47 protein-coding genes and 1 riboswitch (2 of these 48 cut by a window edge) are annotated in these 57,671 nt (G+C 36.4%); of the genes, 38 read left to right on the forward strand and 9 right to left on the reverse strand.

The features are described from left to right. From FG382_RS15580 to FG382_RS15605, 6 genes are all read left to right on the forward strand, one after another. Positions 1–147 carry the 3' portion of a PucR family transcriptional regulator gene (locus FG382_RS15580; protein ID WP_229677420.1) on the forward strand. The gene continues 1,518 nt to the left of window position 1, outside the view, so the window shows 147 of its 1,665 coding nt (coding positions 1,519–1,665); the start codon falls outside the window, past its left edge; the stop codon is at positions 145–147. A 37-nt stretch (positions 148–184) separates the two neighbouring features. Continuing rightward, positions 185–565, forward strand: a complete 381-nt coding sequence (locus FG382_RS15585; RefSeq protein WP_211356408.1) for a Rid family detoxifying hydrolase — start codon at positions 185–187, stop codon at positions 563–565. A gap of 690 nt (positions 566–1,255) precedes the next feature. Then, positions 1,256–2,653, forward strand: a complete 1,398-nt coding sequence (locus FG382_RS15590; protein WP_142539814.1) for an NCS1 family transporter — start codon at positions 1,256–1,258, stop codon at positions 2,651–2,653. 279 nt (positions 2,654–2,932) lie between these two features. Continuing rightward, the gene (gene allW / locus FG382_RS15595) at positions 2,933–4,402 is read left to right on the forward strand and encodes an allantoin permease (RefSeq protein ID WP_142539815.1); all 1,470 of its coding nucleotides are present in this window, start codon (positions 2,933–2,935) and stop codon (positions 4,400–4,402) included. Between the two features lie 72 nt (positions 4,403–4,474). After that, complete coding sequence (gene allB / locus FG382_RS15600; RefSeq protein WP_142539816.1) at positions 4,475–5,830, forward strand: allantoinase AllB; 1,356 nt, start codon at positions 4,475–4,477, stop codon at positions 5,828–5,830. 73 nt (positions 5,831–5,903) lie between these two features. Then, positions 5,904–7,244 carry an allantoinase gene (locus FG382_RS15605; protein ID WP_142539817.1) on the forward strand — a complete coding sequence of 447 codons (1,341 nt, stop codon included), beginning with the start codon at positions 5,904–5,906 and terminating at the stop codon, positions 7,242–7,244. A 69-nt stretch (positions 7,245–7,313) separates the two neighbouring features. Here FG382_RS15605 and FG382_RS15610 read toward each other — a convergent pair whose 3' ends face one another. Further along, positions 7,314–8,969: a PucR family transcriptional regulator gene (locus tag FG382_RS15610; RefSeq protein ID WP_142539818.1), complete on the reverse strand. Its 1,656-nt coding sequence runs from the start codon at positions 8,967–8,969 to the stop codon at positions 7,314–7,316. A 259-nt stretch (positions 8,970–9,228) separates the two neighbouring features. Between FG382_RS15610 and FG382_RS15615 the strand changes: the two genes are divergently transcribed. The 16 genes from FG382_RS15615 to FG382_RS15690 all read left to right on the forward strand — a co-directional run bounded on the left by FG382_RS15615 (position 9,229) and on the right by FG382_RS15690 (position 29,363). Beyond that, on the forward strand, positions 9,229–10,584 hold the full coding sequence (locus FG382_RS15615) for a uracil/xanthine transporter (RefSeq protein ID WP_244950538.1): 1,356 nt from the start codon (positions 9,229–9,231) through the stop codon (positions 10,582–10,584). 268 nt (positions 10,585–10,852) lie between these two features. Continuing rightward, a complete protein-coding gene (gene allC, locus FG382_RS15620; RefSeq protein WP_142539819.1) occupies positions 10,853–12,103 on the forward strand; it encodes an allantoate deiminase in 1,251 nt (416 codons plus the stop codon). A 55-nt stretch (positions 12,104–12,158) separates the two neighbouring features. Then, entirely contained in the window at positions 12,159–12,923 is a 765-nt protein-coding gene (gene allE / locus FG382_RS15625; protein ID WP_142539820.1) for a (S)-ureidoglycine aminohydrolase, read from the forward strand. Positions 12,924–12,947: 24 nt separating this feature from the next. Beyond that, positions 12,948–13,997: an ureidoglycolate dehydrogenase gene (gene allD / locus FG382_RS15630; RefSeq protein ID WP_142539821.1), complete on the forward strand. Its 1,050-nt coding sequence runs from the start codon at positions 12,948–12,950 to the stop codon at positions 13,995–13,997. A gap of 51 nt (positions 13,998–14,048) precedes the next feature. Then, complete coding sequence (gene allD / locus FG382_RS15635; RefSeq protein WP_142539822.1) at positions 14,049–15,098, forward strand: ureidoglycolate dehydrogenase; 1,050 nt, start codon at positions 14,049–14,051, stop codon at positions 15,096–15,098. Between the two features lie 111 nt (positions 15,099–15,209). After that, a complete protein-coding gene (gene fdrA, locus FG382_RS15640) occupies positions 15,210–16,955 on the forward strand; it encodes an acyl-CoA synthetase FdrA (protein ID WP_142539823.1) in 1,746 nt (581 codons plus the stop codon). Between the two features lie 69 nt (positions 16,956–17,024). Beyond that, positions 17,025–18,299 carry a YlbE family protein gene (locus FG382_RS15645; RefSeq protein WP_142539824.1) on the forward strand — a complete coding sequence of 425 codons (1,275 nt, stop codon included), beginning with the start codon at positions 17,025–17,027 and terminating at the stop codon, positions 18,297–18,299. Between the two features lie 114 nt (positions 18,300–18,413). Further along, on the forward strand, positions 18,414–19,205 hold the full coding sequence (locus FG382_RS15650) for an oxamate carbamoyltransferase subunit AllH family protein (RefSeq protein ID WP_170206548.1): 792 nt from the start codon (positions 18,414–18,416) through the stop codon (positions 19,203–19,205). Positions 19,206–19,224: 19 nt separating this feature from the next. Next, on the forward strand, positions 19,225–20,160 hold the full coding sequence (arcC, locus tag FG382_RS15655) for a carbamate kinase (RefSeq protein WP_142539826.1): 936 nt from the start codon (positions 19,225–19,227) through the stop codon (positions 20,158–20,160). 245 nt (positions 20,161–20,405) lie between these two features. Then, positions 20,406–21,650: a Zn-dependent hydrolase gene (locus FG382_RS15660; RefSeq protein ID WP_142539827.1), complete on the forward strand. Its 1,245-nt coding sequence runs from the start codon at positions 20,406–20,408 to the stop codon at positions 21,648–21,650. Between the two features lie 385 nt (positions 21,651–22,035). Continuing rightward, positions 22,036–22,122, forward strand: a riboswitch (cyclic di-GMP riboswitch). 127 nt (positions 22,123–22,249) lie between these two features. Next, on the forward strand, positions 22,250–22,618 hold the full coding sequence (locus tag FG382_RS15665; RefSeq protein WP_142539828.1) for a hypothetical protein: 369 nt from the start codon (positions 22,250–22,252) through the stop codon (positions 22,616–22,618). Positions 22,619–22,674: 56 nt separating this feature from the next. Beyond that, positions 22,675–23,385: a hypothetical protein gene (locus FG382_RS15670; RefSeq protein WP_142539829.1), complete on the forward strand. Its 711-nt coding sequence runs from the start codon at positions 22,675–22,677 to the stop codon at positions 23,383–23,385. A gap of 58 nt (positions 23,386–23,443) precedes the next feature. Then, positions 23,444–24,628 carry a methyl-accepting chemotaxis protein gene (locus FG382_RS15675; protein WP_142539830.1) on the forward strand — a complete coding sequence of 395 codons (1,185 nt, stop codon included), beginning with the start codon at positions 23,444–23,446 and terminating at the stop codon, positions 24,626–24,628. A 131-nt stretch (positions 24,629–24,759) separates the two neighbouring features. Then, the gene (locus FG382_RS15680) at positions 24,760–26,412 is read left to right on the forward strand and encodes a pyridoxal phosphate-dependent decarboxylase family protein (protein WP_142539831.1); all 1,653 of its coding nucleotides are present in this window, start codon (positions 24,760–24,762) and stop codon (positions 26,410–26,412) included. A gap of 329 nt (positions 26,413–26,741) precedes the next feature. Next, positions 26,742–27,917, forward strand: coding sequence for an AAA family ATPase (locus FG382_RS15685; RefSeq protein WP_142539832.1), 1,176 nt, complete (start codon positions 26,742–26,744; stop codon positions 27,915–27,917). A gap of 15 nt (positions 27,918–27,932) precedes the next feature. Then, positions 27,933–29,363 (forward strand): VWA domain-containing protein, encoded by a 1,431-nt coding sequence (locus FG382_RS15690; protein WP_142539833.1) that lies wholly within the window; start codon positions 27,933–27,935, stop codon positions 29,361–29,363. A gap of 32 nt (positions 29,364–29,395) precedes the next feature. On the opposite strand, the gene uvsE (FG382_RS15695) is transcribed toward FG382_RS15690, so the two are convergent. After that, positions 29,396–30,361, reverse strand: a complete 966-nt coding sequence (gene uvsE, locus FG382_RS15695) for a UV DNA damage repair endonuclease UvsE (RefSeq protein ID WP_142539834.1) — start codon at positions 30,359–30,361, stop codon at positions 29,396–29,398. Positions 30,362–30,402: 41 nt separating this feature from the next. Further along, positions 30,403–31,356: a UV DNA damage repair endonuclease UvsE gene (gene uvsE / locus FG382_RS15700; protein WP_142539835.1), complete on the reverse strand. Its 954-nt coding sequence runs from the start codon at positions 31,354–31,356 to the stop codon at positions 30,403–30,405. Positions 31,357–31,692: 336 nt separating this feature from the next. On the opposite strand from uvsE (FG382_RS15700), the gene FG382_RS15705 reads away from it, so the two are divergent. Together FG382_RS15705 and FG382_RS15710 are read left to right on the forward strand one after the other, a co-directional pair. Beyond that, complete coding sequence (locus FG382_RS15705) at positions 31,693–32,244, forward strand: TetR/AcrR family transcriptional regulator (protein WP_142539836.1); 552 nt, start codon at positions 31,693–31,695, stop codon at positions 32,242–32,244. A 44-nt stretch (positions 32,245–32,288) separates the two neighbouring features. After that, complete coding sequence (locus FG382_RS15710) at positions 32,289–33,653, forward strand: DHA2 family efflux MFS transporter permease subunit (RefSeq protein ID WP_142539937.1); 1,365 nt, start codon at positions 32,289–32,291, stop codon at positions 33,651–33,653. Between the two features lie 53 nt (positions 33,654–33,706). On the opposite strand, the gene FG382_RS15715 is transcribed toward FG382_RS15710, so the two are convergent. From FG382_RS15715 to FG382_RS15725, 3 genes are all read right to left on the reverse strand, one after another. Continuing rightward, on the reverse strand, positions 33,707–35,167 hold the full coding sequence (locus tag FG382_RS15715; protein ID WP_142539837.1) for a CoA-acylating methylmalonate-semialdehyde dehydrogenase: 1,461 nt from the start codon (positions 35,165–35,167) through the stop codon (positions 33,707–33,709). Between the two features lie 30 nt (positions 35,168–35,197). Further along, the gene (locus FG382_RS15720) at positions 35,198–36,397 is read right to left on the reverse strand and encodes an iron-containing alcohol dehydrogenase (protein ID WP_142539838.1); all 1,200 of its coding nucleotides are present in this window, start codon (positions 36,395–36,397) and stop codon (positions 35,198–35,200) included. 148 nt (positions 36,398–36,545) lie between these two features. After that, positions 36,546–37,967, reverse strand: a complete 1,422-nt coding sequence (locus FG382_RS15725) for a sigma-54 interaction domain-containing protein (protein ID WP_142539839.1) — start codon at positions 37,965–37,967, stop codon at positions 36,546–36,548. A gap of 211 nt (positions 37,968–38,178) precedes the next feature. On the opposite strand from FG382_RS15725, the gene FG382_RS15730 reads away from it, so the two are divergent. From FG382_RS15730 to FG382_RS15750, 5 genes are all read left to right on the forward strand, one after another. After that, complete coding sequence (locus FG382_RS15730) at positions 38,179–39,369, forward strand: iron-containing alcohol dehydrogenase (RefSeq protein ID WP_142539840.1); 1,191 nt, start codon at positions 38,179–38,181, stop codon at positions 39,367–39,369. Positions 39,370–39,618: 249 nt separating this feature from the next. After that, the gene (locus tag FG382_RS15735) at positions 39,619–40,287 is read left to right on the forward strand and encodes a hypothetical protein (protein ID WP_142539841.1); all 669 of its coding nucleotides are present in this window, start codon (positions 39,619–39,621) and stop codon (positions 40,285–40,287) included. Between the two features lie 190 nt (positions 40,288–40,477). Further along, positions 40,478–41,134, forward strand: coding sequence for a hypothetical protein (locus tag FG382_RS15740; protein ID WP_142539842.1), 657 nt, complete (start codon positions 40,478–40,480; stop codon positions 41,132–41,134). A gap of 15 nt (positions 41,135–41,149) precedes the next feature. Then, complete coding sequence (locus FG382_RS15745) at positions 41,150–43,036, forward strand: DUF6792 domain-containing protein (protein WP_142539843.1); 1,887 nt, start codon at positions 41,150–41,152, stop codon at positions 43,034–43,036. Between the two features lie 7 nt (positions 43,037–43,043). After that, positions 43,044–43,394 (forward strand): hypothetical protein, encoded by a 351-nt coding sequence (locus tag FG382_RS15750; RefSeq protein ID WP_142539844.1) that lies wholly within the window; start codon positions 43,044–43,046, stop codon positions 43,392–43,394. 225 nt (positions 43,395–43,619) lie between these two features. Here FG382_RS15750 and FG382_RS15755 read toward each other — a convergent pair whose 3' ends face one another. The 3 genes from FG382_RS15755 to FG382_RS15765 form a co-directional block, all read right to left on the reverse strand. Then, on the reverse strand, positions 43,620–44,471 hold the full coding sequence (locus FG382_RS15755) for a pentapeptide repeat-containing protein (protein WP_142539845.1): 852 nt from the start codon (positions 44,469–44,471) through the stop codon (positions 43,620–43,622). A 39-nt stretch (positions 44,472–44,510) separates the two neighbouring features. Next, positions 44,511–44,942: a WapI family immunity protein gene (locus FG382_RS15760; protein ID WP_142539846.1), complete on the reverse strand. Its 432-nt coding sequence runs from the start codon at positions 44,940–44,942 to the stop codon at positions 44,511–44,513. Between the two features lie 88 nt (positions 44,943–45,030). Continuing rightward, complete coding sequence (locus tag FG382_RS15765; RefSeq protein WP_170206549.1) at positions 45,031–45,951, reverse strand: LysR family transcriptional regulator; 921 nt, start codon at positions 45,949–45,951, stop codon at positions 45,031–45,033. Between the two features lie 136 nt (positions 45,952–46,087). Between FG382_RS15765 and FG382_RS15770 the strand changes: the two genes are divergently transcribed. The 9 genes from FG382_RS15770 to FG382_RS15810 form a co-directional block, all read left to right on the forward strand. Continuing rightward, positions 46,088–47,341, forward strand: coding sequence for an MFS transporter (locus tag FG382_RS15770; protein WP_142539848.1), 1,254 nt, complete (start codon positions 46,088–46,090; stop codon positions 47,339–47,341). 205 nt (positions 47,342–47,546) lie between these two features. Next, positions 47,547–47,705 carry a hypothetical protein gene (locus FG382_RS23020; RefSeq protein ID WP_211356409.1) on the forward strand — a complete coding sequence of 53 codons (159 nt, stop codon included), beginning with the start codon at positions 47,547–47,549 and terminating at the stop codon, positions 47,703–47,705. 220 nt (positions 47,706–47,925) lie between these two features. After that, the gene (locus tag FG382_RS15775; protein WP_142539849.1) at positions 47,926–48,441 is read left to right on the forward strand and encodes a DUF3189 family protein; all 516 of its coding nucleotides are present in this window, start codon (positions 47,926–47,928) and stop codon (positions 48,439–48,441) included. A 214-nt stretch (positions 48,442–48,655) separates the two neighbouring features. Next, positions 48,656–48,892: a hypothetical protein gene (locus tag FG382_RS15780; RefSeq protein ID WP_142539850.1), complete on the forward strand. Its 237-nt coding sequence runs from the start codon at positions 48,656–48,658 to the stop codon at positions 48,890–48,892. 417 nt (positions 48,893–49,309) lie between these two features. Continuing rightward, positions 49,310–49,585 (forward strand): hypothetical protein, encoded by a 276-nt coding sequence (locus FG382_RS15790; RefSeq protein ID WP_142539852.1) that lies wholly within the window; start codon positions 49,310–49,312, stop codon positions 49,583–49,585. A 908-nt stretch (positions 49,586–50,493) separates the two neighbouring features. Continuing rightward, complete coding sequence (locus FG382_RS15795) at positions 50,494–52,056, forward strand: AAA family ATPase (protein WP_142539853.1); 1,563 nt, start codon at positions 50,494–50,496, stop codon at positions 52,054–52,056. Further along, a complete protein-coding gene (locus tag FG382_RS15800) occupies positions 52,049–52,885 on the forward strand; it encodes a hypothetical protein (protein WP_142539854.1) in 837 nt (278 codons plus the stop codon). The genes FG382_RS15795 and FG382_RS15800 overlap by 8 nt, the downstream gene beginning before the upstream one ends. A 437-nt stretch (positions 52,886–53,322) precedes the next feature. After that, positions 53,323–56,499, forward strand: coding sequence for a type I restriction endonuclease subunit R (locus FG382_RS15805; RefSeq protein WP_142539855.1), 3,177 nt, complete (start codon positions 53,323–53,325; stop codon positions 56,497–56,499). Positions 56,500–56,518: 19 nt separating this feature from the next. Continuing rightward, positions 56,519–57,671: the 5' portion of an HsdM family class I SAM-dependent methyltransferase gene (locus tag FG382_RS15810; RefSeq protein WP_142539856.1), read on the forward strand. Its footprint extends 470 nt past the window's final position; the window shows 1,153 of its 1,623 coding nt (coding positions 1–1,153); it begins with the start codon at positions 56,519–56,521; its stop codon lies off the right edge, out of view.

A 57,671-nucleotide genomic window follows, 5' to 3' on the forward strand; every position in this document is an offset into this window, starting at 1 on the left:
ATCCACCATAAAACAGCTGTCTATCGTATTGAACGCATCAAAGAAATAACGGGGATGAATTTTGAAGATGCCGAAGAAATGTTGTTAGTTCAAATTGGATTAAAGATTATTGAACTTCTTGAACGAGAAAAGATCCAAAAATATTAAGTTTTACCAAAGAAAAGAGTAGGAGTGTTAGAGAATTATGAGAAAGACATATCGTGCAAAAAATGTAACAGCATCAGGACCATATTCACATGCAGTAGAAGCGGATAATTTCCTCTTTTTATCTGGCCAGACGGCAATGAATGCGGAGACAGTAGAAAATTTACAAGGAAATATAGCAGAACAAACCAAACAATGCTTCACGAATTTATCTGAAGTGTTAGAAGCGGCAAATCTGACATTTGATAATGTAGTGAAAGTAAATGTATATCTAACGGATATGAATAATTTTTCCGCTATGAATGAGGTTTATAAAACATACTTCCAGGAACCATACCCAGCCAGAACTTGTGTGGCAGTTTTAGCATTACCACTAGGAGCGGAAGTAGAAATTGAAATGGTTGCTAAGAGAAACGTATAATGATTTAAGAGAAAGCGAGCCTAGCTTCCTATCCCAAAGCACTGGAAAAAATTCCAGTGCTTTTTCTTTACTTAATAACATAAAACACTTAGATAGCCACATAATATTTACAACTAATGTGAGAAGTAGTGTTTTGTATGTTAACTGTGGGGTATAAACATACTACGTAGTAAGTTTACCTTTTTATATCTGCTAGGATTAGAATGAGTCATTAGTTCTAATTATTGTCGGAAAATTGTCATTAAACTTTCATAAAAATGTAATTGGTTATAAAACCCTCAATTTCAATAATTATGTTTTATTGTCTATTTAATCATAGAATTTTTTTGTTCATTGTGTACAAATGACTATACAAAGGAGCTACTATATCCATAAATGTTATGCAGTGTATATAGTGAGGGTTTGTACATTTTGTTTAATAGACATAAAGACCTCTGGGCTAAAGCTATGTATAATAAATCTTGTTCATCGTGAAACCGTTTTCGAGAGGATAGTAAAGTTAATCTAATGTGACTCGGAATTATTTTACTAATTAAAGTGAACTGCTTTTTATGGAGAGAAAATTACCATTCCAAATGCAAACACTACGTATAGTGTAATAATTATATAGCAACAGGTTAAACTATTATTTATCGTCAAAAATAAACGTAGCTTTAAATACATCAGTCGATAAAAAAAGGAGTATGACAAATGTCTACAGCAAATGAAAGTTTCGATGCAAAAGAAACACAAATTGAACATGCCACAGGATTAGATAAATCACTACATCCAAATTCCGAAAAGGATAGAACCGTTAAGCCGAGAGACTATATTTTCATGTGGATGGGCGATGGGGTTAACATAGGGAATATGACGTTAGGAGCCAGTGTAATTATAGCGGGTGTAGCAACGCTAAACATCTTCCAAACAATGTTGGCAGCTCTAATCTCCATTGGGATCATATCCACTATTTTCGCATTAAATGACCGACTAGGCTATAAAACAGGTATACCATACGTTGTACAGCTTAGAATGTCTTTCGGTACAAAGGGAACAGTTATTTCGTCATTACTACGCGGTATACCTGCTATTGTTTGGTATGGTATTCAAAGCTGGATTGGCGGTACTGCACTTAATGAATTTTTAAAGATTATTACGAATGGATCTTTTAATAATATTGTTATTTGTTTTGTAGGTCTTCAATTATTCCAGATTGTTATATCACTATTTGGCTTCCATGCGATTAAATGGGTAGAGACGGTTGCGTCAATCATTTTCATGATAGGACTTATTTATGTTTTTGGAATCCTTGTAACATCATACGGCACTGAGATTACTCAAACTTGGGTACAAGCAGAAGGGTCATGGGGAATACATTTCTTTGCACTAATTATGGTCTTTTTAGGAAATTATGCAGGGATTTTTGTAAGTGCTGCAGACTATTCTAGAGAGTTGAAAACGGGTATAAGCGATAAAAAACGTGGAGCATTATACTTTGTTCCAATCACTATTTCATATGGTTTTGTTATTGTTATTGGTGCTATGTTAGCTTCTGCGACAGGTGTAACAAATCCTGCGATAGCACTTCCAATGGTAATCGATAATCCATATATTTCTGCAGGTGTATCACTATTTATCGTTATTACTGTAATTGCGACAAATATGGTAGCGAACGTTGTTCCACCAGCGTATGTAATTACATTACTAACAAAATTAAAATACAAAATTTCTGTAACGATTACAGGATTGCTTGCTCTATGCGCATTCCCTTGGTTACTAATTCAAGAGTCATCAGCAGCAGGTCTAAATATGTTCGTTCTTATCTACTCTGCATTTTTAGGGCCTGTTATCTCAATCCTGTTGGTTGAATATTATATTTTAAGAAAACAGAGAGTAGATACTGGTGAGTTGTACAATGAAACAGGTTCTTATGCTGGATACAATCCAGCAGGTTTGCTTGCGATGTTTATCGGAGCTGCCGCAGCGTTTGTTGAAGTGGAGCTTGCATGGATAATTGGTGTTGTGGTAGCAGGAATAGCATACTATCTTCTATCGAAATATGCCTTTAAAGGTTCAAGTTTCAAAAAAGGAACAATTTTCGAGAAATAACTTTTTTCTGAAAATACCTTGTGGGAAATTTATTTCCACAGGGTATTTTTGTTGTTCATTTTGTATAATGGTTTGTTTAAGATGAACATAATACTTTCCTTCCTTATTTACAATGAATAATAAAAGTTGGTGCTTTTGGTTAACTGACCTAAAGAAGTATAACTAATTTTTTTGTATACTAATGTAGTTCACTGTTATAGTAATTAATCTTAGAGGATTAATACAGTTTTATTCATAGCTGATGAGCACTAGTGGCATTGTAATAAGGAGGAAGTCTTTTTGAAACATTTTAATAGAGAGAAAGCGATAGCTGCCGGCTATAGTAATGATGTTTTACCCACTAAAGAAGTGGATCGAAATTGGGGCATAGGAAATTTTTTCACTGTTTGGATGGGTTCTGTTCATAACATTCCAAACTATATTGCCATTGGTGGTCTTTTTGCTTTAGGGATGTCGGTAGGTCAAGTTTTTGTAGCTATTATGGTTGCTTCTGTCATCATTGCATTGATGCTAGTCCTTAACGGTCATGCAGGATCAAAATATGGAATAGCGTTTGCTATGCTGTTGCGTTTATCATATGGACCAAAAGGAGCAATGATCCCTGGAGTATTAAGGGGAGTTATTTCAGCGATTATGTGGTTCGGATTTCAAACGTTCGCTGGAAGCCAAGCACTATCAATTTTAATCGGAAAGCTTTGGCCGACATATTTAACGTTGGGTGGAGATTGGAGCTTTTTAGGATTATCATTGCCAGGATTGCTTTCGTTTTTAATCTTTTGGTTATTAAACGTTGCTTTGATATATGGAGGAATGGGGTTCTTGGGTAGATTTACCAATATTCTTTCTCCGCTTGTTTACATTGTTTTTGGAGGAATGGCGATTTGGGCTATTAACTTAGCGGGTGGAATTGGCCCTATTATGGCTCATACTGGCTCAGGGATCGAAGGAAATAAATTTATTATCTTTTTTGCTGCCCTAACAGCAATAGTTGCAGCATGGGCAGCGCCGATTGTAAATGTTTCCGATTTCACGAAATTAGCGAAATCTACAAAAATCCAAGCTGTCGGACAAACAGTTGGAGTTGTTGTGACATATCTTTTGTTTGCGATTGCGAGTATCGCGATTATTGTTGGATCAGAAATCGCTTTTGGAACACCGATATGGAACGTACTTGATGTTGTTGCTAGATTTGATGGGACGTTTGCAATCGCTATTTCCGTTCTTACTCTATGTTTAACAACATTGTCGGTTAACGTTACTGGAAATATCGTTCCTGCTGGTTATCAGTTAGCTTCTTTATTTCCTAAACGACTTACTTTCAAATCAGGAGCAATCATTGCAGCGGTCATTGGGATTCTTACAATGCCGTGGAAACTGATGGAAAGTGCAACAAGTGTGTTTACTTTCTTAAATATTGTTGGTGGGATATTAGCTCCGGTTACCGGTATTATGTTAGCTCAATATTTCATCTTATCCAAAAGAAATATTGATTTGGATGCATTATATGATGCCAAAAAGGGAAGGTACCATTATACAAAGGGTTTTAATGTAAATGCGATTTTAACAACGGTCATTGCAGGAGTCGTTTGTTTGATTGGCAATTTCGTTCCCTTTTTAAAACCACTTTACGATATGTCGTGGTTTGTAGGGATTCTTACAGCTTTTGTTCTTTACACAGTGCTTGAATTTAGGCATTTAAAAGGAAATTTGTTAGAAACAGCTCCGGAGTTACATAAGGAGAATAGTTAATAAAAGAAGTAACTAATCGAATGGTTAGTAAAAAATGGTGATTATAATATGAAAGCTGAGAGGGGAATTCAAATGAATTTTGATTTAGTTATTAAAGGCGGAAATGTTGTACTGCGTGATGGTGTTTACAAATTGGATATCGGGATTAAAGACGAAAAGATTTCTTGTATTGCTGAACATATCACAGATGATGCGAAAGAAGTAATTGATGCAGCTGGTCAATATGTTATGCCAGGAATGATCGATACGCATGTTCATATTAGCGAACCTGGACGTACAGAATGGGAAGGTTTTGAAACAGGATCTAAATCGTTAGCTGCTGGAGGGACGACTAGTTATGTGGAAATGCCGCTTAATGCACTTCCGGCGACAATCAATAAAGAGGCGTTAGATCTTAAGTTGGAAGCAGCAGTCAATCAAAACTATGTAGACTACGCCTTTTACGGTGGACTTGTACCTGAGAACCTGGACAAACTTAAAGAGTTATCTGATGCCGGTGTTCTAGCTTTTAAATGCTTCTTATCTGATATCACAAGTGATATTCCGGAAGATTTTGTAAATGTAGATGATTACACATTATACAAAGGGATGCAAAAGTTAGCTGAATTGGATCAAATCCTCTGTATCCATGCGGAAAACGCGTCCGTTACATCTGGGCTTGCCAAAGAATATGAAAGAGAAGGCAAAAACTCTGGAGTAGAATATGCGGAATCACGTCCTATTTTTACAGAAGTGGAAGCTGTTTCACGCGCAATACTTTTTGCGAAAGAAACTGGTTGTAAATTGCATCTTGTTCATATCAGCACTTCAGAGGCAATACAGACTATCTTGAAAGCACGTGCAGAAGGTGTAGATGTAACAGTTGAATCATGCCCTCATTATTTTGCTTTCACTGCCGATCAAGTGGATGAAATTGGACCAAGAGCAAAATGTCAACCTCCAATCAGAAAAGCTGAAGACCAAGCAAGATTATGGGATGAGCTTCTAAATGGGAATATTGACTGGTTAACGTCTGACCATTCACCTTGTACAGAGGACTTAAAACAAGGTAATATTTGGGAAGCTTGGGGTGGAATTAGCGGTGCGCAAAACAATGTCGATCTTATGTTTGACTTAGCTGTTAAACAGCGCGGATTAGCCGTTAATAAATTTGTTGACTTAATTGCAACAACTCCAGCTGAACGTTTCAATATTCCTCATAAAGGTGAAATTGCAGTTTCCAAAGATGCGGATATTATTTTAGTGGATCCTAACCAGTCGTATACAGTTAAAAGAGAAAACCTTTACTACAAAAACAAACATAGTGCATATGAAGGTAGAAAAATTGATTGTCGCGTAACAAAAACAATTGTTCGCGGAAATGTGGTATTTGATTTAGAAAATGGAATCGTAGGAGAACCAGTTGGAAAATTAATCTCTGCTAAATAAATGGTTTATTCAATCCCTTTGTCATTCTCGAATACGATTATGGCAAAGGGATATATACTTGGAGGAATGAAAGATGACTACATACGATTTAATTATTAAAAATGGGAAAATTGTTACAGCAGAATCCACTGTTCAAGGGGATATTGCGATTAAAGACGGGAAAATCCAAGAGGTTGGTCAATCTCTTGAAGGCACTGCGGATCGAGTAATCGATGCAGAAGGACTTCATGTTTTGCCAGGGTTAATTGATACGCATGTTCACTTCAATGAGCCTGGAAGAACTGAATGGGAAGGACTTGAAACAGGAAGCCGAAGCTTAGCTGCTGGTGGAGTTACAACCTTTTTCGATATGCCTTTAAATAGTACACCGCCAACAATCAACAAAAAAAACTTAGACTTAAAAAAGGCTTGTGCGGATGAAAAATCGATTGTAAATCCTCGTTACTGGGGCGGACTTGTTCCTGAAAATATTGCGGATTTAAAAGAACTACATGAGAATGGTGTTATCGGATTCAAAGCATTCATGTCACCGAGTGGTATCGCTGATTTCAATCATGTGGACGATGAAACGATTTTCAAAGGGATGAAAGAAATCGCTTCTCTTGGATCTCGTTTAGCAGTTCACGCTGAAAGTACAGTTATTTGTGATCAGCTTGCGGAAGAAAAGCAAAAACAAGGTAAAACGACTGCAAGAGATTTTGTTGAATCGAGACCGATTATTTCAGAAATTGAAGCTGTAAGAAGAATCATCTCTTACGCAGAAGCAACTGGCTGTAAAGTACATGTTGTCCATGCAAGTAGTAGAAAGGTCGTTGAAGTCATTCGAGCAGCGCAAGAGCGAGGCGTCGATATCACAGTTGAAACTTGCGCGCATTATTTAGCTTTAACTGTAAAAGATCTTGAAGAAAAAGGTGGATTGGCGAAATGCTGTCCTCCACTACGCGATGAAGATGAGGTTGAAGATTTATGGGCTGCAGTTGCAAATGGAGAGATTAATGTAATTGCCTCAGACCATTCACCAGCTCCTGCTTCTATGAAAACAATAACAGATAACTATTTCGAAGGTTGGGGCGGTATCTCCGGTGCTCAATCAACATTAAATGTTATGTTAACTGAAGGATATTTCAAACGTAACCTGCCTTTAGAGAAAATTGTAGCTTTAACAGCGACAAACCCTGCTAAATTATTTGAACTTGATGGCAAAGGGACAATTGCTAAAGGATACGATGCGGATATAACGCTTGTAAATTTAGAAGAAAGCTTTGAACTTAAGAACGAAGATTTATTCTATCGTCACCAACATTCACCTTATGTAGGTATGACGTTTAAAGGAAAAGTTAAATCCACAATTGTAGCTGGTGAAGTTGTATTTGAAAATGGAGAAATCACTGCTTCCAAAAAAGTGAATGCATAAATAGTGAAAATCCCAAACCTCTTCAGGTTTGGGATTTTTTACTGTCTAGCTTGAGATGCTTAAACTTTCTTAACTAAATGCTTCTTCCTCATCTAACAGAATAGAGCCGATGACGAGGGCTACGCGTATACGTAAAGAATCTGATGGATCGCGAAGAGAACAGTTTAACAGTTCCTCAGCTTTTTCTATTCGATATTTCACTGTATTTCGATGGACAAATAATTTTCGAGATGTTTCTGAAAACTCACATTGGGCATCTAAGTAAACTTGAATCGTTTTTACTAGTTCCTGATCTTCCTTTGTTTTTGGATAGGCCAAAGATTTTAATGTATTTTCATATAGGGCTTTTAAGTCTTTACGAGGAAGAGATTTTAACAATTCCTCTAAATCCCTTGTTTTGTAATATTTTATAAACCCTTTTAAATTTTGCTCATACCCGGTTAATATCGCTTCCACAGCTTCATAATAAGCAGTCGGTATCTCTTTGAGAGAAGGCACTGAGTGGCTTACTCCAAAGGAAAGAGTGAAATCGCCATTAAAGCTTGCTTGGACATTTTCTACGAATTGTGTAATTGTATTAATTTCTTCGTCGCCATATTTAGGGAATTGTAACATCATTGCGAAGTACTTCCCTTTTGTAAATAAAGTTGCTTCTAAATTTTGATGTATAATTTCATCTTCCAACTGGTCGTAAACACTATTGTGAAGCTCTCCAACCTTTTTCTCATAAAGTTGCAACGTTTCATATACTTCTCCTTGGGCGTCAATTGTACATACTACACAGACATTCTCCATCCCTTTTTGAAGTCCATAATAGTTAGAGCGGCTATATATTTCTTCGTCAGACTGGATTTTCATTTCGATTAAGTCTGCAAAGAAGTTATTTTTTAACAATCGCGAGTTTTCTTCGATTGCTTGCTCTTTTACGATAGTAAATGAAATGACATTGCCTGCCTGTTCGATTGCCATTTGCGAAGATGGATATGGCAAGGTGAGTGAATCGAAAATGACTAGCATGCTAGGATATTGCCGTTTTGTATGAACAGGGAAAGTGGAAACATTTTGATGTTCCCTTGATGGAATGGAAAATGTTGTTCCTTCTCGTGCAACAAGTATGTCTTCTTTTATCTTTTGAAGAATCTCTTGTTTTATCTCCTTCATTGATTCCTTCACAAAATCGTGGCTTTGAGCAATCATTTCGCCTCTATGATTCAATAAGAGTGTTGGACGTGCCAAAAGGTAGCCTAATTGTTCTAATAGAGCACTTAAACTATATCCCTTGATAAGCATATTGGAGAACTCTTTTTGCACATGTAACGCATAGTACAGTTGCTCTGCCTCATGATCATTCAAATAATTCAATATGTGACGAGAAACTTCCCCTAAAGTATGTTTTGTCGGCAGATCAATAATTGGAAATGCAAGATTATCAGCCAGTAATTTTACTTCAGGAGGTAATTGATGAAAGAATCGGCTAATCTTGATAACAAGACCAGAACAATTTAAGTCGTGCATTTGTTTTATTAGCTCGCAGAACTTCTCTGTGTCATCCTTAAAAGCATATCCCGTTGAAAGGAGAAGATGATTTTCGGCTAAAAAGTTAATCACGTCAGGTGTATCAGATATATTTACAGATTGTACATTTCTTGTTAGACCGCGGTGGCCTGCAAGTACAATACCTTCTTTCATGCCTTCCAATATAAATAAGTCATTTATGGTTTTCATGCGAATACCCTCTCTACTAAAGTTTCCATAAGAAATATTACTCTAGTTCCTATACTATCCATTTTACGTTAAAAGTAAACAAAAATCAAAGCTCAAATTGGTCATAGTAAACAATGACAATTTCAAACAATAGCTGTAGACTAGAATAGATAAAGGCTAAAAACTAGGGAATACTAAATTGGTCATACATCCAGTACAGATGCATTAGTAGTTATAATTCTACGGAGCATTAAGACTGTTGTTATTCATAAAAAGAAAGGTGATTGTTATTAACGAATTATTAAAATCAAGCAACTGGATTTCGGGCTTACAGTGGCTCTTTTTTATTTTTACGAACATTGTTGTCATACCGATCACTGTCGGAGCGGCTTTTGAACTTTCCCCTGGCACAATTGTCAATATGCTTCAGCTTTCCTTTATCGTGACAGGATTGGCATGTATCGTGCAAGCGTTTTTGGGGCATAAAAGAGCCATTATGGAAGGGCAATCGGGCCTATGGTGGGGTGTAATTTTAACGCTATGTAGTACAGCTGCGGCACAAGGGATGCCATTACCTATTTTAGGGGGCAGTTTAACCGTTGGAATTATCATTACCTCAATTTTGACTTTTTTGATTGGTGTAACAGGGCTAGGACCTCGTCTGGCCAATTTATTTAAACCTGCCGTAATGGGTGTGTTTATGTTTTTGTTCGGTTGTCAATTAATTGGAATCTTTTTAAAGGGAATGCTAGGCATTCCATTTGGTAACCAGGCAGCGGGTGCTCATATCGACGTATCCATTTCTTTATTATCGATCATAGTTGCGATTATTGTAATCGTGATTAGTGTAAAGGCACCTTTAAGTGTACGACGCTATGGTCTACTTATCGGAATTATCGGTGGTTGGATTGTTTATGCGCTTATTTTTAAGCCAGAAAGTCCTGTCAGTGAAGCCACATCGTTTGGCCTTGAGCTATTTCCACTAGGAAAGCCTGCATGGGATATCGGAATTATCATGACGACTGTTATCGCCGGATTATTAAACTCTGCAAATACGATAGGCGCACTAAAGGGAACGGAAAGTATGTATAAGGTGGAAACGACTAAATCTGAATACAGAGCTTCCTTTACGATTACAGGTATTTTTACGCTTATCGCCGGATTTTTTGGGCTAGTTCCAAATTCACCTTACGTATCTTCGATCGGCTTCTTAAGTCAGACGGGAATTATAAAAAGAATTCCTTTTGTTCTTGGTGGATTAATGTTTCTTGTAATGGGTCTAATACCGCCAATCGGTCACTTTTTCTCACAGCTTCCATTAAGTATTGGTAGTGCAGCATTATTTGTTTCTTATTTGCTTCTTTTAAATTCTTCCTTGAATTTCTTCAAACAGGTTGAATTCAATACGGTAAATGTCTATCGTTCGGCTGTTCCGTTGTTTGTAGGAGTTGTAATTATGACCCTTCCTGCATCTTATTTTGTTACTATTCCAAGTGTAATCCGTCCAGTTCTTAGCAGTGGATTGCTAGTGGGAATCATCCTAGCTCTACTATTAGAGAACTTGTTTAAATGGGATAATTACGGGAATGAAGATAATGGCAAGCAAAAGGATACAACAAGTCCGGTTAATGATTAAACCGCTCCAAAGTAAATGACGAGAACAGGAATTTGGCAAGAAAAGTGAGATATCATAAATGGATAAATAAAATATAGAAATTTGTCCATTTATGCTAAAGACTATTTTTGTGGCAATGATTACAATGGAGAGTGTAGCGAAAGACAATAAGTTGATGAAAGACAATTCAGTGCATACTATCCGCAAGTATTACAAACAATAGAAGCGTTACCAAAACAATTATAGAAATTACATAGCGCAGAGAAGGATGGTGAAATAGGTGGACGATATGAAAGACATTATACAAAAGCTTGACAATTTAGCTGAAGAAACAGCTGGCAAGCTTGAATGGTTAGCCGAATTCGGAAAAGATCCAGAAGGCGGAGTTTCTCGTTTACTTTATACAAATGAGTGGGTTGAAGGTCAACATGCATTAAAAGAATGGATGGAGAACGAAGGCCTGGAAGCTCGATTTGATGATATTGGGAATTTATACGGGACTTTAACAGGAAAAAACACAAACGAAACTGTTTTGACTGGTTCACATGTGGATACTGTAAAAAATGGCGGCCGTTTTGACGGTGCATATGGAATAGTTGCGGGAATTATTGCATTGAAATATTTGAAAAAACATTTTGGTCAACCACTAAGAAATATCGAAGTTGTTTCGATGGCTGAGGAAGAAGGAAGTCGTTTTCCGTATGCCTTCTGGGGTTCTAAAAATATAGTCGGATTAGCAAAAAGAGAAGATGTAAAAGATATCACAGATTTTGATGGTATTCCTTTTGTGGAAGCGATGTCAAAAGCTGGATTTAAATTTAAAGCGGATGATACTGCAAAGCGTGAAGATCTCAAAGCATTTGTAGAAATTCATGTGGAACAAGGTAGCGTTCTGGAAACGGAACAAATTCCAGTAGCGGTTGTCTACAGCATTGTGGGACAAAGACGTTTCACTGTTGAAATTACAGGAGAAGCAAATCACGCAGGCACGACGCCGATGGGCTACCGAAAAGATACAGTTTATGCGGCTAGCCAAATGATATTTGAACTTATTTCGATGGCTAGAGAAGAAGGAGATCCACTTGTTGCAACAGTCGGCAAGATTGAAGCGGAGCCGAACATTGTAAACGTTGTTCCTGGAAAAGCGATTTTCACGATAGATGTTCGTCATACAAATAAAGAAATATTGGTGAACTTCACAGAAAAGATGACTGAAAGAATGAAAGAAATTTCAAAAGAACATGGTGTTGAAACAGTTATTGATATGTGGATGGATGCAGATCCAGTTCCAATGGATGCAACCATTGTTCAACTGATTGAAAACCAATTTAAACAAAATGGTTTAAATTATAAATTAATGCACAGTGGTGCGGGACATGATTCTCAAATCTTTGCTCCAGTTGTACCAACAGCTATGCTGTTTGTTCCAAGTTTAAAAGGGATCAGCCATAATCCGGCTGAGTTTACAGAACCAGCAGATTTAGCAGAAGGTGTAAAAGCACTTATTGGTGCACTTTATGAATTGGGTTATAAAGAATAACACTGTGAATTTAATATACAGATAAAAATATAAGCAAACAGAGGAGAATGTAATAATGGGTTATCCAAAGGATTTACTTTCAAGCAGATCAATTATTAAACCAGGTCAATATGCGCTTATCGCTCCAGAGGGATTAGTAAATAATGTTATCCCTGGATTTGAAAATTGCAGAATTTCCATCTTAGGTTCACCAAAACTTGGTGCTAGCTTTGTTGACTACGTAGTAACAATGCACGAAGGCGGAAAGAATAGCAAAGGTTACTGCGGTGAAGAAGATGTACAATGCTTTGTTTATGTTCTTAGCGGAAAAGTGAAAGCAAAAGCGGATGACCAAGAGTTCATTCTAGAAGAAAGTGGCTATTTATATTGCCCACCAGGCGTAACAATGTATTTGGAAAACATGGAATCAGGAGATTCTCGTCTATTCCTATACAAACAAAAACACAACCCACTAGAAGGACAGAAGCCTTGGGTTGTTTCAGGTCATGCGAATGAGATTGAGTATATGGATTATGATGATATGCACAACGTACATCTTAAAGATCTTTTACCATTAGATCTTGCTTTTGATATGAATTTCCACATTCTTTCATTTGACCCGGCAGCTAGCCACCCATTTGTTGAAACACATTACCAAGGACATGGTGCTTACCTATTATCTGGTGAGGGTATGTATAACCTAGATAATGAATGGATTCCAGTCAAAAAAGATGATTACATCTTTATGGCTCCATATGTGCATCAAGCAGCGTATGCAGTTGGTAGAGAGCCATTAACATACGTTTATTCTAAAGATTGCAATCGGGATGCATCATTATAATACATTAAAAAAAGAGGTGTCACGATGAGATTGAAAAGCGAAGACTTAAAAAGTCTAATCAAAACAAAGCTTCACAAGGCCGGTCTAAACGAAGAGCATGCTGATGTCGCGGCAGACGTATTAACGTTTGCCGACGCAAGAGGCATTCACTCCCACGGTGCTGTTCGCGTGGAGTATTATGCAGAACGAATTGCAAAGGGCGGGATCAATACGAACCCAGACTTTAAATTCGAGAAAACAGGCCCTGCATCTGGCGTATTTCATGGTGATGGCGGTAATGGCCATATAGCTGCGAAATTAGCCATGGATGAGGCAATCAAAATGGCTAAAGAAAGTGGCGTTGCCATTATTGGTGTGAGAGATATCTCTCATAGCGGTGCAATTTCCTATTTCACTGAACAAGCTGCAAGTGAAGGTCTAATTGGTATTTCTATGTGTCAATCTGATCCTATGGTTGTTCCTTTTGGCGGAGCTGAGCCTTATTACGGGACTAATCCAATCGCTTTTGCTGCACCGAGCAGTGATGGCAGAATGATTACATTAGATATGGCAACTACTGTCCAAGCTTGGGGGAAAATTCTTCATGCTCGTTCCAAAAAAGAATCTATTCCTGATACATGGGCAGTTGACAGCAATGGGGAACCAACAACAGATCCTTTAAATGTAAATGCATTATTACCGATTGCAGGTCCAAAGGGATATGGTCTTGCGATGATGGTCGATGTATTATCTGGGATTCTTCTTGGACTTCCATTCGGTAACAAAGTTTCTTCTATGTACGAAGATTTATCTGAATATCGAAAATTAGGTCAGCTTCATATTGTTATCAACCCAGCATTCTTTACTGGGATAGCTAATTTTAAAAATAGCATTACCGAAACAATGAGTGATTTAAACCAAATCAAACCTGCACCTGGCTTCTCAAAAGTCCTTTATCCTGGTCAAAATAATGATATTGTCATTGAGGATTATAAGGAAAATGGTATTGAAATTGTGGAAGACATTTATGAGTATTTAAAATCAGATGTTATCCATAATAATCAATATGATCATAAAAACCCATTTGCAGAATAATTTATGATTCGAATATAGATAATCGGTTGAAAAATAGGAGGGACGAGTGGAATGAGATTAAGTAGCGAGCAATTGAATGAGTTGATTACTACAAAGCTGCATAAGGCAGGATTAACTGAGGATCATGCGCGTGGTGTTGCTGACGTTCTAGTCCATGCAGATGCTAGAGGAGTCCATTCTCATGGAGCAATGAGAGTGGAGTATTATGCTGAAAGAATTGCTAAAGGCGGAATTAATGCAAATCCCGATTTCAAATTTGAAAAAACTGGTCCTGCAACAGCTGTCTTTGATGGTGATAATGGAGCAGGGCATGTTGCAGCTAAGTTAGCAATGGACGAAGCGATTCAAATAGCAAAAGAAAACGGTGTAGCTGTTGTTGGTGTAAGAAGAATCAGTCATAGTGGGGCGCTTTCTTACTTTGTTCAACAAGCTGCGAACGAGAACTTGATTGGTATTTCTGTTTGTCAATCGGATCCGATGGTCGTTCCTTTTGGTGGATCGGAGCCTTATTATGGAACAAATCCTATTGCTTTTGCAGCACCAGGCAAAAACGGGCAGAACATTACATTTGATATGGCGACTACCGTTCAAGCATGGGGGAAAATTCTTCACGCTCGTTCCAAAAACGACTCCATTCCTGACACATGGGCGGTTGATGTTGATGGAAACCCTACAACCGATCCATTTAAGGTAAATGCTTTAGTACCAATTGCTGGGCCAAAGGGTTACGGTCTCATGATGATGGTAGACGTTTTATCTGGAATACTTCTTGGACTTCCATTTGGAAACAAAGTATCATCCATGTACCATGATCTTACCGAGCATCGAAATCTTGGCCAACTTCACATTGTGATAAATCCGGAATATTTCACAGCGTTGAATCTATTCCAGGAAAGCATCGCGACAACCATGCAAGACCTGAATAACATTAAACCGGCTCCTGGTTTTGATCATGTTTCTTACCCTGGACAAAGAAGTGCTGAAAGGGAAAAGAAATACGAAGAAAACGGAATCGAAATTGTTGATCATATTTATGAGTATTTAGTTTCAGAAGTAGTTCACAACAATGCTTATGATAACAAAAGCCCTTTTGCTAAGTAAAAGATAAAGGGTGGTCAACTGTGACCACCCCATTTTCTGTGCTTATTTTACTCGGGCATATTCGGTTTACAGATTTTAAGTAAAAATAATAATAAAGAGGTGCATTCAAACATGCTTTATACAATTGTTAAACAGAATTCTTATCAGGATTCAGTTAATTTAATGCTTCTTACAAATAAAATATCTACAATGGAAGGCATTAACAAAGTTCAAATTATGATGGGAACTCCAGCCAATAAAGATATTTTAAAGGCAGCTGGACTATACACAGATGAACTTGAAGGTGCTGCATCTAATGATATGTGTATCGTTGTTGATACTGACTCAGAAGAGAAAATCCAAGAAGTTCTTGATGAAACAGACAACTATTTAAATAACCAAGCAATCGCAAGCGGTAAGGAAGCTTTCGAAACTGTTCGTTCTTGGGATAAAGCAACAAATGCATTACCAGGTGCAAATCTAGCGATTATTTCTACGCCAGGTCAATATGCAGCTGAAGAAGCTGAAAAAGCACTTGATAGAGATATGCACGTTCTTATTTTCAGTGATAACGTAACAGTGGAAGATGAACGTCGTATTAAAGAAAAAGCACATGAAAAAGGTCTTCTTGTAATGGGACCTGACTGTGGTACAGCAGTAGTTTCTGGCGTGCCTCTTGCATTCGCAAACGTTATGAAAACTGGTAAAATTGGTGTAATTGGAGCTTCTGGTACAGGTATTCAAGAAGTTACAACTGAAATTGATCGTTTAGGTGCTGGAGTTAGTCATGCAATCGGTACTGGTGGTCGTGACCTAAATGATAAAATCGGTGCGATTACAATGTTAGATGGTATTAAAGCATTAGCACAACATAGCCAAACAGAAGTCATTACATTAATTTCAAAACCACCTGCAAAAGAAGTACGTGACGAGGTTGTTCAATTACTTCAAAGCATTTCTAAACCAGTGGTTGCGATTTTCCTTGGTGAAGAACCACATAACCACGAAGGTAATGTGTATTATGCTAACACACTTGAAGAAACAGCTGCGATTGCTGTGGATCTTGCAAAAGGTAACCCAATTAAGTCAAATTACAACAGCTTACAAGATGAAGTACCTGCTGTAAACTTAAAACCAGAGCAAAAAACAATCAAAGGTCTATACTCAGGTGGTACATTAGGTTACGAAGCAGCTACTTTAATTAGTAGTGGTCTTAATTATGATAATAGTGGTGCTCACGAGGAAGGATACCTTCTAAATGCAAATGGATTTGAAGTAATCGACCTTGGTGATGACATTTATACACAAGGTAAACCACACCCAATGATCGACCCAGATACAAGAATTCAATACTTCCAAAAAGCAGCACAAGATGAGTCAACTGCAATTATCCTATTTGACCTAGTTCTTGGATATGGTTCTCATGAAGATATGGCGGGCGCACTTATCCCTGGTATCGAAAAAATTCAAAAAGATGCACAAGCAAAAGGTAAAGAAATTTACTTCGTAGCATCTGTATGTGGTACTGACCAGGATCCACAAGGCATTGACGAGCAAAAAGCGAAATTAGAAAAAGCTGGAGTTATTTTACGTGATAGCAATAACCAAGCGGTTCTTACTGCATTAGCTATGCTTGATATTCAAATCGAAGAAGTACAAAAAGAAGTAGTTCCTGCAAAAGAAACTGCACCTGTTGAAATTACTGTTTCAGAAGCTATCCAAAAACTATTAACTGAAAAACCAAACGTTGTTAACGTTGGATTAAAGAAATTTACAGAAGCGATTACTGCTAATGGTGGAAGAGTTGTTCAGTATGACTGGCGTCCAGTTGCTGGCGGTAACGCAAGACTACGTAAAGTTTTAAGCGTACTTCGTTAATCAATAGAATTTATACAAAATTTAGGTCATCCAATTATAAGACCAATGAATTTTCGGGAGGAAAGCATAATGTACGGACAATTTAAAACAATTGATGAAGCAAACAGAGCCGTTATTGATAAAATTGTATCAGGCGCACCATTTTTAGTGGATGTTGTTCCAGCTAAATCTGTTATTAAAGAATTAAATGGAAAAGTATTACTTCATGCAGGACCACCTATTAAATGGGAAAACATGACAAGCCCAATGCAAGGATCTTGTGTAGGAGCTACATTATTTGAAGGTTGGGCAGCTAACGCTGATGAAGCATTTAAAATGCTTGAAAATGGAGAAATTGAATTCATTCCATGTCACCATGTGAACGCAGTTGGCCCAATGGGTGGAATTACATCTGGAAGCATGCCAGTTCTTGTTGTAGAAAATCGCGATGGCGGAAATCAAGCATATTGCACAATGAACGAAGGTATTGGTGCAGTTCTACGTTTTGGTGCTTATTCAGAAGAAGTAATCAACCGTTTAGGTTGGTTCAGAGATGTACTTGGACCAACATTATCTAAAGCTATTAAAGTTAAAGGTGACGGATTAAACGTTAACGTTATGATCGCGAAAGCAATTACAATGGGAGATGAGTTCCACCAACGTAATATTGCAGGGTCACTTATCTTCTTAAAAGATCTTGTACCGTATATCTTACAAACAGATGCAACTGATCAAGAAAAACAAGATGTTATTCAATTCTTGGCTGATACTGACCAATTCTTCTTGAATGTTGCGATGGCAACTACTAAAGCAGTAATGGACACAGCACGTGAAATCCAACATGGTACTGTTGTAACAGCAATGTGCCGTAACGGTCATGAATTCGGAATCCGTATTGCTGGTATGGGTGACCAATGGTTTACAGCACCAGTTAATACACCTCAAGGTCTATTCTTTACTGGCTACGATCAAGACATGGCTTGTCCTGATATGGGAGACAGTGCAATCACTGAAACATACGGCGTCGGTGGTATGGCAATGATCGCTGCTCCTGGTGTTACACGCTTCGTCGGTGCTGGTGGTATGGACGACGCAGTTAGCACAAGTAATGACATGATGGAAATTTGTATTGATCATAACCCTAACTTCTCTATTCCAACATGGGACTTCAAAGGTTCTTGTCTTGGAATCGATGCAAGAAAAGTTGTTGAAACAGGTATTGAGCCAGTAATCAACACAGGAATTGCACATAAAGAAGCTGGAGTAGGCCAAATTGGTGCAGGTACAGTTCGTGCTCCATTAGCTTGCTTTGAAAAAGCAATTGATGCATATGCTGTAAAACTTGGTCTAATTGACCCGCAATAAATGAATAATTGCACTCTTTTTGGAGAGGACTATAGTTATCTAGTTCCTCTCCTTCTTTATAAAAGTGAAAATGGATACGTTCATAGTCGTTTTGCCAATGGCTTTAATATTAAAATGGAAGATTCTCTTGTATTTATAGGAAATAATAAAAACGGACTTCTGCCATTTGGAATTCATCTTCGAGAAGAAGATACGTTAAGAGCTGTTTCCTCTGTGAATAATGGAGATCCAGTTACTTGGAATAAAAATACGAACTCCATTGAATTACCAAGGGTAACAATTAGTATTGAAAAAGGCAATAGCTTTAAAAATGAATTAACTACTTTAAATAGTACGGCTATTTTTAAAGCAAGTTTTGAACAATTTTGTTTGCAATTAATGAAAATAGAAGACCGCACTGGACTGGATGTTTCGTTCAACGAATTTTTAAACAAGCTTCATGCAGCTGACGAACAAAGTTGGCTTGGTGCTGAAGCCTATTTGATAATGTTGATGGAAGCTGCTATGTCAAGTGACGAAGATTTAATGGAGAAAGTCCTTAGATATTTTCTTGGAAGAGGACAAGGCTTGACTCCATCAGGCGATGATATGATTGTTGGGATGCTTGCCTTTGATGCCGTTTCCCCAACTCTTTCCACGAGCTTTTATGAAAAAGTTTCAGAGCTAATTGAGGGAGAATCGATTACTACTGATGTGGCAAGAGAATATTTACGTTATGCACTTAAACAGGAATTTAGCTCAACTGTTTCAAATCTGGTCAATGCTTTTGCTGACGGTAATGACCCTAATTTTGAGAAAGTCTTATATGACTTGATTGGAGTTGGACATAGTTCCGGTTTGGATACGGTATTAGGTATTCTTATTGGAATGTTAGCTTTTAGAAAAACAAAAATAGATACAAATTAAAAGGTTGGAGAGTGTTTATATGAGTAAAGTCGTTTTAGCGATTGGCGGTAACGCTATCATTAAAGAAGGCCAAAAAGGAACAATTGAAGAACAACGAGAAAACTTAGTTGAGAGTTCTGCACCTGTTCTTGATTTAATGGAACAAGGACATACAGTTGTGATCACTCACGGAAATGGTCCACAAGTTGGGAATACGTTAATCAGAGGGGAAATGGCTAAATCAGTAATCCCCGAGTATCCTTTAGATGTATATGGCGCAGAAACGCAAGGTAACTTAGGATATTTGATCCAACAAACATTTAAAAATAAAATGGCGGAACGCAATATCAATAAAACAATTGCAACAGTTGTAACTCAATCAGTTGTTTCAAAAGATGATTCTGCATTTGAAAACCCTACAAAACCAATTGGCCCATTCTATTCTAAAGAAGATATGGAGAAAATTGTAGCTGAGCGTAACTTAACATTTGTTGAAGATGCTGGACGTGGATATAGACGTGTTGTTGCATCTCCAAAGCCAGTTAGAATTGTTGAAAAAGAAGCAATTGAAACTTTGCTTAACAATGGTATTTCTGTTATTTCCACTGGTGGCGGTGGAATTCCTGTAATTGAAAATAACGGAAAAATCGAAGGTATTGAAGCTGTAATCGATAAAGACTTCGCAAGTGCATTACTTGCAGCTGATATTAACGCTGATTATTTATTCATCTTAACTGGTGTTGAACAAGTTGCTATCAACTTCGGTAAACCAAACCAAGAAAATTTATTAGAAATGACAATTGATGACGCACTTCGTTATTTAGATGAAGGTCAATTCCCTAAAGGAAGCATGGGACCAAAAATTGAAGCTGCGATTCTGTTCCTACAAAAAGGCGGAAAGAACGTTATCATTACGTCAATTGATAAACTTCAAGATGCAATTGAAGGAAAAACTGGTACACGTATTGTAATGTAATATATAAAGTTGTTCTGTCTACCCCTACTTTCTATAAGAATGAAGGGGTAGACAGTGCTTTTTTATTTATTTAATTTTTTTCTTCATCACCCCCGCAAAACTTTAAATCTACATAATGGTTATGAACTGTCAGAAAAGACTAGCTAACTATGTTCACTTTTTTTATACTTAGATTATTAACGACTAAAATATTCCGAAGATTTATAATAAGTAGAAACTACGATGATAAGACAGGAGATATCTATATGGATACTAAGCAAAGATATCAAATACTTTTTAATAAAATCAATCAATATAATTCAGGGAATAAAGGAATTACCAGAGTTGCATATACAAATGAAGAGCAGGCATGTACACAAGCATTTATGCGAGCGTGTAAAGACGAAGGACTAGAAATCCGGATCGATCCATGTGGAAATGCAATTGGGAGAAGAGAAGGTAGAATAAAGGGGCTTCCACCTGTGTTAATGGGTTCTCATTTGGATACGGTTTATCAAGGCGGTAAGTATGACGGGGTTGTAGGTGTTACTGCTGCATTGGAAGTTATTAAACGACTGAACGAAAAGGGAATTGAAACAGATCATCCAATTGAGATTATTTCATTTGCTTGTGAGGAGTCTTCTAGGTTCGGTGTTTCCACACTAGGAAGTAAAGCGATGGCCGGTACATTCGATAAGGATAAAGTTAGATATTTAAAAGACCGCAATGGGGTTACATTGGAAGAGGCACTTGCTTTATGTGCACTTGAAATTGATAGTATTGAACATGCGAGTAGGAAAGATGAGAAGATAAAGGCCTTTTTTGAATTACATGTAGAGCAAGGCCCAGTATTAGAGAATGAAAATATAAAGATTGGGATCGTTACCGGAATAGCAGCTCCGGTTAGATTTTCGATAAGAATAATAGGAACTCCTTCTCATTCTGGTACAACACCAATGAATATGCGAAACGATGCGCTTCTTGGAGCATCCCAAATAGCATTGGAACTTGAAAAAATAGCATTAAATGAACAAAGCTATGGAACGGTTGCTACGGTTGGTGTTTTAGATATCCCAGCCAGTGCGATGAACGTAGTGCCGGGTGAAGTAGAGATCAAAGTTGATATCCGAGGAACTTCATTAGAATCACGACAGCGCGTGTTGGATCATCTAAATCAAACGATCGAATTAGTAAAAAGAAACAGGCAGTTAGAAATCATTAGTCAGGAAATCATTTCGGAGGAACCAGTACTACTCTCTACTGAAATTACAGAAACAATGGAAACAATTTGTAAGGAACAGGCTATTTCTTATAAAATGATGCCAAGTGGAGCAGGACATGATGCTATGAACATGGTAAAGCTATGCCCTACCGGACTTATCTTTGTTCCATCTGTAAATGGTCTTAGCCACCATCCAGATGAGTATACCGACCATGATGATATATTAATAGGTATTGATGTGTTAGAGAAAACTGTCATACATTATGCTAAAATGGAATCGAACATTTAGGGAAATAAGTGAGCGAGTAAGTAAGTAAATAATTTTCACCTCATAAATATAGATATAACCACTTCTCAAAATCAGAGGGGTGGTTATTTTTTTGCTTTTGAAAATTATAGGATAATGTATGTGGATTAAATTTTAGCGGTCAACTAATAGAGTTTTTTAAGACGTATTATCCCTAGTTAGTATATGTCTTTAATTATCCAACTCCTAAAGTATTTGCAAGTAATGTATGAGATGTAATTTCTAGAAAATTCAATAAAAGTGATAATAGACCTATTATAATTTTCTGTCATTTATAAATAAAAAATACTAGTGTCGACAAGAAATGATAAGTTCTTTATACTATTAGAGTGATATGAAATCATGATATTAGTACTATTATACCTAAAATTGAAAAAGGCAAACTTATTGAAAGGTAAGGACGCAAAGCTACGAGTCTAAAATCCTCTTGGATAATGATAGTCGGGTTGCCAAGAATATAATGAATGATTCTTTGGCTATCCCTATCTAGGATTGGGATAGCTTATATTTTAGGATTCCCCCATAAGCAAATAAAAGTAACCTAAGAAATGTAGCAGTCTATAGGAAAAAGGAGATTAGAGATGATAGTAGTAGATAAAAGGAAATATAAAATGGCTATTAATGAGGTCGCGAAGGAAGTTCAAGTACAGGTGCATGGATTAATGAGAGCGGAAGATGCAGAAGGTTATTTGGTAGATTTACAGGATACGATTAATAAAGTCTCAAGACAAGATTATACGTTTGTTATCGACGGGACTCACCAAACTCCTGTCCCATCAAAAGTTGTACCGCAGTTGGAGCAAACGATGCAATTTTATTCTAGCTTAGGTTTTAAGGATATCCTTGTAGTAAAGCCTGCCTCTAAAATTGCTCAAGTGCAAATTAGAAATGTACTTGAAAGAATTGAGTTCACAGGTACATTTATCGATAAAGTACGTCATTCCATGTAATGTTAGGTTCAATAGAAAGAGATTTTAATTTTATAATCTGGAAGGAAGATCAATAAGTGCAAATAACACAAGAGTTGTATACATATGAGATTATAACGAAGGAACAAACAGATGTAATTCCGAAAGCAGCTGCGTGTTTAGCTCGTTCATTTATTGGAGTAAATGTTTCAGGGAAATGGGTTCAAGAACCAATGGTAGGTCAATTAAATTTAGATTATGATGACTTCTATCAGTTTACCTTAGGTTATTTAGAATCTACTGTAGAGCAAGGTTATTGTGCAGTAGCTCAAGATATTCATCAAAATGTTGTTGGTGTGCTTGCTGGGGATACAAATGCACCAGAGATTATTGGGGAAGATGTATTTGAAGGTTCTTTTTATGATATGAATGTAATTCTGCGTGTACTGGAAGATGTAGATAAACGTTTCATGGAAGATTACAAAAAGCGAAACGGTGAAGATATTAAAGACGGAGAGTTATTACACCTATTCATGTTAGGAGTGACAGCTGAACATGGCCGCCACGAGATTATTCAGCAATTAGGAAGTAGATTAATGACAAAGGCATCGTCACAAGGAGTGAAGGCTGTTTTAGGGGAAGCAACAAACCCGAAGTCGATACGTGTAATGGAAAAATATCATAATATGAAAAAATATAAAGATTTAGATGGAAATTATATTGTTCATAAATATCAGGATAATAATAAGTTAAATGGTATTCCTGCAAATATAGCAGATGGAACGTATATCCTTTTGAAGGAGCTTTAAACTGTTCATAACATTACTAATTCAATACTAAAAATAGGAGTTAGGAGATTTATTTATCATGGAAGCTATTATGCTAGGTATAATTGTTATCTTAATAGGGGTCTCGGTGTATTTTGCTTACCGTTATTATTCGCTAAAACATCATCCTCATATTAATAAAGAAATAATAAATGGAATGAAAGAATTATCAGCAGGTAATATCACAAGCCCAGTGGATGAAAAAAGTGCTGATTATGCTATTTTTAATCAGCTAATTGGGTTTTTCAACCTTGTAAGGGAAAAGTTTTTTTCATTTTCAAAAAACGTCCAAGAAAAGGGAGAAAATCTAGCGGAGATCGGTGAATATGCTTCTGAGAAAGCGGATATTGTTAGAGCTGCAATTGATGAAGTAGGTAGAGGATTACAAAAACAATTAATAGCTACCGAAGAAAGTGCCGAATCAATGGAAGAAATGGCTCAGGCTATTGAAGATTTATCTGTAAGATCCAATCAAATCTCAGAGCAATCGATTACTACTTTAGAATTGACCGAAGAAGGAAACGGGAAGTTAAAGAATTCCTTAGAAAAAATGGAGCAGTTTAACCAAACGATCAATACCACATTTGATGCCATAAACAAACTTGGAGAAAAGTCTCACGAAATCGGTACTATTGTAAAAGTAATTACAGGGATATCTGAACAAATTAATTTATTGGCATTGAATGCGGCAATAGAAGCTGCCCGTGCGGGGGAACATGGGAAAGGATTTGCGGTTGTTGCCGATGAGGTAAGGAAATTGGCCGAACAATCACGCCAGTCTTCTTCTGAAGTATCAAATATAGTAAAGAATATACAAGAAGAAACGGATATAGTTGTTAAGTCAATGCGACAGGGAACAGAAGAATTTAAAGATACAAATACGACTATTGTAGAAGTTGGAACTATGTTTGATACAATTCTATCTACTACAAAAATTATTGCTGAAAACAATGAAAACTCCTCTGCAAGTACAGAAGAACTATCTTCTGCCTCTCACCAGATAATGACAACAATTGTTGAAATAGCTTCTATCTCTCGAGAATCTGTTGAAATGTTTGAGGAACTAATAGAGATTAGTGATGATGAACTGCAAACAATGCAAAAGCTTGTTCAAGAAGCAGAGAATCTTGTGGAGTTAAAAAATGATGTTAACAAATTGGTATATGCATGGAATGATGGTGTATATACAGAAGAAGCTAAAGAAGGTCAAAGTGCTGCACACTAAGGCTTAGGATAACAGTATAAAACTTAAGCTGATAAATATAAGAGTGCTTCTTATAGGTTGATCCAACTTGTGGGAAGCATCTTTTTTATGCATAAAACTACTTCTAGTAAAAACATCAAGGAGGTAAAAAGATGAAGAAAATACAAAAGCTGTTTCCTAGTATGGATGGGAATGACTTTCAAAGAGAAGAAATATTATCCTATTTTAGGTCGATTTTAACGAAAATAGATGAATTAAAGGATCCTAATAAATTAACGCTAGGAGAAATGCCCGAATACACAGAGGATTACTATAATCGTGTCATTCAAAAGGCAGATGTTCCGAAAAAGGGATTGCCAATGGAGGAAGTAATCCAAGAACTTCTAAAGTTAGTAGAAGGACACCGCTACGTCAATCGAAATTATGTAGCCAATGCAGCGCCCCTTCCGAATATTGCTAGTATTATCGGAAATTTAGTAATGGTGCTAGTCAATGGGAACAATCTTTGGGATGTGGAAGGTCCAGCAGCGGCAACAGCAGAAATCGAGATAACTAGTATGCTATCCAAACTTATCGGATACGATGAAAGCACTAGTGCAGGATACACAACTTGGGGTGGACAAGGGGCTGTTTTTAACTCTTTACGTCTTGCCATCGCTCGTTACGCCCCGTCGTCTAATCAAAATGGAGTACCGCAAAATCTCTATTGTTTCTGTTCAGAGCTTTCACACTATAGTCTGTATAAATCTGTAGAAGCAACAGGAATTGGCGTTGAAAACATGATTCGCGTGAAAGCCAATGTTGATCATTCGATGAATCTAGAAGATTTAAAAGAAAAAATGGAGCATGTTATTGCAAAAGGCGGTATTCCTCTGTATGTCCTTGCCACAATGGGAACTACTGATACTTTTGGGGTTGATGACATTAAAGGAATAAAGAGGATAGCAGAAGAATTGGAATGCACATACGGTATATGTCCAATCTACATCCATGCAGACTCTGCGATGGGAGGCATGTATACTTTCTTTAATAATTACGACTTTGAGAGCAATCCTCTCCTATTTAAAGACAACGTTAAGGAAGTATTAAAATGCTATCAACAGAAGTTTGAACATATCAAACTTGCCGATAGTATGGTCTTTGATTTCCATAAGCTTGGCCAAACACCATATATTACGAGTTTATTTATAATCAAAAACAGAGAGTATCTTAAGTATGTTGATTTAGATACAGCAGAAACGCCGTATGTTGGAAATCGCGGTTATGGTAGTTATCATACAGGATATACGCTCGAATGCTCGCGGATGGGAAGTGCTCTGACAATATATGCTTCTTTGTTAGCATTTGGAATAGAAGGTTATCAAGAGCTTTTAGCCAACTATATTCGTGTCAATATTGCATTTAGAGAGACGTTGACAAAAGAAATTTCGAACGTAGTGATTACGAATGAGGTTTCTCCGATTACAACATTCCGTTTTTATCCCGAAAAAACAAGATGGAACGAGGAAATGAAAGGAATTTTAACAATAGAAGAAATGACGGAAATCAATCAATTCAATGACGATTTTGCAGAGGTAATTGGTGCCGAACGAGATACCGTCTTCTATGGAAATACGAAAAAACAGTGTCTCGTAAAAGCTGCAAACTCAAACAAACCGATATCCGTATACGCGCATAAATTTTTTGCAATCTCGCCATACTCCACAATAGAAGAGGTAGACCGTTACGTAGGATTTCTAAAAGAACATCTAGCATTCTTTCTGAAAACGAGTAGTAATAAAAATATGATTCTAACAACAGGTTAAAGGTACGATACACTTTCAGGCTGATTACATGACTATATGTAACCAATTGTTTGTGGAAAAAATGCATATGACTCATTATCAGAAGGACTCCCAACAGTTTGCAAAACTGTTGGGAGTCCTTTTCTTCTTGTTTTCTTGACATATTGAGTGCGACAGAAAAACTTTTTATAAAGGGGAAGAACTATCTTTCGGTTAAATATTGAAATGCAAAGAGTAAAATAACTAAGTTTGAATCAAACTGTATAAAAAGGTTTTATCTTAGATTCTCTGTGAGAAAACAAGATGCGTTCAATTTATTAGTCATCCTACTAAGCAAGGAGTTAAATAACATGATATTTACTGCTCACCATAAATTAGAGGAAATCAGACAGGCGCTCAATTTCAAGTTTCTTGAACGAGAAAATGAGGTGGAAGGAATACTAGTGGCATTACTCTCTAGGCAGCATATGCTCATGATCGGGCCTGCAGGAACTGCTAAATCTGCTTTGTCGAGTGAATTATCTAAAATCATCGAAGGAACTTCCTATTTTCAATGGTTGCTGACAAAGTTTAGTACACCCGAGGAAGTATTTGGTCCATTGTCGTTAAAAGATTTAGAACAGGGCATATATAAGCGAATTACTAAAACTAAAATGCCGGAAGCGAATATTGTTTTCTTGGATGAAATATTTAAAGCGAACTCAGCTATTTTGAATAGCTTGCTGACGCTTATTAACGAAAGACTTTTCTATAATAACGGGTTACCGGATCGAGTTCCCTTGATGTCTGTAATAGGTGCTTCCAATGAGTACCCTGAGGAGGAGGAAGGACTTGAAGCACTTTTTGATCGTTTTCTCTTGCGATTTGAGATTAACCCTATAGTTGATGAAAAGAATTTTATCTCGATGCTAAAAGCAGAGGGGGAAGTTATGCATATGCCGTGTATGACAATGGAAGAGTTGATGCATCTCCAGTTCTTGACCGATAAAGTAGTTATTCCCGACGAGGTATATAAAGCCCTATCCAAGATTCGTGTGGGATTAAGAGATGAAGGAATTCATCCGTCAGATCGGAGGTTCAAGCAGTCCTTAAGCATTCTGCAAGCGAAAGCATTGATTAACCAAAGGCAAGTCGTTCAGGTGGATGATATTAAGATTCTTGAAAATGTTCTTTGGGAAAAGGTGGATCAAAAAGAGGTTGTATCACACGTTATTCGAAACAATGCACACGATGTTTTAACACAAACTCTTTATTCCTTGCAAAATGAAGCAGATGAAGTGTTCTACTCCATCCTCCACGATCAGTCGCCAGAGGCTGCAATGGAAGCGACTCAAAAAATGAAGGACCTAGTGGCCGATTTAAATAAGCTTAAAAGTCACCATTCAAGTCGAGAAGCTGATATCGATGTCTTACTGAATAAAGTAACCTTGATGCAACATGAAATTTTAAATAGAATTTTAGAACCTTCTTATTTGGATAATCTAGAGGAAAAAAGATGGTCCACGAGTATCTTTTTTAAAATGTGAAAAGGGGAGACATCTATGAATTCTTCTATAGGTTACCGAGATAATCTCTCAGTATTAAACACGGACTCATTCGATAAAAGGCGTTTCAAAGAAGTTTTGGGGATATCACCAGGTCTACAAAAGGTTAGAGGAGAAGGTGTATTGCCGTTGTTTGAACCATTATTAGGGGACATTTGGGCTTCGTTATATAAGATGAAACCTGAAATTACGGAAAGTGATGTAGATAATGTTCTGATGGTCAATAAATCACTCATGGAAAGAATTATGAAGGAACAATATTTTGTAGAATACCGGAACTTCACTCGATTAGATGATTTGTCGTCAGCTATTGCCACGGTGAAATTCGGGGAGAAAACAAACCAATGGCTAGCTGAACAAGAAGGAAGTTTTCAGAAACAGCTAAAAGAACTTCACACTATTCATAGGGAATTTCAAAAGCAAAAACGGCAAGAAAGTTCAGCAAATGAGAAAGTGATAGAAGAGAAGCTTAAAGAAGCGATGCATAATTTTAATGAAAAATTGCAATGGCTGCTTCATAGCAACAGTGACACCTTTTCCCAATCCATGGCGCAAGCGATGCAAGAAACAAAACAAGTGAAAGAGGGGTTGAAATCGTTATTGGGAGGTTATAGTGCAGGAAATGCTGATGCAGAACTGAAAAAGATTCCTTTGCGTGACCAAATCTCATTAGCTGAAAAAATTGCATCTAATAGAAAAATGAAAGAAATTGCAGAGTGGGCTGGAAGATTCAAACAAATAGCTAGCAATAAGCAAAAGCCTAAGAAATGTGATTCAATAGGAAGAAGTGGAGTTATATTAGGCAACGATGTGGAGAAATTATTACCGATAGAGTGGAGCTTATTTATGCACCTTATAACAAGGAAAGACTTTCTCCGTCGTTTTGTAGAAGGACAGACGATGCAATATGAGCAAAAAGGACACGAGGTATTGGGGAAAGGACCAATCATCCTATGTCTAGATCAATCGGGAAGTATGCAAAGGCTGGATACCCAATCCAAAGGTTTTGCGTTAGCTCTTATCTCCATTGCAAGGAGGCAAAGAAGGGATTTTTGTTTAATTTTGTTCTCTTCCACTACGCAAGTTTTAACATTTGAAAAAGGGCACATAAAAAGCTCCGACATAATCCAGTTAGCCCAAACATTCTTAGGTGGAGGCACAAACTTTGAGCTTCCTCTTGATAGCGCATTAAATGTAATTAATGAAAGCCGGTTTAAACTAGCAGACATTGTGTTTGTTACGGACGGAGAAGATGAGGTACCGAGTTCGTTCATGGAAGTATTCAATATAAAGAAAAAGGAAAAAGATTTTCATGTGCTATCTCTTGTAATAGGAAGTAGTATGGATGCGGTTCAACAATTTGCCGATAAAGTGATTCAAGTTAATGATCTTAATGAAGATGGGAGTTTTACTGCGTTTGAAATATAGATGAATGTTTCTTATTTGGCTCTTCTTTTCATTTACTTTAAAGAGAAAGAAGAGCCATCGATTATTTCAATATCTTTTCTTGTTTTTACTTCCTCCATTAATCTAAAAAGCGCCTCATCTTTCTTCTTTGCCTCAATCATACAATCAATTTGGGGTATACTGCCTTTAGTTACGTGAAGGAATTGAAAAAACATATCGATGTCCACATAATCTGCATGATGGCGAAAGGCTTTTTCATTCTTTGGGCTCGATATGTGCATTTTTATGGGGAGCGGAGAATGCTTCCATGTCTGTATCACTCTATTCCAGTGGACCTCCCAATTTGCATTTTGATGATACGCAAGATGATGATGATAATCGAAAACTAGTGGTATATCTAGTTTTTCACATAAGTAAAGTGTATCTTCTAGAGTAAAGGAAGTATCATCATTTTCGAGCATAATCATATTTTGAAGCACTTTTGGAACGTCCATCCAATTATCGACAAAACGTTCTAGTGACATTTCGGTTTCTTTGTAATTTCCACCAACATGCATAACGCAGCGATGAGTTGGATCAATCCCCATTGCCTTTAATAATAAGTAATGTAGCTTTAAAGTATTGATAGAATTTTTCAAGATATGCTTTTCTTTCGAGTTAATGAGCACAAAGTGATCCGGATGAAAATCAATTCTCATGTTATGTTTTTTTGCGAAATTCCCAATCTCCCGAAGTGTTTCTTTTAATGGCTTTAAATAATTCCAATCAAGAAGCTCTTCGTGGTTTGCTAAAGGGATTAGGTGAGAGGTTAAACGATAAAAATGGATATCAGATGCTACGTTATGTTTTAACAGTCTTAATGTGTTTTGTAAATTCGAAAGTGCGATGCGTTCTAATTTACGAATCGCGGCTTCCCGATCATCAATTTTTGTGAATTGGGTAAAAGTCATTGTTTGTGATGGAGATGCGTTTTTTAGTTCCATACTCATTGCGACATAACCAAGACGTACGATTGTCATTTATTCCACCTCGTCGATTTTATTTATTCTATTCTCCAGCGTTACCATTCCACAGATGAACTTGTAATCCGTTTAACTCCTCGAAGTGCAGCTATCTCCTCTACTAGTCTTTGCATTGCAAGGTTCTTTTGTTTGGCTTCTATCATTATGTCAAAATCCTGATTAAGCTCCTTTGCCATTTTTAAGAAGGGAAGGATAAAGTCTAAGGAAACAAAATCTGCATGGGAACGATAGGTTTGATCCGATTTTGGAGAAGAAATGTGGACTTTCGGTATTGTATTAAAGTTATTCCATGTGTTATAAATACGTTGTAGGTAAAGAGGTAGGTCATTCTCGCCGGTATTTGCCATGTGGTGATGATAATCGAGTACCATTGGAATGTTTTCTTTTTCACAAGTCATGAGTGTTTCCTTCACATCATACGTTTTATCATCATTCTCCAGTGTCATATGCTTCTTAATTTTCTTTGGTAGTTTTTTTAGATTTTGATGGAATCTATTTATGGCATTATTTTTATCCCCATAGGCACCACCGATATGAATATTTATCAACCCCGTATCAAGAGCATTCATCGCTTCAAGCATCTTATAATGATATTCCATATCTTTTACTGCATTTATAGTTACTTCTTCTTTTGGGCTCGTGAAAAGTGTAAATTGATTGGGATGAAAACTTACTCTTAGTTTAGACTGTTGGATAATACTTCCGAGCTCTTCCCATTCCGTTTTGAATGGAGTTAAGAAATCCCAACATACTTCGGGGTGGGTTGCTAACGGAACAAGTGAGCTGGAAAGTCGGTACAATTCTATTTCATGCGCGATATTGTAATACAAAATTCTTTTTGTATGCTGTAAATTTTGTGCAGTTATAGATTTCAACTTTTCCATTCGTTCATTTTTAGGAAGCGTAGAATACCGAGCAAAAGTTACAGTTTTTGAAGGACTTGCATCCCATAAGCCTAAAGCATTTGCTACATAGCCGAACCGAATCTTCATCTAGTTTCCCCTTTATTTATTGCTTCAGCAGATTTTTTCAGAGCATTTTATAGCTTATCTTATCATCCGCAAAATCTATTCATGTATACGTCAAATAAGGAGAAGATGGTGGTAATTCTGCGTTTCTCCATTCTATTTACAAGCTGATGGAGACTTTTTGTGTTCTTTCCAAATATACCCAAACAGTCAAAGTGGAACTTTTATCAGCTGAGCTGATTTTGTGTCTAAATTATGTATTAGGATACTGGTAGAGTGTAAAAAAAACTTGAATTATAGCAATTTTTTTTGTTATAGTTAAAAACAGACCGGTTGGTATGGTGGAGGTGTGCTACGGGAATGGATACAAAATCGCTGATAATAGACGTCGCGACAAATCTTTTTCAACAAAAAGGATATAAAGGAGTGGGACTAAATGAAATTATTAAAGCGTGTAATATTTCAAAAGGTTCGCTTTATCATCACTTTCCAAATGGAAAAGAAGAATTACTCATTGCTTGTCTTCAATTGTTGAATGAAGAGATTACAAAGGATATTGTAGAGATTTTCGAACGATATCCGACTACACGTGAAGCCGCAGAAGCAATGATTTCAAAATTAGTGGAAAATTTTGAGGCGGAGGGAACCCTTACTGGATATACATTTAGCAGTATTGTGAGTGAAATGGCTTCGTTAAGTGAGCCAGTACGAAATGCATGTGCTCAGTTGTATCAAAAGATACAAGCTATTTATATGGAAAAGTTATTAGCAGATGGATTTACAAAGGATAAAGCTAATGCTATTGCACTTATGATGACAGCTTCCATTGAAGGGGCCATGCTTCTTTGCCTGACTCAAAAAGAGGCAGAACCGCTTAAGATTATTTCACAGTTATTACCCAAAATGCTTTAGAGGAGATTTATTAAGTGAAGAAAGAAATAAAAACTGGCCCTATAATGACAGCTCTATTAGTTGCTGGCTTTGTAGGACTTTTTAGTGAAACGGCACTAAATATTGCTTTGGGGGACTTGGGTAATATTTTCGAAGTTGGACCAACAACAGTTCAATGGTTGGCAACAGGTTACTTTTTAACGCTAGGTATTTTAATACCAGTTACAGGTATTCTTATGCAAAAGTTCACAACAAGGCAAATGTTTTTAACTTCTATTATCCTAACTATTTTAGGTACAGTTTTAGCTGCATTAGCGCCTTCATTTGGTTTTTTATTGGCGGGCCGTATTATCCAAGCGGCAGGGCTAGCTATTAACTTACCGTTAACGCAAAATGTCATTTTCACTATTTTCCCTCCAAATCGACGTGGAGCGGCTATGGGGATTATGGGATTAGTTATGTTAGCTGGACCAGCTTTAGGTCCGACAATAGCTGGACTTATATTAGATACATTATCGTGGGATTGGATTTTCTGGGCTCAAGTACCGTTCCTATTACTGTCACTTATTATCGGAGTCTTTTATGTACCGAATGTGAATGAAGTACGTAAAATTTCCATTGACCTATTATCCGTCATTCTTTCAACGATTGGATTTGGTGGGATCGTGTACGGATTCAGTGTATCCGGTGATAATGGATGGACTAGTTCAATAGTTATCGGATCAATTGTTATTGGTTTAATAGGAGTTATTTTATTCTCTATGCGTCAAATGAAAATGGAGCAGCCAATGATGAATTTAAGAGCGTTTAAGTATCCTCTTTTTGTTCTTGGTGTATTTATGAGTTTTATAACATTTTTTAATATGCTTTCTATGCTAGTAATTTTACCGATGTATATGCAGATGGCTTTATTAATTGCGGCATTTACAACTGGGCTCGTACTTCTGCCTGGTAGCTTACTTAACTGTATTTTAGCACCTATAATAGGTGGGTTATTTGACAAATATGGTCCAAGAGCAATTATCACTCCTGGTACAATTTTAGTAATTATTGCTTATGCACTTTATGCACAATTAGGGACAGATGCGGCTCTATGGGTTGTTATCGTTATCCATATTATCATGATGCTAGGGATCGGTGCTGTACTTGCTTCTACACAAACAAATACACTAAATTCTTTGCCGAAACGATACTATCCAGATGGGATCGCTATCACGCAAACCATCCAACAAGTAGCAGGTGCGGTTGGGATTGCAGTAATGGTTTCACTGTTATCTGCTAAACAAAATAGTTATCTAGCAATAGTTAACGATCGTTTACCGGAGGCTGTAGCATCTGGCTCATCCTTTGTATTTACGATAGGTTTAGTATTTGCAGTGATCAATTTTATATTGTCATTGTTTATGAAAAAACCAGTAGATGTACATTAATTATTAAAAAAGAAGTCATGACTGAATGTCATGACTTCTTTTTTTTGAAAGTATTAAACCCATTTTGTAGTGATCACTTTTTTTCTTGTGTAAAATTGTAATCCATCTTTTCCGTTGGCATGTAGATCTCCGTAGAAGGAATCCTTCCATCCAGAGAATGGGAAGAAAGCCATCGGAGCGGGAACGCCAATATTTACACCTAACATACCTGCATCGATTGTTTCGCGGAACTTGCGAACACTTCCACCATCTTTTGTAAAGATACAAGCACCATTCGCAAAACGTGATTGGTTACTTAAGTCAATTGCCTCTTCCAGGTTTTTTACTCTGGAAATCGACAATACTGGCGCGAAAATTTCCTCCTGCCATATTTTCATTTCTGAAGTTACATTATCAAAGATAGTAGGTCCTACAAAATATCCCTCTTGTTTGGCAGCTTCGTCTAGACGACCATCACGGACAAGTTTAGCTCCTTCTTTTTCGCCACTTTCGATAAAGTCAAGTGTACGCGTTTTATGATTATCACGGATGACAGGACCAAGGAAAATCCCTTCATCTAATCCGTTTCCAATTTGAATTTGGTTCGCTTTTTCTGTAAGTAATGTAATAAACTCATCGGCTATTGAATCTTCTACCGCAACTACAGAAGCAGCCATGCAACGTTCTCCAGCAGACCCAAATGCAGCATTCATAATTTGTGTTGTCGCATTTTCCAAATTTGCATCGCTTAAAACGATGGAATGATTTTTCGCTCCTGCTAGGGCCTGAACACGTTTTAGGTTACTTGTGCCTCGTTTGTAGACATAATCGGCAACAGGTTGAGAACCAACAAAAGAAATGGCTGCTGTTTGTTTGTGATCCAATAAACTATTTACAACATCATGTGCTCCGTGCACAATATTAAATACGCCAGCTGGTAAACCTGCTTCTTCCAGTAGCTCTGCCAAGCGATTTGCAAGTAATGGTGTGCGCTCTGAGGGCTTCATAACAAATGTATTTCCAGTAGCAATAGCCATTGGGAACATCCAGCAAGGTACCATCATTGGAAAGTTAAATGGTGTAATTCCTGCAATAACGCCAATTGGATAGCGGTATACGCCCGATTCTAAATCTGTGGCAATCGATGGAAGTGATTCACCCATCATTAGTGTTGGGGCACCTGCAGCAAATTCCACATTTTCAATTCCGCGTTGCACTTCTCCGTATGCTTCTGTAAAGTTTTTACCGTTCTCTATAGTGATCAATTTTGCCAGTTCATCATGATTGTCTACCAATAATTGCTGATACTTAAATAGAATACGAGCCCGTTTTGGAACAGGGACGTCTTTCCAAGTTTCAAATGCTTCTGCGGCAACCTCAATTGCATGGTCTGTATCTTTTGTAGTTGAAATTGGAACATGTGCGATTATTTCACCTGTCGCTGGATTATAGACTTCAAGTGATTGATCTGTATCTGCCTCTATCCATTTACCACCTACATAGTTTTTTAGTGTTTTTAATGTTGTTTGTGTCAATGAAAAAACCTCCTGATGAATCTCTTATTTTTATTTTGTTACCATACTTTCTGAGCTGAATTGATAGTCAAAGCACACTTCATAAAGTTCTTCTATTTCTTGTTTCGTAGGTACTTTTGGATTGTTATTTGGACTCCCACTTGTAAGTGCATCTTCTGCCATTTTGCTAATTGCATTTTTAAATGCCTCTGGTTGGATTCCCCATCCTTTTAAATTAGGAATCTCTAATTCTTGGCAAAGCTTTTTGACTTCATATACAGTTAGTTCAGCAGCCTCTTTAGTGGAAAGATTACCACAGTCAGGCTTAAACAATCTAGCTAAATCAGCTAAGCGTTCAATACAGGCATCTAAACTGAATTCAAGAACAGCAGGCAGTAGCATTGCATTAGATATACCGTGCGGGACATGAAATAATGCACCGATTGGTCTAGACATCCCATGAACAAGACAAACGGATGCATTGGTAAAAGCCATACCAGCTTGTAGCGATCCTAGCGACATTGCTTCTCTTGCATCGATGTTTTTTCCATCCTCATAAGCAATTTTTAAGCTTTGTACTATTTTTTCTATAGCGGAGAGGGCAAGCATATCTGTCATTGGCTGTGCTTTTATAGATAAGTATGCCTCTATTGCATGACTTAGTGCATCCACACCTGTGGCTGCTGTAACACCCTTTGGTGAAGAAAGTGTCAATAATGGATCGACAATCGCAACTTCCGGCATAAATGCTGGTTGTTTAATCATCATCTTTACATCATTGGACGTGTTCGTAATAATGGTTGCATCTGTTGCTTCTGAACCAGTTCCGGCAGTTGTCGGAATAGAAATATGAGGGATTGGCTGCTTATCAGCAAGTTTTTTTCCACCCATATAGTCTCCTATGTAACCACCATTAGTTGCTAACACTGAAATTGCCTTTGCAGTATCAATACAGCTTCCTCCGCCAAGGGAAATGATTACATCGCAGTTTTCCTTATCAAATATTTCAAGTGATTCTGCTACATACACATCGGTTGGTTCGGAATCAACTCCAGTGTAAAAAGCACTTTCAACTTTCCAATTTAAAAGCAATTTTCTACATTCCTCTATATAGCCTAAACTTTCCATCACTTTATCACTGATGATTAAAGCTTTTTTTCCTTTGGCTGACGTTTCCTCACCGACTTTTTCAAAGGCTTTTCGACCATAATGAATTGTTTGAGGGGTACGAAAAACAACAGGTTGATCCAATTAAATTACCTCCCTTTCTTTTCATATATAACTATGCAAGAACCATGCCAAGTTATAAACGCCAGTATGAGAAGTCCTCCAATAAAAAAAGTGTAGCTAGTATGCTACACTTTTGTAGAAGGTGTTGCTTTTAAACTACAATAATCGATTACTGCAAGCCGTGTTTCTTCAACTTTTTGTATAAAGTCGTACGATGGATTCCTAGTCTATCGGCTGCTTTTGATTTATTTCCTCCCGAATCCTTCATTGCTTGTATGATTATTTCCTTTTCTTTATTATCGTCCTCCTCTTTCAATTGATTGATTGGTGAAAGAGAAGGGATAGAGGAAAAATGCTGACCTTTAATATAATTAGGGAGATGGTGTGAATCAATAACATTTCCATCTGTTAAGATGACTACCTTTTCAATAATATTAGCTAGTTCTCGTATGTTTCCATACCACTCATAATTCATTAAAGAGGAAATTGCATTCTCTGTAATTTCTTTTTCCGCCATCTCATATTTCTTACAGATGTCTGTCAAGAAATGAGCGATTAGAATGGGAATATCCTCCGATCTCTTTCTGAGTGGTGGGATAGCAAGTTCAATCACATTTATTCGATAATATAAATCCTCTCGAAAAGTACCTGACTGAACCATTTCCTTTAAATTTCGATTCGTTGCTGCAACAACTCTCGCCTTTAATTGGATTGGTTTAATTCCTCCAACTCGTTCAAACACTTTTTCCTGTAAGACACGAAGCAATTTTGTTTGCATCATTTGGGGCATTTCACCAATCTCATCTAAAAATATCGTGCCAGATTCCGCTAATTCAAGTTTACCGGGTTTACCACCTTTTTTTGCACCGGTAAAAGCACCTTCTTCATAGCCAAATAACTCTGATTCAAATAGATGGTCAGGAATTGCCCCGCAATTTACACTTATAAAAGGACCTTGGGTATAGTGACTAAGATCATGAATACTATGTGCAAACATTTCCTTCCCTGTCCCGCTTTCCCCTGAAATTAAAACGGTTGCTTCTGTTTTAGCCACTTTTCTCGTCATACGTTTGAGATTGGCAATAGCATCACTTGTACCAATGATTCGATCTAAAGTTGAGTTACTTACTTTTGTATTTTCAACAAGCTTTTGACTATTAATTTTTCCGGTCTGTGCCGTCTTTTCGAGAAAACGTTCATAAATACGATAAAGTTCTGTCACCCCTTCAAAAATCAACATACCAACAGCTCCAACCAACACTCCTTCTTTCCATAATGGAATACGGTGAACGACCATTGGTTGGCCTTGAATATATTGAATGACACCTCGTTCAGAAATTCCAGTCTTTACTGTATGATGAAGATTTGTATTGTCGATAACTTCGGAAACAGGACGACCAATTGCGTCTTTTTTATCTACACTTATAAATCGACTGTAAGCATCATTAAACTCTACTATAATTCCGTTCTTATCAACAACAGTTACTCCTTCGTAGGCACTGTTTAAAATGATTTCTAATATGTCCGTAGTATGTAAGTCTGGAGTTTTTCCTGCTAGTTTTCCTTGTCGCAAATTCTCACCCCGTATCATTATATCGAAAGACTAATCTTCTATTAGTATACCTGTTTTTTAAGAACATAGAATAGTCAGATTGGTTTTTGAATAAGAGAATACGTGAAATAATCTGAAAATTATTATATAATGATGAATCTATTATGTGTATCATGTAAATATGGAGTTAGATTCATCAACAAACTCCCCAAGCAAATAAATAAGTTTAAGAATAATAGGAGGGATATGCGTGAAAACTTATAGCTATTTTTGCTCTACTCAAATCGAAATGGGAATCGGAAAAGCTAAACAACTACCAGAAATGCTGCAATCGCTTGAAATCGGCTCATCTATTTTATTAGTAAGTGATCCTGGTGTAGTCCGTGCAGGCTTGGTTGCACCTATAAAAACTGCCCTAGAGACGGCTGGTTATCGTACATTATTATTTGACTCCATTGAACAAAACCCTCGAGATACAGATTGTTTGGAAGGGGCCAAAATATTTCACGACTTTACTGCAGACGCTGTAGTAGCTATTGGCGGTGGAAGTGCGATGGATACTGGGAAAACTATTGCTCTATGTGGACCAAATGGTGGAACTCCATCTGATTATGCGGATGGTTTACGTGCTTACACGAATATTGCTCCCATTATTTGTATTCCAACTACAGCTGGAACAGGCTCAGAAGTGACTCGATCGGCTGTTATTACCGAGAAATCAACACATCGAAAGATGACACTCAAAAATGCTTCCTTGAGACCGATCCTAGCTGTACTTGATCCTTCCTTAACATTCAGCGTTCCATCAGCTGTTACCGCTGCAACTGGTGTGGATGCATTAGTTCACGCTATTGAAGGGTATACATGTAAAGTAACTAATCCCATTTCGCAAGCCCTAGGCGCTAAAGCGATGGAAACGATTGTTTCTGCGTTGCCTATTGCTTTTCGTGATGGACAAAATGAAAAGGCTCGTCATGACATGTTAGAAGGCAGCTTACTTGCTGGTTTATGTTTTGGTTCTGCGGATGTCGCAGCAGTTCATTGTTTAGCAGAAGCACTGGGTGGGCTTTACGATACTCCTCATGGTGTTGCAAATGCAGTGTTCTTACCACATGTATTACGTTTCAATGCAGAAGAAGACAAGCAAATGCATGCAACATTGGCACGTTATATGAAATTTGCAAATGATTCGGACACAGAGGATATGGCTGTTGAAAAGCTAATAGAAGGGATTACGTCCTTTACAGATCAACTCAAAATCCCTAAGTTAAAAGATTTACCGGGTGTACAGGAAAAAGATTTCCCACGCATTGTGGAGTTAGCAATGCAGAACAATTCGACCCCAAGCAATGTTCGTTCCGTTACATCTGCTGATTATTTAAAGATTCTGGAGAATGCTTACTATAATGTGCACAGTAACTTTAAAGAAGTAAGTAGATAAACAAGCTATAACCACTTCTCGAAATTAGAGGGGTGGTTATTTTCGTAGATTAAGAGTGAAAAAGGTAACAAAAACCGATGCTTCTATGCATTTCAAAAGACCTTTAGATTAAAGGGAGAAAATGACTTATGAAGCAATTGTAAGATATTAGCTGGATTTCAATTGTTCAGGTCAAGGAATTATGCTAATTATTAGAATATGAAGTAAATAGAATATACTCATGCATTTATTTCTTTAAGGAGTGCTGTCATGTGGAAAAATTATAGTTTAATAGTATGGCTCGTAATCATTGGCTTAGTAATGGGAGGTTGTCAAATGGGAAAGGGAAGTGAAAGGGATATAAAACCTTCAGAAATGAAGGCGGAGGATTTGCCGGATGTCCGGGCACTACAAGACGAATTTACGCGTAGTTTCATCGAGTCCACTGAAGAGGTGGAGCCAGGATATTATTCTTTCCTTTCGGGGACGAAGCAGTATCGAATGCTATTTCCAAAAGAAGGAGTAATTCATCAAGGGTATGGGGTGAAAGAAGATCAATTTGAAGGCTTTTTAATGAGTACTATAAATGACAATGGAACCGATTCCCAAATTAAGATCAACTATTATGCCTATGCGACTATAGAAAGCGTTGAAGGTGGATTGGAAATGTTGGAAGGGAGTGTTGGACAAAAGCTGGAGTTTGAAAAAGTGAAAGCTGAAACTTCAGAGCTATACTATGCGCCATTCCAATTTGATTCAGATACATTCGGCATAGCAGCATTGGTCGCAAGTCTAAAAGAGAACGGTGTGATTCAAATTGTATATGATACGCAATGTAAGAAGGATCAAAATGAGTGTAAGCAGATAAAAGAAGAAGAAGTGGATAAGATGATCCACTGGGCCGAATCGATTGAGTTCGTAGATAAAGAAATCAAATAAAAGCGTTGATGGACTAGTTGAATTGAGGACATTTCGATAATCTTCGGGGCAACCAACTTTATTGAAAGGAAACTTTATCTTAATTTTACCAGATAAAAGGGCTTCACTTTACTTCAGATTACAAGTGTAGTCTGCTAGTAAAGCTAGGTAAGTTGATGGTGTAATATCTACTTCAATAAGGAGTGCTGACATGTGGAAAAACCATAAACCATTATTATTTATGGTAGGCATTAGTTTAGTGCTGGGAGGTTGTCAAATAGCAAAGGAAAAAAAAACTTCAAAAATGCAGGAGCTCGATTTGCCAGATGTCCGAGCGCTACAGGATGAATTTACACGAGGTTTCATCGAGTCTACTGAAGAAGTGGAAAAAGGATATTATTCTTTCCTTTCGGGGACGAAGCGTTACCGGATGCTATTTCCAAAAGAAGGAGTGATTCACCAAGGGTATGGAATAAGAGACGACCAATTTGAAGGTTTTTTAATGAGTACTCTAAATGACAATGGAACTGATTCTCAGATTAAGATCAATTATTATACTAATGAGTCGACTGAAAACGCCCCAGTAGTCCTGGAAATCTTAGAAGGGCGTGTCGATCAGAAGCTAGAGTTCGAAAAAATTACTTCTGAATCTTCGGAAGTCTACTATGCGCCAATTGAATTCGAACCCGATGTGTTCGGTATAGCTGCATTGGTCGTAAGTTTAAATGGTGAAGGTTCGGTCCAAATCGTTTATGACACGCAATGTAAGAACGATAAAAATGAGTGTCAGCAGATAAAAGAAGAAGAAATAGAGAAAATGATCCATTGGGCCAGGTCCTTTGAGTTCGTAGATCAAGAAGTCCAATGAAAGAGGTGATGACAAATGGAAAATGATATCTTAAATTCTGATATTCTCCGGCTACGTTTAATTGATCTAGAGTACAAAGGTCTGAAAAATGAAGACTTTGAAAAGGAAATCAGAAGGATTTATTTTGAAGAAACTGGTCACGAATTGAAAGCGGATATCGAAATATTAAAATCGAGCGATGCGAAAAGCATAAAAGGCGATGAATCTGGCTATGACGGTACTGCTGTTTATTTCAAGACGGAAGGCAAGGATAATGACCAATTATATATCCTTTCCCAAGGCAGTCAGCAGGCGAAGGATTGGGAGTACAATATGAATGCAATGTTGGCAGGGCAAGATGCATCACAGACTTATGCCACATATAACTTCGTCAAAGATGCAAAGGAGCACTTTAACGTCAATGATACAGCAAATCAGACAGATATTATCGGAATGTCCCATTCGCTTGCCCACAATAATAATGCATCAACACAATTGATCTACAATGTGTTTGATAGAGTCTACAGTGTGAACGGAGCCCAGACAAATTATTATCAGCTTTATTCAGCAAACGCAGAGTTTCGTCAAGAAGTGAATAAGCAATTTTCCTTAAATCGAAATGATTATTTAGCTATTTATAAACTAGATCCAGCACAATTGCGGAATTTCACAGAAGAGTATTATGAGAAGAAAGGAAATACAAAAGGCATTTACCAGCTCATTTCAACAGATGATCCTTTATATGGCATCAGTGGGGCAAGAGGTTTCTTTCCTGTAGGAACTGTTGAAATGATTGATACAAATACAGAAAGACCAGGAATCCGTGACATATTCGATCAGCTACCCGATTCAGAAGTAGCACATTTGCAACAGCTTGCCATCACGTATACGGTAGCAGAGAAAGCAGGCAGCGCAAATGGCCTTAAGGAACTGACAGGATTAGACATATCGATATTTGAAGGGGCAAAGGGGAACTGGGATTATGCAAAGTTGTACATGACAAAAGGCGATGAAATCAATGCGATGATCGCAGACATGAATACAAAAGTTCCCCCGCTGATAGATTCCATCAAAAAAATGACAAGTAATAGTGATGTCATTTTTAGTCACTTTGTCGATGCAGGATATTTGAGTGAAGCTGATAAAGATATTGTCGTCAAGGAATTGACGAATATTGAAGGGCTTTTGGAAGAAATGAAGTCCCTCATCCAGACGAATAACTCCATCCGGGAATCCCAATACGATGGGAACTATTCGGGTAGTAATCCATTCATGACGGTCCTCGGTGCAGATATCGGCTCGCTAATCCGTCTATTGAATTTGAAAGATTCATTTACGGAGAGCTTCGAAAAGCTACAACATATATTAGGACCTATGCTTGCAGAAATCGGAGATAGTCATTCCATTCTCGAAATGCTAAATGCACTGGGACTCCAATCCGGTCGTGCTTATTCAGGGAGTGATCTTATTTTAGTGAAAGGGAGCGGAGCTGATAAAATCAAGGTAAATATTTCTGCAGCAGTTCGTATGTATCAGCAGGGCAACGAATCATTGGAAGTAAAAAACCGCCATGTAGAGGCGCTTATAGCAGCATTGGATGCCGAATTGGTAGACGGGTTTATGCTAGAGCGGACAAAAGTCGTAAGTCGGATCAATGAGATTGAAAGTAATCCATCTTCCTATGCCGACCATATCAATGCATGTGTTGCTCCTTCAGGAAATAAAGCAGAGGTCGTAGGGGCCAATGTCCATGAATATTTACCGCCTTTAAGTGGTATTCAGTTCGACGGCATTCAATCGATTTTACAAACAGAAATTACGAATGCGAAAACATTTCTAACTACGTCGAGAACAGCAATCGAAACCCTGTTTGATAAGGATGAATTTGTTGCAGCGCTGTTCGACTATGTTCCAGGAGGTTAAAAAGGGAATGTATCGTTATTATTCAGTAAATCTAACGGCAAGAATTTTACCATATGAGAGTCATTTGGATAAGAAAGATAAACTCCAACAGTATGTGGATGCTATCCGCGAAGAGGATCGGAAATTTTTGAAATTAGTGCAAGACATCATGGCGGACGACGCAAGTACTGGTAAAATTGTAGAAGCCATTGATCAAAATGCGATTGAGCAACATCAAAAAAACGAGGCGGCACTTCAACTTGTTAGTTCAGATATTTCGAAGATGGTTCAATCCTTCGAAGATCAAGTGGATGATATGAAAACACAATCGATGACAATTGACTATCGAGTGTGGGAGGAAGAGGCGGAGGCCAACTAAATAGAAGGTTAATAATCTTTTATTGACGTCTGAACAAAGAAAGACATAATATAGTTTTACTATAGTAGAAATCGTCCACTCATATTATCGATGAACGATTTCTTTTTTTATTTGGGTCTGTTAAAGTTAGTGGACAACTTTTTCCTAAGGCGTTCGTTAATGAAGTAAGAAATTCTGTATCAATTGAACGAAGATAATCTCCAAAAGCTCCTTCCATACACAAACTTAGCTAATCCAATGGGAAGGGCGTTGTATATGTGAGGGTAATATTGTCTTTACATCACCTTTAGCTGAATTAATTTGCATTTGAGTTAAGAACATACTCGTTGATAAGTTCGCCCCACTTAAATTAGCATCACGCAAATCGGTACCAATAAAACTCACCGCTCTTAAATCTGTATTTTCCATATCGGCAGCAATTAAATATGCTCCCCTGAAATCAGTTCCCCTCAAATCTTTATCCTTTAATTTTTTTCCTATCCAATCGGCTCTTGCATGGTCATATTCTTTCACCTTTTTAGCACCAGGTAACTTTGCAATAATATCCTCTCTAATAATATCACTGGTTGCTGTAAGCAATTCATTCAACGTATATCGATACATCACTAGATCAAGAGATAATAGTTCATCAGAATCCAACTTGGTTAAACACTGCAGCTCCATTAATTTCTGACTCAACTTATCAGATAAGGTAGCTGGAATATCGTACGAAATGGCTTCTGCTGCATACGCAATCATTTCATGGATTTGCTCCATTATAGGAAACACTTGGAACATTTTTTCTCTAGTTTCAGGATTATCTCGCCAACTGTGGCCGTTAAAAGTAACCTGAGAAACTACTTGCCCAGCACCTAAACAGTCAAATACTGTACAGCCTTTAAAGCCTTTTTCTCTTAACTGGCTATGAATTTGGCAACTATAATCAGATTGTAAATTCATGCAAGGAGTACCTGCGGGTTTAATAATTGGAAAATCACTAGATGGCATAATATTAAGTGCTGTGCAGCAGAGTCCAAAGCATTTAGTACAATCAGCAATTAACCCTTTTCTTATATTTTTGGTTGTTTCTTTATTCATTTTTAACCCTCTTTAAATTTCTACTTTTCAGTTGAGCAACTATGGTTTACCAATTACGGGATATACATCCGTTATATCTTCTAAATCTTTAATCAAATCCTTTAAATACGATTGATTTGACATAAATTCAAAGGACAGCACTGCACCAGTTCCTACTGGATAACAAGTCTCTCCAGACCATTCTATATGACCTAACTTATCCATTTTTCCCTCAAAGTGTATAAAGCTATCTAAATTATTCAATATAGCCTTTCCCGATAAATGCCTATCCATTAACTTCAAATCATCAACAAAATCTCTAATTTCATCTGTCCTTAAACTTGCATTAAAATCAACATAATACCCTGGAATTTGAACTTTTACATTTGAAACAACCCAGTTTCCATCCCAATAATCATAGCTATTCGGATGTTCACGTCCTAAGATCTCTATTTCAACTTTAGTTTTCTCCCCTAACAGACGAAACTTCACCTTACCACCTTCCTTATTGGACTAAACTGCGGTGTTAGTTTAAATGAATTTAATGGAATTAATCAACTTTTTTCTTAAAGTGAGCCTATTATTTATTCAACGAAAATGTTTCTATATTCGACCAATCTCTCGCATGCTTCAATGTAATTTCGATAAACATTGCTAGTGCCGGGGAAACCCACTTGTTTTTATGATAAGCAAATTGAGAGAAAATCGGATAAAAGCCCCCATCACAAGGAATCACTTTTAATTTACCTTCTTTGATTTCTTCATTTACTGCCATTAAAGGTAGACAAGCAATACCTAAACCACTCATGACACAACGTTTCATCGCTTCGACACTCCAAAGCTTCATGGTGTGAGAAGGTGTAATTCCTCTATCTCCTAGGTATTCTTCAAACATATTTCGGTAACTACAATCTTCCTCATTCACGATTAAACATTCGCTTAGCTTTTGGTTATCATAGCTATTATCTAACATATTCAGCGAACAATCAGGGCTTCCGACAAGGACAATAGGTTCATCCAGTAAGGGATGGACGATTAAATCTGAATCCTGCAGTTGTGGCAACATAAGAAATGCAATATCTGCATTACCACTAAGTATTGCTCTTTTGTTATCTCCGCAAGTGGCGTTACTTAAACTGATGCTTACATGTGGAAACTTCTTTCTATACTCTCTTAGTATTGGTTCTAGGCGGTATACGGTTAAGGACTCCGGAGCGGAAATCTTTAACTCTCCACTCATCTCCTCTTCATCGCTAGTAATAGTTTCTATTCTTCCATAGGTTTCTAAAATTTCTTTCGTATAAGGCAATAGCTTTTTGCCGACATCGGTCAATCTTAGTTTCCGACCCATTCGATCAAATACAGGGGCACCTAAATGTTCTTCAAGTGCTTGAATATGAGAAGTTACGGTAGATTGTGTATATCCTAAATGTTCTGCAGCCTGGGTGAAGCTTCCCGTTTCTATCACTTTTTTAAACGTAACAAAATGGCGTATTTCCATTATTTCACCTACTCTGATTTTATGTTTACTACAATAGTATCAGAGATATCAATAGATAACTTCATAAATTTCAATTTTACTGATAATTTGAAATGGGTTAATGTTAAGGAAAGTATCTTAGGTGGAGGGAATTGTTTTGAAACGTATACATTATAGTTGGTTTATCCTTGCTGTAACATTTTTCTCCATTATAGTAGCGGGAATTACGATGTCGTCATCGGGAGTTTTTATAACTCCTTTCGAAAGCGAATTTGGCTGGGATCGATCGGTTATTGCAATTGCTTTTGCGATTAGCTTGTTCTTATATGGAATATCTGGTCCGTTTATGGCGGCATTACTCAACGTGATAGGCTTAAGGAAAATGATGATGATATCGATGGTCACATTACTAACGGGGATGCTTTTCACTTTTATTATGCAACAAGCATGGCAGCTAATCATCATTTGGGGAGTCATTATTGGGCTTGGATCTAGTCTTTTTTTAACGGTATTAAGCCCGTATGTGGCGAATCATTGGTTTGAGAAAAGAAGAGGTCTTGCAGTAGGGATTTTAACCGCGAGTACAGCGACGGGACAGCTCATTTTGCTTCCTGTATTGGCAGGGATTATTGAGAACTATTCGTGGCGTCCCGCGATGGGACTAATTGTGACTTTGAGTTTGATAATGCTGATGATCATTTTAATATTTATGAAAAATAGTCCAAAAGATATTGGACTTCTTCGATATGGGCAGGAAGAGGAAGTAGAAGACGGCGAGGAAGGGCAAAAGGAAAATCCAATTGTAACTGCATTTGAAGGTTTAGCAACTGCGGTGAAAGTGAAGGCGTTTTGGTTATTAGCAGGTAGTTTCTTTGTTTGTGGGTTTTCCACGAATGGTTTGATCGGTACGCACTTTGTTTCCTATTGTATCAGCTTTGGAATTCCTTTAGTTACGGCAGCTTCCCTTCTTTCGTTCATGGGAGTCTTCAATTTGGTTGGTACTACTTTATCTGGTTGGCTATCGGATCGTTTTGATAATCGCTGGCTCCTATTTACCTACTATGCTTTGAGAGGGGCTTCTTTAGTTTTTCTTCCTTGGGCGTTAAAGGAAGGGTCTATGACTTTATTGTTTGTTTTTTCTATATTTTATGGATTAGATTGGATCGCTACTGTACCACCAACAATTAGTATCTCTAGGCAAATTTTTGGCATAAAACAAAGTGGCGTCATTTATGGTTGGATTTTTGCATCTCACCAAGTAGGTGCAGCAGCTGCTGCTTATGGAGGGGGACTCATTTATCAATTTTTTAATTCTTACACAGGGTCATTCCTTATGGCAGGGATTTTCTGTTTATTAGCAAGCTTTTTTGTTATTTTTATAAAAAAACAATACTCTGGTCGATTGGCGTAACTACAGAACTACCACTAAGTTATAAGTACTAGAAACAACATAAACCACAAAATAAAGTCATAGGTTTTGAAGCGAAATCCTTCATTCTATAAAGAGGTTTTACAATGGGAAAGCTATTTTGGACTGAAAACGAACAGATGAAAATTGTTTAGTATATTGTTGATACTGAGCTTATCGGAAAAACAAAGAAACGACATCTGAAAGGATGAAAATCAATGATGGCATTGTGAAAAAGGCTATGCTTGATCCTGCTTTTAAGGGAAGATTACAAGCAGTCCGTCCTGAGAACACCATTATGCAACATATAAATGAATGGGTAAAACATTTAGAAGACGGTAAGAAGAGGCCACCGTTGAAAAGATAATCCAGTACAGTAAGTAAAATTTAATAATCCAATTTAGAGCGTCCCCATAAGGACGTTCTTTTTGGTTCGAAAAAAACCGGAAACGCAGTATAAGCTAGTGTTATTTTTTATGCTTATTGGTAATAGTGATGTATAAATCCAAATGTAAATGGCATCAAATGAATTGATACTAGACTATATGAGCATAATAGCCATAGATAAAAATATAAAGGATGATAACATGATTTATATATATAATGACTATGGCGGAACGCATACCACGGCTTTGGCGGCCGCTTATCATTTAAAAGAAATTACCCAATCAGAGAAAAAGTTAACAAAAGAACAAATATTAAATGTAAACTATTTCAATAAATTAACTAAAAAGGATGCTGGACGAATCATTTTTCATGGTAGTGATGAAGATGGAGACTCAGTGTATACAATAGGCCGGAAATCCTCTAAGCTAGTTGTACCAGCAATGAAAGATTTAATTTTATTGATTCAAAATAAACACCAATTCAATGAAAAGATAATTTTCTCCAATACATCTCCAACTGTCCCAATGGTAATGTCAATTGGAGGTTTTTTTTCAAGAGGACTAAAAATTGATTTTATAGGTGTACCATTATTAGTTTTAGGTGCCCAACAATGCTGTGATAATATTTTTCGATTGGTAGAAAATACGAAACAAATGGGACATACTCCAAGTGAGGAACGAGTTATTGTTCTAGAAAATACAGCTTACAAAGACTAATTAATGATGTAGTTAGTTTGGGAACCTAATGCGTCGTAAGAGAAGTGAAAAGAATAAACTTTGGGGGAACGTCACTGGGCGTTCTTTTTCTTATATTGGCATGTATATTTTTATCTCTTTTTATATCTTAAACATTATAAAAATTAATATACGGAATAAAAACTATTTAATATGAGTATATTTATTATAAGTATTTAAGGAAAAGAGGGAGATTATGTCTAAGTTGAGAGTTGTGGAAATTGCAAATGAAGAAGCTGTTAAAGTCTTCCCGGAATTTGAGGTTACTAATCCCTCTTATATTGCAGGGGCAGCGACAAATGTATCAGATAAATTCTTTTATTTATATGGGCTAGCTACAAATGATTCTGATTCTAGTATTCGGCAACTCTTGTCGATACTATTAAGAGATTTAAGGGACTCCATGGATTTAAAATCAACATCTGGGACATAGAATTCTTAAGAGAAAAGAATAAACTTTATGAGGAACGTCCACACGGGCGTTCTTTTTGGTCTGAAAAACTCGTAAACGCAGGATAAACTAGCTTTATTTTTTATATCAAAATATTGTTAAAGGAAACACCTTGCTTTTGCCGAAATAGGAAAGATGAAAGGAAGGTAGTCTAATGAAAGTATTAACAGATTTAATATCAAAAATCAAAAGCGTTCAAAAACCATCTAATAAGTCATGTCATTTTTGCTTAAGAAAAACAAATGATATGCGAACTTATAAGAATGAAAGAAATCTAAAAGTAAAAGTTTGTCCCTTATGCGTTGAATATGCAGAAAGACGAGCGTTCCGGAAATAAATTTTAGCCTTCCACAGATTGAAGTGGAGGGTGTTTTTTATATTGAGATAGGGGGAATGGGAATGACGGAAGGGAGTAGGCCGTCAATGTTCGAAACAGTGAAAGGACATGCGGTACAATTGAACAACCACGAAGAAAGAATAAAAGCATTAGAAAAAGTTGATGAAAAGCATGATGAACGTATTCAAAAGCTGGAAGAACAGTCCATGAAATTAGAGAATACTATTTTTAAAACAAGCAATGAAACACGAGAAGTAATGCGTGAACAAACGGAACAGCAAACAGAAAAATTATATGAACTTTTAAAGACAGCTATGGGAAAATGCAGGCGGGGGTAATGGATACGAAAATTATGTTTATCCAGGTAGCACAAAATCAATCTCTTATCAAAACATTATCCATGAAGAAATCATCAAGAAGATAGGTAAAATGGAGACGAATTTATTAACTAAAAAAACGTTTTTTTAAAATTCGTCACACAACGGTCATATGGCAAATAAAATCAACAAATAAAATGATTGAATTCAAACATAAAAAAGACCTAACGCCTTGATGCGAAAGGTTTTTCGTGTGATGATCTGAGAGGGATTCGAACCCCCGACCCCGTCCCTGTCAAATTTGTAACACTAAATCAACCTAGTAAAACTGAATTCGATTTAGTTAAATAAGTCTGATTTAATAAGGTTTTCGAGACTGTGAAAATCAGTTACGTAAAATCGGATCGATACAAAAAAATAATTATGCGGACAATTTGCGGACAAAGAGTAAACAGGTGGTCTGTATTACTTTTTTTGATTCTAACAGCATGTAATATAAAAGTCATTTAATTTAAGCTTCTATTCTTTAACTAAAACACCAGTTAATTAAACAATAAAGTAATTACCTGCCTACCTTATAGTAACTAATATTCACCCAATCCTTCTAAAAACTCATAAGCAATCTCTCTTTGGGAATATCCTTTTTATTCATCTCCATATATTCTAAAACTAAATCAGGGCTGCTAAGGACAGTATTGTTACTAATTCACCTGCACCACTTGCCATTAAATTGAAACTAATTTCATCAATTTTATTTACATCTTTACCGATATTTTTAAAAATTAACTCACTTATAATAAAATTTGATAGAAGTGATGGAATGGATTGTATGTTCATTCCATTTTTTGTTTTTATCGATATAATAAAAGAAAGAATATTTTAATATTATTAAGTTTTATAAAAGGGTAGAGCTATAAAAAGGAGGATTTATGAAATTTAGAAAGTTGCCAGTAAACTCAGAAATAGAAAAATGTGAAAATGGATTTTTTTATTTATTAGAAGATAATTGGAATGATTGGTGGGAATTTAAAACTTTATATCAATTATATTATAAAGAAGATAATGGGGAAGTAATTTATATTGGTGGGGTGAAAATTGGTGAAATCGAAATGGAATCTGATCAACGGAGTCCAAACTTAGAAGAATATTTCACTAAACTTGACGATCGATTCTTTTCTATTGGCGAAGATATATATTACTATGAAAATTTAAATAAATTAGGGGATGAATTAAGAGATAACGTATTAGAAAATTTAAAAGATATTGCTTTGGATAAAAAATTATTTAACAAAGTAAAAAATTTGAGGGTCACAACTAGATCATTATTGCGAGATAAAATATCTAAGTTAAAAAAGCTTCAGAATCTTGCTCTTGGTAACTCTATTTTAACTCCATATAATTTTAGCTTCTTTTATCATAGCCATGAAACTAATTTATCGAAAGAGTTTACTTTTTATTCAAAACCAAATTCACATCCACCTACTAACGTTCAAGTAATTATAGGAAGAAATGGTGTTGGGAAAACGTATTTAATGAACAATTTGTTATTTTCTATTATGAATAAGGATAGTAAATCACAAATCAAATCAAATTATGAAAAGTTTGGATATGATGAAAAAATATTCGAGAACATTATGTATATATCATTTAGTGCATTTGACGGGACTGATTTTGTCAAAAACACTAAAAAAAGTAAAAAAAGACCCTCTTACTCGTATATTGGATTAAAGGCTATGAACAGTAAAGGGAATGTTTTTAACAAAAATACAGAAATGTTAGTTGAAGAACTTATAAATAGTATGTGGAAATGTAGAAAAATACCTTCAAAAAGAGCTCGACTACAGCAAGCTTTATTAGAATTAAATATTGATCCAATATTTAATCAATCTGATCTCATTGAAAAACTTAAAATAAAAGAAGTAGAGTTCAATAAGCAAAATGAAGATATGAAAAAGTTACTTAAAGAATCTTTTTATTCAGAATTAAGACCTATTTGTAAGAAGTTTAGTTCTGGGCATTCAATTGTTTTATTGACAATTTGTAAATTAATAGAAGAATTAGAAGAAAAAACTTTAGTGCTTCTAGATGAACCAGAAAGTCATCTACATCCCCCATTACTTTCGACTTTCATTAGAATATTATCTGATTTACTTGTCAAAAGAAATGGCATTGGTATAATAGCAACACATTCCCCAGTAATTTTGCAAGAAGTACCAAGTGAATGTGTCTATATTTTGGATAGACAGGGTTTTGAAATTAATACTCATAGACCTACTATAGAAACTTATGGAGAAAATATAAATACCTTAACAAAGGAAGTTTTTTCTTTTGAGCTTACAAATTCAGGCTTCCACAATGCATTAATAGAAGTTGCAAATAAATTCAACACCTATGAAGAGGCACTAGCCTATTTTGATGGAAAATTAGGATTAGAAGCAAAGGCCATTCTAAGAAATCTTATTAATATTAAGGAAAGAGATGCAGATGCGTAATTTACCTCAGCCAGAATTTTTATTAAAAGAAGTTTATACAAGCTGTGTTAATGATTTTACTGATGAAGAAAAAAAGAAAAGACTGAATGATTGTTTAACTTATATCTTGGGTAAAGAGAAAGCTTATTTAGAACTAAAAGGTGTAAAGTTATTATATAGCCTTACAGATGAGATATGTTCCGAATTAAGTATAGAAAAAAAAGAATTAAAATCCGTATACAAACAAAAATTTTCAGCAGAAAAAGGACCAGGTAGAGATACTTATTTAAAAATAAGAAGTGCTAGTCCACAAAATACTTGTCCAACATGTGGGCAAAGGAAAGTAACTACATTAGATCATTATTTAGCACAAACACACTATCCATCATTAGTAGTTGCACCAATAAACCTTGTTCCCTCTTGTTTTGATTGTAATAAAAAGAAGCTTTCTTCAAAACCAAGTACTCATCTAGAAGAAACATTGCATCCATACTTGGATGATTTAGGTGATGAAAGATTTCTATATATGGAGATTAAAGAAGATAAAGAGTTAAATATATGCTTTTATATTTCTAAAGCTAGTATGTGGGATGAGGATTTTTACTATAGGGTTCAGTTTCACTTTAAGGACATGGATTTAAATGAGTTGTATATCAGTCATGCGGTTGATGAGATAATTGGTAATTTAGATATATGGAGAGAAATGAATTCGTTGGATTTAAAACAGCATTTGATAGAATTGTCAAATTCAAGAAGAAAGATAGATTTGAATTGTTGGCAAGTTGCTTTATTTGAGGGACTATCAAATAGCGAATGGTTTTGTGAGGAAGGAGTTAAAAGTTTATTTTAGATTTTTATTCAGTTTTATAAATTGATTTTTTAAATCAAAAATTCATTAATCCTAAAATATTCAAAAAACTTCGTAAGGAGCCTTTGGACCCTATTTAATAAGCTTTTATTACATCCATTAATGAAAATGAAAAAAGAATCCATTTCTGATAGGTTAAATCATCATAATACAACCCGCAGAAAGGATTCTTATAATAGTTACATTATTGCTAAACGCGCTAAATTACAATTGTCTTATTAAATTATCAAATGACGGAGGGGCTTTTTCTTCGTATACAGGTAGCCTCGTATTTCGAGAATTTGATGAAAAAAACGGCTTTTTGAGACAGTGGCGAAGCATCTTCAATTACATGACGAACGATCTTATTAGAACTGATACGTGAAGAAACAAAATGGCAAGCAAACTCATAACTAAAAAATATTATTGGAGGAAAAACAATGAGCCAGAGAAATACATTTAACGAAGCAACTCGTGTACAAATGCCAGCCATGGTACATCTTACAAGACTTGGTTTTAACTACTTTGGCAAAATATCAGAAGAAAATGCCGGGCAAATCTATGATCCGGATACCAATATTCTCTTGGACGTTTTTAAAGAACAATTTGAAAAATTAAATCCCGAAAATGGTGGAGATGCAGAACACGTTTTGCGTGAAATTTGCCAGGAATTGGATAATGATGATTTGGGGCGTAGTTTTTATAATCGTCTAACTTCTGTTTCTCCCACAAGATTAATCGACTTCGACAATCCAAAAAATAATATTTTTCATTTTACAGCAGAGTTCACCTGTAAACGTGATCAGGATGAATTTCGTCCTGATATCTCACTTTTTGTGAATGGGCTTCCTCTTGTGTTTATCGAAGTAAAAAAACCAAATAATCAAGGTGGCATGGTGGCTGAAAGCAACCGTATGAATCGTCAGCGTTTCCCAAATAAAAAGTTTCGTCGATTCGTCAACATCACACAGTTAATGATATTTTCTAACAATATGGAATACGACACTATGGGAGGTATTGTTCCTATCCAGGGTGCTTTTTACTGCACAGCAGCTCGTGAGTCTGCTCCTTTCAATAGTTTCAGAGAAGAAAATCCGGCAGATCAAGAGATAGCACCTTATATCCAAAATTATTGTTATAATGCTATCAATGTCGACGATGAGAGACGAATACTGTCTGATTATAATTGTCAGGTCATTCATACTGCTCCAGAATATCAAACTAATTTAAATTTCAATACACCTACAAATCGTATCATCACTTCGATGTGTAGTCCTGAACGATTGCTATTTATCGTTAAGTACGGAATTGCATATGTGAAGATGGAACGTGAAGTCGATGGTGCAATTGAGACTACAGATCAAAAGCACATCATGCGTTATCAACAAATGTTCGCATCAATGGCTATATGTAGTAAATTGGATGAAGGGGTCAAATCTGGCGTTATTTGGCATACGCAAGGAAGTGGTAAAACCGCCCTCTCCTTCTATTTAAACCATGTGTTGTCGGATTATTTTGCTGCACAAAATAAAGTTGCAAAATTCTATTTCATCGTGGATAGATTAGATTTACTTGAACAAGCATCACAAGAATTCGAAGCTCGTGGTCTAGAAGTAAAAACAGCCGATTCTCGTGCTGAATTAATGGAACAATTCAAAACTAACCAAGCACTTGAAGGTAGTAGTGGTAAAAGTGAAATTACAGTTGTAAATATCCAACGCTTTGCCGAAGACAAAGAAAAAATTGAAATTCCACCTTATGCCACTAACCTTCAACGTATTTTTATCATTGATGAAGCTCATCGTGGATATAATCCAACAGGCAGTTTTTTGGCTAATCTATTTGATTCAGACAAAAACTCTATCAAAATTGCTTTAACTGGTACGCCTCTTCTTAAAGAAGAACGGGCTTCTTGGAAAGTATTTGGCGATTACATTCATACGTATTACTATGATAAATCTATTCAGGATGGCTATACTCTTAAAATTATCCGCGAAGATATTGAAACTTCATATCGCGAAAGTCTTTCTACAATCTATGAAAAATTGGAAAAGCTTGTTGAAAAGAAAGACATCAAAAAAAAACATATTATCGAACATGAGAGTTACGTAAAAGAGCTGGTTCGCTTTATCATTAAAGATCTAAAGAGCTTTAGATTAATACACGGGGATAACACTCTTGGTGGTATGGTAATATGTGAATCGAGTGAACAAGCTCGAAACCTTTATGCTTTTTTTGACGATGTTCAATATGAAATCAATTCCCAGTCATCAGAAAAGAGTAATTTTAAAGTTGGGTTAATTCTTCACGATAGTGAAGATAAAGAAACCCGAAAAAAAATTGTTAAGGATTTCAAAAAGAATATGACAGTTGATATTTTGATAGTTTTTAATATGCTATTAACTGGGTTTGATGCGCCTCGTTTGAAACGTGTTTACTTCGGAAGAAAACTAAAAGATCATAATTTGCTTCAAGCTCTAACTCGTGTGAATCGTCCTTATAAAGACAACCGCTATGGATACATTATTGACTTTGCGGATATAAAAAAAAATTTCGTGGAAACGAATGAAGCATATTTGAAAGAACTAAATCGCTTCAATGATACTGATGAAACAGGTGAAGGTAATGCTACAGATACATTTCAACAAGTCCTCGAAGATAAAGATGCATTAATCGCTCAGATGCGAGAGGTACGTCAAACATTGTTTAACTACACGACAGATAACCTTGAAGATTTCAGCTCTGAAATATCAACTATTGAGGATAAAAAAGAACTTCTGCAATTGAAGAAGGTGTTAGTTTCTGCCCGTGATTGTTGTAATATTGTCCGTACTTTTGGAGATGAGGATTTAAAAGAAGCATTCTCTCATCTTGAAATAACTAAACTGCCAACAATGATTTCTGAAGTTCAACATCATATTAACAATATTAATCAAAAAGAAGCATTTTATCAAAATGATTCAACCAAAATGCTTGTTAACGAAGCGATGAAAGATATAACATTCAATTTCAGTAAGATCGATGAAGAAGAAATGAAGATTATTTTAGGCGGTATGGAATTGCAAAAAAAATGGAAGCGCGCCATTAATGATTTTACAGAAAATATGGATCCTGACGATCCAGAATTTATTACTCTACGTGAAGCGTTTATTTTAAGATTCAAAGAACATGGATTTGTTATTGATAGTGTTAATGAGTTCAAAGAACATTCAAAAGCATTAGATGAAGTTCTAAAAAAATTGCAAGAGCTGAAAAAACGAAACAATATACTATTAAAGAAATACAAAGGTGATGTAAAATTTGCTCGTGTTCACAAAAGAATTCGTGAAGAAAACGTAAAGCGTAAAATTGAACACAAAAAGCCAATGGTTTCGGAGTACGATGAATCAGTTATCAATACATTGCTTTATATCAAAAATGATATAGACCAGCAAGTTTATGACAGAAATGATATTCTTAAAAAAGACGCTTATTTTGAGCAAACAGTCATGAAGCAAATTAAAGAAGGCATGAATAAGCTCAACCTTGATAATTCAAGAGAAGACCGCCTATTCATCCAAGTTCGCATTACAAAACAATATCTAAATCAATACAGTGGAACTTATCCCGCTGTATAGATTAACTTAGGAGAGTCACATGAATATTAAAGAACAGACAATATTACTTATTGATGAACTCAAATCAACTTGTCAAACTTATGGAATGGGTAACGACGGCAATGAGTATAAAATAATTACGCAAGTTTTCCTATATAAGTATATCAATGACAAATTTGCATTTGAGGTAAAAAAAATCAACCCCGCTCTTGCTGAAGAAGAGAAATGGGAAATTGTATATGCAAACATGTCTGAGGATGACCGTCTAGATATTCTAGATGAACTTTCTCCAGATGTTCCTCGTCTCAATCCAGAACACTTGATTTCTTCTCTTTGGAATCAACAGCAAAAAGGCGATTTTGATTTAATTTTTGATAGCACGATGATTGATATTGCAGATAAAAATATCGATATCTTCGCAACACAAACAACACAAGATACCAGAATTCCTTTATTTGAGCCAAGTACTGTTTTTATTACAGATACTGCAGAACGAGCACCTTTCGCACGTGCTTTAGTTGATAAATTGGTAAATTTTTCATTTGAAGGTGCATTTGCACAAAACTACGACTTCTTTGCGGCTATTTTTGAATATCTAATCAAAGATTACAATACTGCGGGTGGTGGAAAGTATGCAGAATACTATACTCCTCATGCTATCGCAACAATTATGGCTAGATTACTCGTTGGAGATAATGCTGATTTGCACAACATTGAGTGTTACGATCCATCAGCTGGAACTGGGACTCTATTAATGGCTCTTGCCCACCAAGTCCATGAAGATCGTTGTACCATTTTTGCTCAAGACATCTCTCAACGAAGCAACAAAATGTTGAAACTAAATTTAATTCTAAATGGTCTTGTCTCTTCTCTAGATCATGCGATTCAAGGAGATACTTTAGTTTCACCTTACCATAAAGCGAATGATGGGCAATCACTACGTCAATTCGATTTTGTCGTATCAAATCCTCCATTCAAAATGGATTTCTCTGATACTCGTGAAAAATTGGCAGCTATGCCTGCACGCTTCTGGGCCGGAGTTCCAAAAGTACCAGCTAAAAAGAAAGATAGTATGGCAATCTATACATGTTTTATCCAGCACGTTATTAACTCTCTGAAAAATACTGGACGCGGTGCAATCGTTGTTCCTACTGGATTTATCACTTCTAAAAGCGGTGTGGAGAATAAAATTC

The sequence above is a fragment of the Psychrobacillus lasiicapitis genome, assembly GCF_006861795.1.
GTDB lineage: Bacteria > Bacillota > Bacilli > Bacillales_A > Planococcaceae > Psychrobacillus > Psychrobacillus lasiicapitis.

What these genes read in the sequence shown, in the direction of transcription:
- FG382_RS15805 (WP_142539855.1), top strand. Translation starts at nt 53,323, where the DNA reads ATGAGCCAGAGAAATACATTTAACGAAGCAACTCGTGTACAAATGCCA.
- FG382_RS15675 (WP_142539830.1), top strand. Translation starts at nt 23,444, where the DNA reads ATGGAAGCTATTATGCTAGGTATAATTGTTATCTTAATAGGGGTCTCG.
- FG382_RS15790 (WP_142539852.1), top strand. Translation starts at nt 49,310, where the DNA reads ATGACGGAAGGGAGTAGGCCGTCAATGTTCGAAACAGTGAAAGGACAT.
- FG382_RS15645 (WP_142539824.1), top strand. Translation starts at nt 17,025, where the DNA reads ATGTACGGACAATTTAAAACAATTGATGAAGCAAACAGAGCCGTTATT.
- FG382_RS15750 (WP_142539844.1), top strand. Translation starts at nt 43,044, where the DNA reads ATGTATCGTTATTATTCAGTAAATCTAACGGCAAGAATTTTACCATAT.
- uvsE (WP_142539834.1), bottom strand. Translation starts at nt 30,361, where the DNA reads ATGACAATCGTACGTCTTGGTTATGTCGCAATGAGTATGGAACTAAAA.
- FG382_RS15660 (WP_142539827.1), top strand. Translation starts at nt 20,406, where the DNA reads ATGGATACTAAGCAAAGATATCAAATACTTTTTAATAAAATCAATCAA.
- FG382_RS15740 (WP_142539842.1), top strand. Translation starts at nt 40,478, where the DNA reads ATGTGGAAAAACCATAAACCATTATTATTTATGGTAGGCATTAGTTTA.
- FG382_RS15605 (WP_142539817.1), top strand. Translation starts at nt 5,904, where the DNA reads ATGACTACATACGATTTAATTATTAAAAATGGGAAAATTGTTACAGCA.
- FG382_RS15585 (WP_211356408.1), top strand. Translation starts at nt 185, where the DNA reads ATGAGAAAGACATATCGTGCAAAAAATGTAACAGCATCAGGACCATAT.
- FG382_RS15705 (WP_142539836.1), top strand. Translation starts at nt 31,693, where the DNA reads ATGGATACAAAATCGCTGATAATAGACGTCGCGACAAATCTTTTTCAA.
- fdrA (WP_142539823.1), top strand. Translation starts at nt 15,210, where the DNA reads ATGCTTTATACAATTGTTAAACAGAATTCTTATCAGGATTCAGTTAAT.
- FG382_RS15800 (WP_142539854.1), top strand. Translation starts at nt 52,049, where the DNA reads ATGCGTAATTTACCTCAGCCAGAATTTTTATTAAAAGAAGTTTATACA.
- FG382_RS15755 (WP_142539845.1), bottom strand. Translation starts at nt 44,471, where the DNA reads ATGAATAAAGAAACAACCAAAAATATAAGAAAAGGGTTAATTGCTGAT.
- FG382_RS15590 (WP_142539814.1), top strand. Translation starts at nt 1,256, where the DNA reads ATGTCTACAGCAAATGAAAGTTTCGATGCAAAAGAAACACAAATTGAA.
- FG382_RS15665 (WP_142539828.1), top strand. Translation starts at nt 22,250, where the DNA reads ATGATAGTAGTAGATAAAAGGAAATATAAAATGGCTATTAATGAGGTC.
- allB (WP_142539816.1), top strand. Translation starts at nt 4,475, where the DNA reads ATGAATTTTGATTTAGTTATTAAAGGCGGAAATGTTGTACTGCGTGAT.
- FG382_RS15610 (WP_142539818.1), bottom strand. Translation starts at nt 8,969, where the DNA reads ATGAAAACCATAAATGACTTATTTATATTGGAAGGCATGAAAGAAGGT.
- FG382_RS15765 (WP_170206549.1), bottom strand. Translation starts at nt 45,951, where the DNA reads ATGGAAATACGCCATTTTGTTACGTTTAAAAAAGTGATAGAAACGGGA.
- FG382_RS15650 (WP_170206548.1), top strand. Translation starts at nt 18,414, where the DNA reads ATGGAAGATTCTCTTGTATTTATAGGAAATAATAAAAACGGACTTCTG.
- FG382_RS15745 (WP_142539843.1), top strand. Translation starts at nt 41,150, where the DNA reads ATGGAAAATGATATCTTAAATTCTGATATTCTCCGGCTACGTTTAATT.
- FG382_RS15775 (WP_142539849.1), top strand. Translation starts at nt 47,926, where the DNA reads ATGATTTATATATATAATGACTATGGCGGAACGCATACCACGGCTTTG.
- allC (WP_142539819.1), top strand. Translation starts at nt 10,853, where the DNA reads ATGAAAGACATTATACAAAAGCTTGACAATTTAGCTGAAGAAACAGCT.
- arcC (WP_142539826.1), top strand. Translation starts at nt 19,225, where the DNA reads ATGAGTAAAGTCGTTTTAGCGATTGGCGGTAACGCTATCATTAAAGAA.
- uvsE (WP_142539835.1), bottom strand. Translation starts at nt 31,356, where the DNA reads ATGAAGATTCGGTTCGGCTATGTAGCAAATGCTTTAGGCTTATGGGAT.
- allD (WP_142539821.1), top strand. Translation starts at nt 12,948, where the DNA reads ATGAGATTGAAAAGCGAAGACTTAAAAAGTCTAATCAAAACAAAGCTT.
- allE (WP_142539820.1), top strand. Translation starts at nt 12,159, where the DNA reads ATGGGTTATCCAAAGGATTTACTTTCAAGCAGATCAATTATTAAACCA.
- allD (WP_142539822.1), top strand. Translation starts at nt 14,049, where the DNA reads ATGAGATTAAGTAGCGAGCAATTGAATGAGTTGATTACTACAAAGCTG.
- FG382_RS15780 (WP_142539850.1), top strand. Translation starts at nt 48,656, where the DNA reads ATGTCTAAGTTGAGAGTTGTGGAAATTGCAAATGAAGAAGCTGTTAAA.
- FG382_RS15690 (WP_142539833.1), top strand. Translation starts at nt 27,933, where the DNA reads ATGAATTCTTCTATAGGTTACCGAGATAATCTCTCAGTATTAAACACG.
- FG382_RS15680 (WP_142539831.1), top strand. Translation starts at nt 24,760, where the DNA reads ATGAAGAAAATACAAAAGCTGTTTCCTAGTATGGATGGGAATGACTTT.
- FG382_RS15710 (WP_142539937.1), top strand. Translation starts at nt 32,289, where the DNA reads ATGACAGCTCTATTAGTTGCTGGCTTTGTAGGACTTTTTAGTGAAACG.
- FG382_RS23020 (WP_211356409.1), top strand. Translation starts at nt 47,547, where the DNA reads ATGAAAATCAATGATGGCATTGTGAAAAAGGCTATGCTTGATCCTGCT.
- FG382_RS15725 (WP_142539839.1), bottom strand. Translation starts at nt 37,967, where the DNA reads ATGATACGGGGTGAGAATTTGCGACAAGGAAAACTAGCAGGAAAAACT.
- FG382_RS15685 (WP_142539832.1), top strand. Translation starts at nt 26,742, where the DNA reads ATGATATTTACTGCTCACCATAAATTAGAGGAAATCAGACAGGCGCTC.
- FG382_RS15735 (WP_142539841.1), top strand. Translation starts at nt 39,619, where the DNA reads ATGTGGAAAAATTATAGTTTAATAGTATGGCTCGTAATCATTGGCTTA.
- FG382_RS15795 (WP_142539853.1), top strand. Translation starts at nt 50,494, where the DNA reads ATGAAATTTAGAAAGTTGCCAGTAAACTCAGAAATAGAAAAATGTGAA.